Origin of the sequence: Pseudomonas putida (genome assembly GCF_001941965.1) — a bacterium.
Lineage (GTDB): Bacteria > Pseudomonadota > Gammaproteobacteria > Pseudomonadales > Pseudomonadaceae > Aquipseudomonas > Aquipseudomonas putida_L.
Genome location: NZ_MKZO01000037.1, coordinates 1 through 55047, shown reverse-complemented (window position 1 = coordinate 55047; position 55047 = coordinate 1). Strand labels below are relative to the sequence as shown.

The 55047-nt window shown below is 65.0% G+C and carries 48 protein-coding genes; 25 read left to right on the top strand and 23 right to left on the bottom strand.

All coding sequences use genetic code 11. The annotated features are described in order from the left end of the window. The 8 genes from PSEMO_RS21730 to PSEMO_RS21695 all read left to right on the top strand — a co-directional run. The coding region (locus PSEMO_RS21730) for an IS3 family transposase (RefSeq protein ID WP_144443608.1) at positions 1-99 on the top strand (99 nt) is incomplete at its 5' end. A gap of 208 nt (positions 100-307) precedes the next feature. Beyond that, entirely contained in the window at positions 308-817 is a 510-nt protein-coding gene (locus PSEMO_RS21725; protein ID WP_075805032.1) for a sigma-70 family RNA polymerase sigma factor, read from the top strand. Further along, positions 814-1782, top strand: a complete 969-nt coding sequence (locus tag PSEMO_RS21720) for a DUF4880 domain-containing protein (protein WP_075805031.1) — start codon at positions 814-816, stop codon at positions 1780-1782. The genes PSEMO_RS21725 and PSEMO_RS21720 overlap by 4 nt, the downstream gene beginning before the upstream one ends. 121 nt (positions 1783-1903) lie before the next feature. Continuing rightward, positions 1904-4426 (top strand): TonB-dependent siderophore receptor, encoded by a 2523-nt coding sequence (locus PSEMO_RS21715; RefSeq protein ID WP_075805030.1) that lies wholly within the window; start codon positions 1904-1906, stop codon positions 4424-4426. Positions 4427-4496: 70 nt separating this feature from the next. Beyond that, complete coding sequence (locus PSEMO_RS21710) at positions 4497-6113, top strand: hypothetical protein (protein ID WP_256721169.1); 1617 nt, start codon at positions 4497-4499, stop codon at positions 6111-6113. A gap of 136 nt (positions 6114-6249) precedes the next feature. Then, positions 6250-6930, top strand: coding sequence for a phytanoyl-CoA dioxygenase family protein (locus tag PSEMO_RS21705; protein ID WP_075805029.1), 681 nt, complete (start codon positions 6250-6252; stop codon positions 6928-6930). Positions 6931-6990: 60 nt separating this feature from the next. Then, positions 6991-7287 carry a DUF3144 domain-containing protein gene (locus PSEMO_RS21700; RefSeq protein WP_075805028.1) on the top strand — a complete coding sequence of 99 codons (297 nt, stop codon included), beginning with the start codon at positions 6991-6993 and terminating at the stop codon, positions 7285-7287. A 145-nt stretch (positions 7288-7432) separates the two neighbouring features. Beyond that, entirely contained in the window at positions 7433-8062 is a 630-nt protein-coding gene (locus PSEMO_RS21695) for a LysE family translocator (protein WP_075805027.1), read from the top strand. Here the strand turns inward: PSEMO_RS21695 and PSEMO_RS21690 are convergent. The 6 genes from PSEMO_RS21690 to PSEMO_RS21665 all read right to left on the bottom strand — a co-directional run bounded on the left by PSEMO_RS21690 (position 8052) and on the right by PSEMO_RS21665 (position 15942). Next, positions 8052-8255 (bottom strand): DUF1737 domain-containing protein, encoded by a 204-nt coding sequence (locus PSEMO_RS21690; protein ID WP_075805026.1) that lies wholly within the window; start codon positions 8253-8255, stop codon positions 8052-8054. The genes PSEMO_RS21695 and PSEMO_RS21690 overlap by 11 nt on opposite strands. Before the next feature lie 149 nt (positions 8256-8404). Next, entirely contained in the window at positions 8405-9493 is a 1089-nt protein-coding gene (gene tssA / locus PSEMO_RS21685; protein ID WP_075805025.1) for a type VI secretion system protein TssA, read from the bottom strand. Next, complete coding sequence (locus PSEMO_RS21680) at positions 9490-13299, bottom strand: type VI secretion protein IcmF/TssM N-terminal domain-containing protein (protein ID WP_075805024.1); 3810 nt, start codon at positions 13297-13299, stop codon at positions 9490-9492. The genes tssA and PSEMO_RS21680 overlap by 4 nt, the downstream gene beginning before the upstream one ends. Beyond that, a complete protein-coding gene (locus PSEMO_RS21675) occupies positions 13296-14066 on the bottom strand; it encodes a DotU family type IV/VI secretion system protein (protein ID WP_075805023.1) in 771 nt (256 codons plus the stop codon). The genes PSEMO_RS21680 and PSEMO_RS21675 overlap by 4 nt, the downstream gene beginning before the upstream one ends. Positions 14067-14082: 16 nt before the next feature. Beyond that, complete coding sequence (gene tssK / locus PSEMO_RS21670; RefSeq protein ID WP_075805022.1) at positions 14083-15423, bottom strand: type VI secretion system baseplate subunit TssK; 1341 nt, start codon at positions 15421-15423, stop codon at positions 14083-14085. A 48-nt stretch (positions 15424-15471) separates the two neighbouring features. Beyond that, positions 15472-15942, bottom strand: a complete 471-nt coding sequence (locus PSEMO_RS21665) for a type VI secretion protein (RefSeq protein ID WP_178392034.1) — start codon at positions 15940-15942, stop codon at positions 15472-15474. Between the two features lie 201 nt (positions 15943-16143). Between PSEMO_RS21665 and tssB the strand changes: the two genes are divergently transcribed. The 9 genes from tssB (at position 16144) to PSEMO_RS21620 (ending at position 27265) form a co-directional block, all read left to right on the top strand. Further along, the gene (gene tssB / locus PSEMO_RS21660) at positions 16144-16722 is read left to right on the top strand and encodes a type VI secretion system contractile sheath small subunit (protein WP_075805021.1); all 579 of its coding nucleotides are present in this window, start codon (positions 16144-16146) and stop codon (positions 16720-16722) included. 58 nt (positions 16723-16780) lie between these two features. Continuing rightward, positions 16781-18274: a type VI secretion system contractile sheath large subunit gene (gene tssC / locus PSEMO_RS21655; RefSeq protein ID WP_075805020.1), complete on the top strand. Its 1494-nt coding sequence runs from the start codon at positions 16781-16783 to the stop codon at positions 18272-18274. A gap of 79 nt (positions 18275-18353) precedes the next feature. Next, positions 18354-18851, top strand: a complete 498-nt coding sequence (locus PSEMO_RS21650) for an Hcp family type VI secretion system effector (protein ID WP_075805019.1) — start codon at positions 18354-18356, stop codon at positions 18849-18851. Between the two features lie 12 nt (positions 18852-18863). Further along, entirely contained in the window at positions 18864-19301 is a 438-nt protein-coding gene (gene tssE, locus PSEMO_RS21645; protein ID WP_075805018.1) for a type VI secretion system baseplate subunit TssE, read from the top strand. After that, positions 19285-21087 carry a type VI secretion system baseplate subunit TssF gene (gene tssF / locus PSEMO_RS21640; protein WP_075805017.1) on the top strand — a complete coding sequence of 601 codons (1803 nt, stop codon included), beginning with the start codon at positions 19285-19287 and terminating at the stop codon, positions 21085-21087. Before tssE ends, tssF begins: the two co-directional genes overlap by 17 nt. Continuing rightward, the gene (gene tssG / locus PSEMO_RS21635; RefSeq protein WP_075805016.1) at positions 21051-22076 is read left to right on the top strand and encodes a type VI secretion system baseplate subunit TssG; all 1026 of its coding nucleotides are present in this window, start codon (positions 21051-21053) and stop codon (positions 22074-22076) included. The genes tssF and tssG overlap by 37 nt, the downstream gene beginning before the upstream one ends. Positions 22077-22078: 2 nt before the next feature. Next, the gene (gene tssH, locus PSEMO_RS21630; protein WP_075805015.1) at positions 22079-24637 is read left to right on the top strand and encodes a type VI secretion system ATPase TssH; all 2559 of its coding nucleotides are present in this window, start codon (positions 22079-22081) and stop codon (positions 24635-24637) included. An 82-nt stretch (positions 24638-24719) separates the two neighbouring features. Continuing rightward, positions 24720-26726 (top strand): type VI secretion system tip protein TssI/VgrG, encoded by a 2007-nt coding sequence (gene tssI / locus PSEMO_RS21625; protein WP_075805014.1) that lies wholly within the window; start codon positions 24720-24722, stop codon positions 26724-26726. Next, the gene (locus PSEMO_RS21620) at positions 26723-27265 is read left to right on the top strand and encodes a toxin-antitoxin system YwqK family antitoxin (protein ID WP_075805013.1); all 543 of its coding nucleotides are present in this window, start codon (positions 26723-26725) and stop codon (positions 27263-27265) included. Before tssI ends, PSEMO_RS21620 begins: the two co-directional genes overlap by 4 nt. A 120-nt stretch (positions 27266-27385) precedes the next feature. Here the strand turns inward: PSEMO_RS21620 and PSEMO_RS21615 are convergent, their stop codons facing one another. Continuing rightward, a complete protein-coding gene (locus PSEMO_RS21615) occupies positions 27386-27778 on the bottom strand; it encodes a DUF4280 domain-containing protein (RefSeq protein ID WP_075805012.1) in 393 nt (130 codons plus the stop codon). 344 nt (positions 27779-28122) lie between these two features. On the opposite strand from PSEMO_RS21615, the gene msuE reads away from it, so the two are divergent. From msuE to ssuD, 4 genes are all read left to right on the top strand, one after another. Next, positions 28123-28689 (top strand): FMN reductase, encoded by a 567-nt coding sequence (gene msuE, locus PSEMO_RS21610; RefSeq protein WP_075805011.1) that lies wholly within the window; start codon positions 28123-28125, stop codon positions 28687-28689. Positions 28690-28704: 15 nt separating this feature from the next. Beyond that, the gene (locus PSEMO_RS21605) at positions 28705-29889 is read left to right on the top strand and encodes an acyl-CoA dehydrogenase family protein (protein ID WP_075805010.1); all 1185 of its coding nucleotides are present in this window, start codon (positions 28705-28707) and stop codon (positions 29887-29889) included. A gap of 9 nt (positions 29890-29898) precedes the next feature. Further along, complete coding sequence (locus tag PSEMO_RS21600) at positions 29899-30999, top strand: sigma-54 interaction domain-containing protein (protein ID WP_075805009.1); 1101 nt, start codon at positions 29899-29901, stop codon at positions 30997-30999. Positions 31000-31062: 63 nt separating this feature from the next. Next, positions 31063-32199 carry an FMNH2-dependent alkanesulfonate monooxygenase gene (gene ssuD, locus PSEMO_RS21595; protein ID WP_075805008.1) on the top strand — a complete coding sequence of 379 codons (1137 nt, stop codon included), beginning with the start codon at positions 31063-31065 and terminating at the stop codon, positions 32197-32199. A 251-nt stretch (positions 32200-32450) separates the two neighbouring features. On the opposite strand, the gene PSEMO_RS21590 is transcribed toward ssuD, so the two are convergent. The 9 genes from PSEMO_RS21590 to PSEMO_RS33565 form a co-directional block, all read right to left on the bottom strand. Beyond that, positions 32451-32879 carry a hypothetical protein gene (locus PSEMO_RS21590; RefSeq protein WP_256721168.1) on the bottom strand — a complete coding sequence of 143 codons (429 nt, stop codon included), beginning with the start codon at positions 32877-32879 and terminating at the stop codon, positions 32451-32453. Then, positions 32876-33802: a DUF6402 family protein gene (locus PSEMO_RS21585; RefSeq protein ID WP_075805007.1), complete on the bottom strand. Its 927-nt coding sequence runs from the start codon at positions 33800-33802 to the stop codon at positions 32876-32878. The genes PSEMO_RS21590 and PSEMO_RS21585 overlap by 4 nt, the downstream gene beginning before the upstream one ends. A 203-nt stretch (positions 33803-34005) precedes the next feature. Beyond that, positions 34006-35013, bottom strand: a complete 1008-nt coding sequence (locus PSEMO_RS21580) for a methionine ABC transporter ATP-binding protein (protein ID WP_075805006.1) — start codon at positions 35011-35013, stop codon at positions 34006-34008. Positions 35014-35154: 141 nt separating this feature from the next. Beyond that, positions 35155-35931, bottom strand: a complete 777-nt coding sequence (locus tag PSEMO_RS21575; RefSeq protein WP_075805005.1) for a MetQ/NlpA family ABC transporter substrate-binding protein — start codon at positions 35929-35931, stop codon at positions 35155-35157. 32 nt (positions 35932-35963) lie between these two features. After that, a complete protein-coding gene (locus tag PSEMO_RS21570; protein ID WP_075805004.1) occupies positions 35964-36629 on the bottom strand; it encodes a methionine ABC transporter permease in 666 nt (221 codons plus the stop codon). Further along, positions 36626-37999 (bottom strand): LLM class flavin-dependent oxidoreductase, encoded by a 1374-nt coding sequence (locus tag PSEMO_RS21565; protein WP_075805003.1) that lies wholly within the window; start codon positions 37997-37999, stop codon positions 36626-36628. Before PSEMO_RS21565 ends, PSEMO_RS21570 begins: the two co-directional genes overlap by 4 nt. 9 nt (positions 38000-38008) lie before the next feature. Further along, the gene (locus PSEMO_RS21560) at positions 38009-39232 is read right to left on the bottom strand and encodes an SfnB family sulfur acquisition oxidoreductase (RefSeq protein WP_075805002.1); all 1224 of its coding nucleotides are present in this window, start codon (positions 39230-39232) and stop codon (positions 38009-38011) included. 330 nt (positions 39233-39562) lie between these two features. Further along, positions 39563-39856: a hypothetical protein gene (locus PSEMO_RS21555; RefSeq protein WP_075805001.1), complete on the bottom strand. Its 294-nt coding sequence runs from the start codon at positions 39854-39856 to the stop codon at positions 39563-39565. A gap of 219 nt (positions 39857-40075) precedes the next feature. Next, entirely contained in the window at positions 40076-40246 is a 171-nt protein-coding gene (locus tag PSEMO_RS33565; RefSeq protein WP_178392033.1) for a hypothetical protein, read from the bottom strand. Between the two features lie 173 nt (positions 40247-40419). Between PSEMO_RS33565 and PSEMO_RS21550 the strand changes: the two genes are divergently transcribed. Further along, the gene (locus PSEMO_RS21550; RefSeq protein ID WP_075805000.1) at positions 40420-41034 is read left to right on the top strand and encodes a Yip1 family protein; all 615 of its coding nucleotides are present in this window, start codon (positions 40420-40422) and stop codon (positions 41032-41034) included. Between the two features lie 97 nt (positions 41035-41131). Here the strand turns inward: PSEMO_RS21550 and PSEMO_RS21545 are convergent, their stop codons facing one another. The 5 genes from PSEMO_RS21545 to PSEMO_RS21525 all read right to left on the bottom strand — a co-directional run bounded on the left by PSEMO_RS21545 (position 41132) and on the right by PSEMO_RS21525 (position 47543). Then, positions 41132-41935, bottom strand: a complete 804-nt coding sequence (locus PSEMO_RS21545; RefSeq protein WP_305955602.1) for an energy transducer TonB — start codon at positions 41933-41935, stop codon at positions 41132-41134. Between the two features lies 1 nt (position 41936). Continuing rightward, a complete protein-coding gene (locus tag PSEMO_RS21540) occupies positions 41937-42380 on the bottom strand; it encodes an ExbD/TolR family protein (RefSeq protein WP_075804999.1) in 444 nt (147 codons plus the stop codon). A gap of 14 nt (positions 42381-42394) precedes the next feature. Continuing rightward, positions 42395-43108, bottom strand: coding sequence for a protein TolQ (gene tolQ, locus PSEMO_RS21535; protein ID WP_075804998.1), 714 nt, complete (start codon positions 43106-43108; stop codon positions 42395-42397). Positions 43109-43187: 79 nt separating this feature from the next. Beyond that, a complete protein-coding gene (locus PSEMO_RS21530) occupies positions 43188-45092 on the bottom strand; it encodes a phytase (RefSeq protein WP_075804997.1) in 1905 nt (634 codons plus the stop codon). A 21-nt stretch (positions 45093-45113) separates the two neighbouring features. Next, on the bottom strand, positions 45114-47543 hold the full coding sequence (locus tag PSEMO_RS21525; RefSeq protein WP_075805033.1) for a TonB-dependent receptor: 2430 nt from the start codon (positions 47541-47543) through the stop codon (positions 45114-45116). Positions 47544-47971: 428 nt separating this feature from the next. Here PSEMO_RS21525 and PSEMO_RS21520 point away from each other — a divergent pair, with 428 nt between their 5' ends. Genes PSEMO_RS21520 through PSEMO_RS21510 form a run of 3 tightly spaced genes read left to right on the top strand, consistent with a single transcriptional unit; the run spans position 47972 to position 51364 of the window. Continuing rightward, positions 47972-49372, top strand: coding sequence for a purple acid phosphatase family protein (locus PSEMO_RS21520; RefSeq protein ID WP_075804996.1), 1401 nt, complete (start codon positions 47972-47974; stop codon positions 49370-49372). 55 nt (positions 49373-49427) lie between these two features. Then, a complete protein-coding gene (locus tag PSEMO_RS21515; protein ID WP_075804995.1) occupies positions 49428-50348 on the top strand; it encodes a GGDEF domain-containing protein in 921 nt (306 codons plus the stop codon). Then, on the top strand, positions 50345-51364 hold the full coding sequence (locus PSEMO_RS21510; protein WP_075804994.1) for an AraC family transcriptional regulator: 1020 nt from the start codon (positions 50345-50347) through the stop codon (positions 51362-51364). Before PSEMO_RS21515 ends, PSEMO_RS21510 begins: the two co-directional genes overlap by 4 nt. Positions 51365-51473: 109 nt before the next feature. Here PSEMO_RS21510 and PSEMO_RS21505 read toward each other — a convergent pair whose 3' ends face one another. Together PSEMO_RS21505 and PSEMO_RS21500 are read right to left on the bottom strand one after the other, a co-directional pair. Continuing rightward, complete coding sequence (locus PSEMO_RS21505; RefSeq protein ID WP_075804993.1) at positions 51474-53702, bottom strand: TonB-dependent receptor; 2229 nt, start codon at positions 53700-53702, stop codon at positions 51474-51476. A gap of 294 nt (positions 53703-53996) precedes the next feature. Further along, on the bottom strand, positions 53997-54743 hold the full coding sequence (locus tag PSEMO_RS21500) for an outer membrane beta-barrel protein (RefSeq protein ID WP_075804992.1): 747 nt from the start codon (positions 54741-54743) through the stop codon (positions 53997-53999). Positions 54744-55047 lie beyond the last annotated feature (304 nt).

The window sequence follows — 55047 nt, the reverse complement described above, 5'->3', positions numbered from 1 at the left end:
GGCCTAGATGAGTACATCCGCTACTACAACCATGACCGCATCAAGCTGAGGCTAAATGGCCTAAGCCCCGTCGATTACAGGGCTCAGGCCGCTGGCTAAAGCTGTCCAACTTTTCGGGGGCAGTCCACCCTGTGGGAGCTGGCTTGCCAGCGATGAGGCCGGCACTGGTAACATCTTTGTCAGCCAGGGCCCTATCGCTGGCAAGCCAGCTCCCACAGGGTCCGTGTACAGAATTTAGTTGCAACAGGGTTAATGAGAAGTATTACCATGCGCACCATTCGACAACTTCGAGCCTGGAACCGCGCGCATGCCCTCCCCCGCGTCCCCGCACCACGCCATCGGTGAACTCTACGTCGCCCACCACAGCTGGATCGTTCAGTTACTGCGGCGCAAGCTGGGCAATCACCAGCAGGCCCAGGACCTGGCGCAGGACACCTTCGTGCGCCTGATGCGCCAGGACACACTGCCCTCCTTGCGCGAACCCCGGGCCTATCTGGCGACCGTCGCCAGCCGCCTGTGCGCCGAGTTCTTCCGCCGCCGTGCCCTGGAAAATGCCTATCTGGAATCCCTGGCCGCCCTCGATCAGCAGGAGGTACCGTCAGCGGAAACCCGCCTGCTGGTCCTCGAAGCCCTGGATGCCGTGGGCCGGGTGCTCGACGGTCTGGGCAGCCGGGTGCGGGAGATCTTCCTGTTGTCGCAGCTCGATGGCCTGACCTATCCGCAGATCGCCGAACAGCTCGGCATCAGCGTCAACGTGGTGCAGAAGGCCATGCTCAAGGCCTACCGGACCTGCTACGCCTCGGTCTACGACCTGTGAAAGCCTTCCAGCCACTGGACCGCCAGGCCATCGACGAGCAGGTGCTGGAGCAGGCGCTACAGTGGATGGTGCTCCTGCAATCCGGGGTCAGCAGCGACGACGAGCGCCTGGCCTGCGACGCCTGGCGCGCGCAGAGCGCTGCCCATGAACTGGCCTGGCAACGCCTCGCCGGCCTCAACCAGGACCTGCGCCAGAACACCCGTAACCTGGCCCCAGCCAGCGCCCGCAGCCTGTTGCGGGCCCGCAGCGGCAGCTCCCGACGGACCCTGCTCAAGGGTATCGCCGGCCTGGCCCTGCTCACTGCGGCCGGCGCCGGGGTACGCGAGCGCAGCCTGCTGCCGGAGCTGTTCAGCGACTACCGCACTGGCACCGGCCAGCGCCAGCGCCTGCAACTGGCCGGCGGCACGACGCTGCAACTGGATACCCGCACCGCGCTGGACCAGGAGGCGGGCGACCTGAGCCTCAACCTCGGCCGCGTGCTGATCAGCACCGGCCCGCAAGCCGCCCTGCGCATCCGTACCCAGGGCGGCTGGGTCATGCCCGGAGCGTCCAGCCAGTTGGTCATCGGCCGAGACCTGCCGGGCGTGCATGGCACCCAGCTCCAGGTCTTCTCCGGCAGCGCCACGCTGCAACTCGCCCAGGGCGACCGGCTGATGCTCGGCGCCGGACAGCAACTGCGCTTTAGCAACGCACAGGCGTCGCCACAGGCACCCGTCAGCAGCACCGACCTGGCCTGGAGCAACGGCCTGCTGGTGGTGGAGCGCATGCCCCTGGGCCTGCTCCTCGCCCACCTCGACCGCTATCGCCACGGCGTGCTGCGTTGCGCGCCGGAAGTGGCCGGGCTGGCGGTCTCCGGGTCGTACTCGCTGGAGCATCCCGAGGCCAGCCTGGAGCTGCTGACACGCCTGTTGCCGATCAGGGTAGAGCGGGTGCTCGGTCTCTGGACGACGGTGCTGCCTGCCTGAATCCTGCACTCAAATAAAAATAATTCGCGATACCCGGCAGTTTTTTCCGTCTCGCGCATCAAGACAGGCAGAACGCTGAAAAACAGCGCCCTTTCCCCTGCCAACCCAACGGATCGTCTTCATGCATACACGCCCTTCTCCTCTTGCCCTTGCCCTGCGCCTGGCCCTGCTCGGCGCCACCCTGGGCAGCGCCAGCCAGCCGCTGTTCGCCGCCGACAGCAGCAGCCAGCAACAGACCCGCAGCTACCGGATTGCGGCCGGCAGCCTGGACAGCGTCCTCGGTGCCTTCGGCCAGCAGGCCGGGGTGATGATCGGCGTGGACTCGGCGTTGACCGCCGGCCTGCGCAGCGATGGCCTTGACGGCGAATACTCGGTCAGCGAAGGCCTGGCGCGGATCCTCGTCGCCACCCGCCTGCAAGCCATCAGCGATGGCGCCGGCTACCGCCTGGTCGAGCGTCCCGCCAGCGGCAGCCTGGAGCTGGGCGTAACCACCATCAGCGGCCAGGGCATGGGCGAGATGACCGAGAACTCCGGCGCCTATACCACCGGCCTGGTCAGCATCGGTTCGAAGACCCCGGTCAGCCTGAAGGACACCCCGCAAAGCGTCTCGGTGATCACCAACAAGGTCATCGAGGACCAGCGCATGACCAACCTGCCCGAAGCCATGAAGCTGGCACCGGGTATCACCACGCGCAGCTCGACCTACCACTCCAAGCAGTTCTACTCCCGCGGTTTCGGCATCGACAACGTGCAGATCGATGGTGCCGCGCCCATGGATATCGGTACCGGGGTCGGTACCTTCTACAGCGACCGCATGTATGACCTGGCCTCCTACGACCACGTCGAGGTCCTGCGCGGCGCCAGCGGCCTGCTGGGTGGCACCGGCGATCCGGGGGGCATCGTCAACCTGGTGCGCAAGCGCCCCCTCGACCACTACCAGCTCAAGCTCAATACCTCCGCCGGCTCTTGGGACAACTACCGTAGCGAGGTCGATGTGACCGGCCCGCTGGCCTTCGACGGCGCACTACGCGGGCGCCTGGTCGCGGCCTACACCGACCGCCAGTACTTCATGGACAACCGCAGCACCGAGAAGCCGCTGCTGTACGGCATCCTCGAAGCGGATCTCGGCGCCGACACCCTGCTGACCGTCGGCGGCAGCTACGACAAGGTCAAGGAGAACGGCACCGGCGACGGCCTGCCGCGCTACAGCACCGGCGGCGACGTGCACCTGCCGCGGCACACCTGGTACACCACCAGCCAGGCCTGGAACGACAGTTTCACCCGCGAGTGGTTTGCCAAGGTCGACCACTACCTGAACGACGACTGGAAGCTCAACACCTCCTACACCTGGAACCACAACGGCTCCACCACCGAAGGCGTGATCCCCTATGGCTCGGTGGACGAGACGACCAACACCGGTCCGTACTGGTGGGGCAGCTACGTGTCGAGCTGGAGCGAGCAATCGGTGTTCGACATTAATCTGTCCGGTGGTTTCGATGCCTTCGGCCGCCGCCACGAACTGCTGCTCGGTGCCGATTACCAGAAGGTCACCAGCCGCTGGCGCGCGGCGGGCGGTATGGTCGGCAAGGGCGGCCTGATCGACCTCTGGGACCCCAGCGCCACGCCGCTGTCCAGCGACGAATCGAACCATGCCTTCTGGCGGGACTATTCCCCGAACACCCGCGAGCAGTACGGCGTCTACTCGACCCTGCGCCTGCAGTTGAGCGACTCGCTCAAGCTAGTACTCGGCGCGCGTGCCCAGCGCTACAAGTTCGAGCAGGCCTACAGCATGCGCAACAGCAACGGCACCGGCCCATGGACACTGCAGGACCGCGTCTCCGACCGCGAACCCACCACCCTGGTGCCCTACGGCGGCCTGATCTACGCCCTCGACGATCAATGGTCGGCCTACGTCAGCTACAGCGAGGTGTTCAAGCCCCAGGCGCAGAAACTCAAGGGCCCGGAAGACGCCGCGACCTCCATCGAGCCGATGACCGGCAAGACCTACGAAACAGGGATCAAGGGTGAGCTGCTGGGCGGCGCGCTGAACGTCAGCGCTGCGCTGTTCTACACCACCCGCGAGCACCAGGCGGCAATCGACCCGGCCTATCCCGACCCGGCCTTCAGCTACAGCAGCGCCTGCTGCTACCTGGCCCAGGACAAGATCGTCAGCAAGGGCATCGACCTGGAAGCCAGCGGCGAGATCGCCCCGGGCTGGGAAGTGCTCGCCGGCTACACCTACAACCGCGTGCAGAACAACACCGAGGAAACCCTCTACAGCACCATCACGCCCAAGCACCTGTTCAAGCTCTGGAGCGTCTACACCCTGCCCGGTGCGCTGTCGGCGGTACGGGTCGGCGGCGGCGTCACGGCGCAGAGCCCGACCTACGTGTCCGGCCAGGCCTACCGCTTCGACGCGCAGGGCAACACCATCGACAGCCGCGCCTATGACTTCAGCCAGTCCGGCTACGCGGTGTATGACGCCCTGGTGGAATACAAGGTTGACCAGAACTGGACCGTCGCGCTCAAGGGCAACAACCTGTTCGACCGTCGCTACTACGAGAGCGTCGGGACCTCGGAGTACGGCAACTACTACGGCGAGCCGCGCAACTTCACCCTGACCCTGCGTGGTGAGTTCGACTGACCGCCAACCCGCAGGGAATTCCCGGGCGCCGAAGGGCATCGGCGCCCGGGGCACTCAAGCTTCTCCCGTGATGGCCGATAACCCTGGCATCTCCATGGACATCACGGGCCCCAAGATGAACCCGATCAGCGCAGGATTGCGAATCACGCCGGTCTACACCGCACCGCAGAACACCACCACGCCGAGCGCCAGCAGCGTGCAGGTGCCGGCCGTGGTCAGCACCAGCAATGTCACCCTGGGCCAGACCCGCAACGACAGCGACGGCTACACCTATTCCTCGCGCAGCAGCAGCGCCTCGGCCAGCTATGCCCTGGAGCAGGACAGCGTCGACAAGCTCAGCGTCAGCCTGCTGACCGGCATCCAGGGCTCGTCCAACAGCGAGCGCTTCCAGGGCGTGGGGGCCGCACTGATCGAGCAACTGGCACTCAAGGGCGGCCAGTCCGTCTCGCAATCGGTGTTCCGCTACGCCGAAGGCACCGAGCCCAGCGCAGCGGCTCTCAAGCTGCGCGGCGAGAGCCTGCGCCAGGCGCCGGCCAATGCCATCAGCCTGAGCCTGACTACCGCCTCCGGGGCCACCATCACCCTGTCCCTGGCCAGCGACGAGCATGGCCTGGCGGTCAGCGCCGAGGTCGAGGGCGGCGAGCTCAACGCTTACGAACTAAAGGGCCTGGCCGACCTGGCCGACGGTTTCCAGGCGGCCATCGACGGCCTGGCCAAGGAACCGCCGAGCCTCAAGCTGGATGGCCTGGTCAAGTTCGATAGCAACCTGTTCAGCTCGCTGAAGATGAACGCCTCGCTGCAAACCGCCAGCGGCGAACCGCAGGTCTTCGACCTGAGCCTCGATGACAAGGCGCGCAACCTGAGCCTGCAGGGCCCGTCGGGCAACTTCAAGCTCGACCTCGACACCCATGACAGCAGCCTGCTCGGCAGTAGCGGCCAACGCCAGGCGGCGATCGGCAACTACCTCGAACAGTTCGACGCCGCGCGCAAGCGTGGCAATGGCGACAAGGACCTGATGAACCTGTTCAAGGAGGCCTTCGTCCAGCTCAACAGCGTGGATGACGCCAAACAGGCCGAGAGTGCCGGGCCAATTTCCGGCAAGACCGACCGCCTGCTGCTCAGCGGCCTGGCCGACTTCAAGGCCTCGATCGGCCAGACCGCGAAGTCGGTCAATCCGCTGCTGCCAACGGAAACCGATCGCTTCGACTACAGCGTCTCGCAAAGCACCACGGCCCAGGGCAAGGCCCTGTCCAGCCGTTCGATCCAGCAGGACCAGCAATCGAAGCTCAGCGCCGCCTGGCATGTCGGGGCCAACCCGCAGGTGCCGCTGGCCCTGGGCACCGATTACAAATCGCAGAACTACCGCTACCACGAGGTCACCGACGAAGCGAAAAGCAGCACGCGCCTGGGCTTCAACAAGGACAACCGCCTGGTCGAGGCCAGTGCCACGCAGCAGGCCAGCCAGAACGAGCGCGTGCGCAGCTATGTCGATGGCGTGCTGACCAGTGAAACCAATACGCCGAAGTCGACCTCGCAGACTCGCAACCTGCTCGGTTTGCTGACGGACGTGCTGCAGCGTGAACGGGTTTCGATGCGCGACAAGGGTGTGTCGGTACTGGAGTCGCAGTTGGCGGACAAGCGCAATCAGTGGTGGCTGCAAGGCGAGACGAACGCTATCCGGGCATGACCCAGGACAATACCGGGACGGGCCAGCCGATATCAAATTGACCCCCACTGGCCCGCGGGGGGCGGGATGCCGGCTGTGCGCCGGGCCGCCCCGGGCTTGATCGACACGCCACACCGACAAGGAATGCCGAACCGCCATGAGCGCCCGCGAACAACTTCGCCAAGACGGCTATCTCCTTCTGCCCCAGGCGATCCCTGCCGACTGGCTGGAAGAGTTGCGCACGGTCTTCGACGACCGTGTCCTGGCGTCCCACGCCTGGCCTGTGCCCCGCGGCCATGACTGGCGCCATTCATCGCTCGACGAGCACCCGCGGATCCAGGCCCTGTGCCGGTTACCGGCGCTGCTGGCGGCAGTCGGGGCGATGATCGACGAACGCTTCTTCCTCGCCCAGGTCGAGGGTCGCGAGCCCCTCGCCGGGGGTGGCCATCAGCGCCTGCACCGGGACATGTGGGGCCAGCGTCCGGGCGACACGGTGATCGTCATGGCCTGGTTCGATGACTACGGCCCGCACAACGGAGCAACGCGCCTGGTGCCGGGCACCCATCGCTATGAGACGGACGAAGCGCCTTTCGATCCCGACGATGAAAGCCGCAGCGTGCAGATGTCCGGCAAGGCCGGCGACCTCCTGGTGTTCGACGCCGACCTGGTGCATGCCGCCAGCCTCAACCCGTCCGGCGCACGGCGGCGCTCACTGCTGATCACCTACTGCGCCGAGCCGTTGCACGACAGCTATCAGCAGACGGCGGCGATACGCAATGTGCGCATGGACTGCAGTGCACGCTTCGAACCGGCGGACTACGCGTTTCCCGACGCATAGCATCCGGCCGGCAAACGTGCTCCAATCGCCGGTCCGATTTCCAGCCCCTCAGGCCCTGCCATGCCCCAAGCTACCGACCAAGCCTTCTACGACCGTGCCGACGCCCATATCGACCTGGCCAACCAGCAGATCGACAGCCTCCAGGACCTGGGCAAGGTCAGTGCCTCGATGACCTTCGGCGCGTCCCGCTTCAACGCCTGGATGAGCGCCCGCAGCTTCAAGTCCGGGGCCGAGATGGCGGCGGCGCGGGAAGAGCTGGTGAAGTACTTCAGCGAGCAGTACCGGATGATGCTCGAGGACAACCTCGACGATCACATCAAGCATTTCGAGCAGTACATGCTGGGCAGCAAGGACTGAGTTGTCGCTACCGGCCTCATCGCTGGCAAGTCGGGGCGCCGAACCGCAGCTCCCACAGGGTCCGTGGCGTTCCCGGTGATGAGGCTGGAACTGGCAAGGGGAGTTGGTGCACCATCGAGGTCACTCCTCCTGCCCGGCCGCGACCATGACCTACCTCTATTCCCTGCTGCTGATCACCGGCATCTACCTGGCGGTCCTCGCCAGCCCCGGGCCGAACTTCTTCATCCTCAGCCAGATGGCCCTGAGTCAGCGCCGTCGCGATGCCCGCTATGTGGCCTTCGGCATCGGCACCGGCTCGGTGTTCTGGGTCATCGTCTCGATCGCCGGGCTGGCGACTCTGCTCTCGCAGCATCCCTGGCTGTCCTCGGCGGTGCGTCTGCTCGGCGCCAGCTACCTGGTCTGGTATGGCGCCCGCCTGCTCTGGTCGGCCTTCCATCCGGCGCCACGCAGCGCCGCCATCGACCAGCCGCAGCTCGACGGCTCGCGCCTGGCGGCCTTTCGCACCGGCCTGCTGACCTGCGTGACCAACCCCAAGGGCGCGGCGTTCTGGACCAGCGCCTTCGCCGCGATCTTCCCGGCCCATCCGCCGCTGTGGTTCTACGCGGTGACCGTGGTGCTGATCGGCGTGCTGTCGTTCGCCTGGCATGTGGGGCTGGGGATGGTCTTCGGTACTTCGCGGTTGCGCGGGCTGTACCTGCGGATCGAGCGCTGGATCAACGGCGTGGCCGGTGGCGCGCTGGTGCTGTTGGGCGTGCAGCGGATCTTCAGTCGCTGACCTTGCTGCCGGCCCAGATCACCGCCTGGCCGGCGATCACGCTTTGCTGCTGCGGGTCGTAGGTCAGGGTGGGTGAGCCATGCAGTTGGTAGCCCTGGGCAAGCAGTTCGGAGATGCGTTTGCAGAAGGCAGAATCGTCCTTGCCGGTGATCAGGCGGTAGACCGGCAGGCCGTCGGGGGTGGTGGCGCTCATGAGAGGTCCTGGCTGGAAAAGGACGCAGCATATCACCCCTGTGGGAGCTGGCTTGCCAGCGATTGCAATGGTGAATTCACTGCAGCAATCGCTGGCAAGCCAGCTCCCACAGGGTCCACATTCCAGCCAGGGACCGCATCGTCGCTGTATTAGAGAACCCCCAGCAACGTCCACAAGCGCCGCGCCTCGGCGTCCGAGTTGATCAACTCCGACAGCAGCTCGCGCAGCGGCTTGTTGCCCCACTCCACCCCGCGCCTGATCAGGTACGGCACCGGGCTGTGGGGTTCGGTGCGCGCCAGGTAGTCGGCAATCACCAGCAACTGCCGGTAGGCTTCATCACGGGTGCGCGGCTCGGCGAAGGGAACCCGCGGCTCGATGACAGCCGCCAGGTCGGCACGGGGTCTCTCCACTTCCGGCTTAGGCTCGGGCTCAGGCTCGGGCGGCAACAGTTGCGGCGGGTGCATCGCGACGAACTCGCGCAGCAGGGCTTCCAGGTTCTCCAGCTGCTTGCGCAGCTTGGTAAACGAAGGCCCTTCGCCGCCCAGGTTGCGGTCGCACCAGCCATCGAGCAGCAGCAGTTGCGCCTTGGCGGTTTCCAGCGCCTTCACGCCCTCCAGCCACCAGGTGACCGGTGTGCGTCGCACCTCTTCGTTGACCTTTTTCTGCAACGCCTGGGCCGCTTCGGCAGCGACCTTGGCCGGCTTGCTGTCGTTGATCTGCACCTGGCGCTGTTTCATCTGCTGCCAGGTGTACAGGTTGAAGTTGCCGATATCCGGCACGACCTCGGGGAACAGGTGCATCCGCGTATACAGGACTTCGTCGTAACGCCGCGCCATCCACATCAAGGGGGCGGAGCGGTGGCCATAGTCATCCTCCAGTAGCGGGTAGAGATCGTCGGGGTAGCGTTCGCACAAGCCGCCGATCAGCGCCAGGGCATCCGCCACACTCTTCAGGCCTTCACGGTGCAACCAGGCCTCACCGAGCCAGGCGGCAATCATCAGGTGCTTGCTGCGGGTCTTGATGACCTCGCTGGCAATCAGCTGGACCTTCTCCCACTCGGCGCGCTTGACCTCGCTGGTCGACCAGACGCCCGTGGGCAGGCTGGTGTCATCTTCGCGGCGCAGCTCCTTGATCCGGTCGTACGCCCCGTCGTAAGTCACATCGACGCCACAGGGCGCATTGGCGGAAATGGGCTCGAGCAGTTCGCTGACCCGCTTGGAAAAGCCGGGAATGGTCATGGGTAATCTCCTGAAATCGCCACGCCACGCGGTGCGTAGCCTAGGGGGGACAGCGGTGCCTGAACCGGCAGCGGATGAATCGACAGCGGGGCCTTGCCCCCCTGGCTCATCAGCGACAGGCGCAGGAACATCTGGGTCTGGTTTTCCTCTTCGGGCTGGGCGTGCACGGGCACTTCCAGGCTCAGCGGGAATTCGGTGTAGTCGACGTTCGGCTGGCGCAGCAGCGAGCTGTGCGCCGCCATCATGCGCAACAGCGCCCACGGCCCCTGGTATTGCCATTCGGCTTCCAGGCCACTGACATGCAGTTGCTGCTGCACCGGGTCGTTGACCGGCCGCTGGGTACCGTCACGGGCCCAGCGCAGGCGCAGGTTGAGGGTCTGGCCCAGGCTCCAGTGCAGGACCTGGTCATCCCCCGGCCAGACGATCTGGCGATTGCCGGCTTCCAGGCTCCAGGCGATGACCTGGTCGGCTCCGCGCTCGCTGTCACGGTCGGTACGCCAGGTGACTTCCATATCGATCCCGGACAACCCGGCCTTGTCGCGCACCAGCATCGCCCCCAGCCACGGCCGCGCCAGGGCGATGCGGTCGAGGAATTCAGCGGCCGCGGCACGCTCGCGCACGCTCAGCAGGCCAAGGCCATCCCGCGCCTGGGGCAGGCGGTTGTCGATCAGGGTGAGGAAATACTGGACCCGCGCCGGATCGGCGTCCGGGGCATGACGGTCAACGGCGAACGGGAAGCGCCCGGCCAGGTACTGGTTGAAGTAGCCGGCCAGCTCGTTCCAGGCACTGGCCACGCTCTGCCGCTGCAGGTACTGGCAACGCTGCAGGGCAGCCTGCTGCAGGCTGACCCAGCGCTGGGTCAGTTGCCCGCTGGCATGGGGGGCGGTGGCCGAGCCGAGGATCTTCAGGCAGCTGGCCTGGTCCATGTCGTTGAAGTCGCGCACGATCAACTGGGTGATCAGCGCCGGCGAGCTGGACGGATTCTGCGCCTTGTACTTGACCATCTCCTCACCCAGCGAGTTGAAACGGCTGACCAGCTCCGACTCGGTCAGGTTCAGGCTCGGCAACTGGGTCATCAACCAGTCCTTGGCCGGGGCCGCCTGTTCGGTGATCGCGGTGATCACGGCGAACTGCTGGTCCAGGCTGCCTTTCAGGTCCTGTGCGTCCACCGCGCGGAACAGGCGCAAGCCGAAGTCCTTGCTGCCGTCCCATTGCTGGATGTCGGCACGGTCGCGGAACACCGGCTGCTGGAACACCGCGTCGATCGCCTGGGAAATATCGGCCAGGGCGCTCTGGTTGAGGGCGCTTTGCAGGCCGCTGGCCAGGTCCGGCCGCTGCAGCTGGATCAAGGCGCGGTGCACCGCCAGGGCCTGGTCGGGGCGCACCTGGAAGGTCGATGTGCCCAGCAGCTCGCTGTCGGCGGCCTGGCGATTGAGGCTGGCCCACATAGCATCGCCCGCGACCGTTTCGGCCGTCTTGAGCAGGGCATTGCGGTAGACCGGCGGAATGCCTGCCAGCGACTCATGGGAGTACTGCTTGTAGCTGTCGGCATAGCTCTGGGCCAGGCGCAGGCCCTCGCTGTCGACATGACTCAGCGGCGTCGCCTCGCCCGTCGCGTCCTCGCGCAGGGCGCGGGCGACGAAGTCACGCTTGAGCAACAGGTTGATGGCGCTTTGCAGATGGACGATACGCTCCTGCAGGGCCAGTTGCCCGGCGGCGTTCTGCACCAGCAGGTTGCGGCTCGACGAGCCCTGGGCGATCCATTGCTCCTTGAACGCGTACTGCATCTGCTCGGCCTGGCGCTCGGTCTCGTCGGCGATCGCCGGGCCAAGCAGCTTGCTCTGGCGGATCTTCTCCAGCAGGTCGCCGTAGCCGGCAACCAGGTCCTGGCCCTTGCCGCGGCTCCAGGTGGAGTTGGTCAGGTCGATGGCCGATTGCAGGTCTTCGATCAGCGCATCCATATGCTCCAGCTCGCGCAGGGTCTGCCCGGCGCCGTTCTCCAGGCGGTCGAGATAGAGCTTGAGGTAACCGGCCGAGACCACATAGCCGTCGGTGCGGAAGTAATGCCCCAGCCAGTTTTCCATCAACTGGTTGAAATTGCCCTGGATAGTGCTGCGATACAACGCCAGGTCCAGCGGCTTGAGCGGGCTGATGCCCTGGTTGACCAGCAGGCGGTTGTAGTAGCGCTCGTTGGGCAGGGTCCCGACATTCAGGTTCATGTCCAGGGCCTGGTTGCTCAGCGGGATCAACTGGTCCAGCGGGGTTTTCTGGTTGGCCTGGGCCTGGCCGTAGAGGCTGGCGGCCTGCTCCAGGCGCAGCACCTTGTGCACCAGCTCGCGGGCCTTGAGGTAACTCGGCCATTGCGCCGGATCACCGCCCTGGGGCGCGCCGGCGCGGCGGGTGACCTCGGCAATGGCCAGGACATCGCGCAGCTCGGCCTGCAGCAGGTCGTGGATCGGCTGCTGCATATGGCTCATGGCGGTGTGCTGCAGGACCCGGTCCATGTCATCGTCCAGCGACGAGAACCACGAGGTCGGATAGGCCAGCGAGGTGAAGTGCCAGCGCGGTGCGCGCTCCAGCACGTTCCAGAAGCTCTGCACGTTGTGCCGGGTCAGTTCCTGGCGGTGACTGTCGTCGGGGATGGCGATGTAATCGTTCTGCGCGTTCTGCAGCAGCCGCGACAGCTCGCCGGCATCGCGCAGGGAATCGCGCCAGACCCAGACCATGGCAATGGCCCAGACCACCCCGACCAGCGCCGCGCTCACCGCCGCCACCCGCTGCCAGCGCTGGCGCAGTTGCAACAGGCGCGGGATCGGCCGGGCCAGGCCGCGCTCGGCATTGATGCGCTGCTGCCACAGGCCGTGGCTGAAGACGTTCTGCACCAGCGGCTGGTCCAGCGCGCTCAAGGCCCCGGCCTCGTCCGGCAAAGCCTGGGCGCCGGTGAAGTACAGGCCGCGCAGGGCCGGCGCCTCGCCATGGGTGTTGCCCTGGAACACCGGCCACAGGAGCATCTGCAGGTTGCGCCGCATGCCTTCGAACCGCTGCGGCAGGGTATCGAGGTCGTTGCTCAGTTGCCCCGACAGGGTGCCCATCTGCACGATCGCTTCGGACAGCGCATGGCTGATGCCATCCACCGCGTCGTCGGTCCACTGCGACTGCCAGGCGGCATCCGCCGGATGCGGTGACGACCAGCCCAGCGCCTGTTTGCGCGCCGTGTCCGGCAAGGCCCGGGCCAGTTCCTGGAAGCCCGGCACTTCGTCCATGCCGGTGACCAGCACATACACCGGCAGGCTGCAGCCCAGGCGTTGCAGCAGATCGATAAAGCGCCGGCGCGCGTCGAGACCCAGGGTCGCGGCGCGGTCGGCATCGAGCAGGTCGGCGGCGGCGATGGTCCAGATCACCCCGTCCAGCGGGCGCCGTGAACGCAGGCGCAGGAGCAGGCCGATCAGGTTCCACCAGCCACTGGCCTGCTTCATCCCTTCACCGGGCATGAACAGCGCCTGCGGTACCACCAGCACCGCGCCGCTCGGGTCCGCCCACCAGCGGCCGAACCAGGCCGGCTTGTCCACCGGATTGAGGTTCCAGTCGGCGCACAGGCGCTTGCCCTCGACCTCGTCACCGAGCATCAACAGCCACGGCGCCTGGTAACGATCGCTGACGCCCTGCTCGTGTTCCATCTGGCGCACCGCCAGGTAGAAGCTGCGCACCATCGCGCCATTGCGGTTGCGCAGCCACAGCGCCAGCAGCACGACCAGCAGCAGGACAATAAGGATGCCGACCACCCAGGCCACGACGGACAGACTCATGAAATCGGCTCCTGGACCTGATGCGGGGTGGCCAGGTGCAGCACCGGCGCCAGTTCCTGGCCGATATCACGCCAGAACAGATGCCCGGCCGCGATCAGTAGCAGGCTCACGCCAAGGATCAGCAGCCCCAGGCGCAGGCCGTCGCCCATGGATTCGCGAGGCGGCAACTGCTGCGGACGGACACTGGCCGGCTCGGCCAGCAGCGCGCTGACATTGGCATAGTCCGGGTCGCGCTGGCGGGTGAAGCTGAACAGCGCATGCCGCCATTTGGCGTGCAGCGCCTCACCTGCGGGACCACGCAGGCGACCGTGGAAGCCGAGGATCATGCACAGCAGGTAGACATTGCCCAGGTCCTGGCTGGTGGGCGCCTGCTCGTCGAGCAGGCGCTTGATCTCCACCGGCAGGCGGTCGCCGGCCTGGCGGCTGCTGTACAGGCGCAGTTCCAGCGGACGCTCCTGCCAGGCCGGCTGGCCGGGCCAGTCGGCGAACAGCAGGGTCTCGTCGACCAGGGCGACGAAGGCATAGACCATCGACTTGATCTGTAGCGGCGCCGAGTCACCGACGCTGGCAAAGGCCGTGCGCCACAGGCGCCGGGTAGCAGCAGTCGACAGCTCGACCACCTGGTCGATCAGGGCGTCGTGGTCCTGGCCGCGCTTGTCCAGCTCGTCCCAGGCCTGCGCCCACTCCTGCCAGGCCTGGCGAAAGGCACTGGTCAGGGGCGCATCCTGCACGCCGCGATAACGCGAAACGGCAATCCCTTCTGGCATAGGCTTCCCTACCGTGTCAGGCGTCTTGTTCTTCGTGGTGGTCGTCGATCAGCAGAACGATCTGCCAGGGCCGGAAGGTCTCCCCCGAGCCGGTGGAAACGATCTGCAACGGCAGTTGCGGGTCGAAGCCCGGACCCTCGGCCTCGATCACGAACAGGCGGGTATCGTCGCCGACCCCGTAGGCCACCTGCTCCTTGCGGCTCATGGGGTTCTGCGCCAGGCCCGGACGGCGCTGGCGCGCCAGTTCGGCAACCTGGGCGGCGGTGGCGATGATGGTGCGGCCCAGCCACAGGCGGGCATCTTCCTCCGGCGAACCGGCCGGCATGCGCAGGCCAATGACCAGGGTCTGGCTGGCTTCGGTCGAGGGCAACTGCACCTCGTAGACATTGCCTTTCTGCTCGAACGGCACGCTGCGATAGCCCAGGCGCAGCTTGCCCAGCACCTGCTCCATCCAGCGCAGCACTTCGTTGTAGCCGCGGTACAGATCGAGAAAATCCAGCGGCGCAAAGGCCGGCACGCCCTTGGCCGGATCCAGTACCGACCAGCTGCCGGCCATGCCCAGCAACAGCCCATGCAGCCCCTGAGGCGTGGCGATGCGGCTGTTCAGGGCGCCCTCGATTTCCGGCAGGCGCGCCCACAGCGCGGCCGATTGCCGGCGCAGGTCGTCGGCGCTGCCGGCATCGCCCTCCAGTTGCACGGCCTGCAGGCGCTTGCCGAGGAACACGCATTTCTCGCGGATCATCGCGCAGAGCTGGAAGACGCGCTGGCCCAGGGGCGACTCGGGGAGGATGCGCGGCGTCGGCGCAATGAAGTCATTCATCACCTGGTAACCACCATCGGCCTTGCTGATGCGCAGCAGCGGCAGGCACACGGTGTCGGCCTTGTTGGCATCGGTGACCAGCCGCGGATGGGGTTTCCACACCGTGATGCGCTCGTCATCGAGGTTGTTGTCGAGGTTCGGCACCGGCTCGCTGAGTTCCGAGCGCCAGCGGCCGTCCAGGGCACGCAGGCGCTGGCCTTGCCACAGTGGACTGACCGCCAGGTACAAGGTAACGGCGGCATCCGGCGCAGCCGCGACCACCTCGGCCAGATCGAACTCGGGCAGGCCGCCCTCACCGGCCTCGAGGCTGATCGGCATGCCATCGGGCAACGTGGCTTCCAGGCTGAGGATGCGCAGCTTGCCGGCGACCAGCGCAGGCAACTCCCAGGACAGTTGCGTCACCCCCCAGAACCAGGGATTGGCGGCCCGGGCCAGGTGCGCGGCGATGGCTTCGGCCCGCATCCCTTGCAACTGAAAATGCTGGGGCAGCAGTTGCATGCCTTCGTACCAGCAAACCACATCAGGTCGCACGCTCATAGGTTCCCTTGACATCCTGTATTTGGCATCTGGCCGCACCCGGGGTGCTTAGCGCAGGTTCTGGTCGAGCAGGGTCATCTCGCGCGCATCGAATTTCAAGCGAATGCTGCGCTGGTCTTCCAGGCGCAGGCGATGGGCGCCCGCACTCTGGTAATTGGCAAAGGCCAGAAGTCCCACCGAAGGTTTTCCATCAAGCGGGAAAGTTGACGACTCAATCAACTGACCCGGTACCAGTTCCAGGCCCCAGACATAAAGAGATTGACGAAAATCCCGTTGATATTGATCGCGACTTGCAAACCATTGTTTTGCTGTCAGTCCTGACAACTTTGTCAGCAAATCATTATCGTTGACCGCAATAAAGTCGACCGCAATCGGCGAGTCATCATTTGCACGCAAAGCAACATCGAGGGTAACTCCGTCGACACTAACCTTGGATCCAAAATATGCGCATCCGCCAATCCCGGCGAGGCCCAAAAGTACCAGCATAATCTTGAAAAACATGAACTTTTTAAGACGCATAATGATCCAAGAAAAGTTTTATTTGCATTTCCGGATGCCTGTTATAGCATCCATGCCAATTCGCCACCATGACGAATTGAGGTGATTGCGGAAAACAGGATCCTCCAACGCGAGTGTGTCCGGCCCGCGGTCTAAGCAAGGGAATGCGATCAGTGGGAAACCGTTGCATTGCGCCCGCCTTCTGCATCGGAGTCAGCCACTATGGAAGAGAGTATTCAGCACAAGCTGGACCGGGTCCGCCCGCCTCGCGTGCAGATCACTTATGACGTAGAAACCGGTAACGCCATCGAGAAAAAGGAACTGCCGCTGGTCATGGGCATCCTCGCCGACCTTTCCGGCGCCACCCCCAACCCGGACAAGCTGAACGAGCGTCGTTTCGTCGAGATCGACAGCGACAACTTCAACCAGGTCCTGAGTTCGATCAAGCCCAGCGTCACCGTCAACGTCAAGAACACCCTCAGCGGTGGCAACTCCCCTCTCAGCGCCAAGCTGCAATTCGAATCTATCGAAGACTTCGACCCGGTCAACGTGGTGAAAAAGGTCGAGGCCCTCAAGGTGCTGTTCGAAGCCCGCGAGCGCCTGCGCGATCTGCTGACCAAGCTCGACGGCAACGACCGCCTGGACGAGTTGCTCAAGGAAGTCCTGGCTGGCACCCAGAAGGACCTCGAAGAGATCAAGGCCGCCGGCTCCGGCGCCAGCACCGGCAAGACCGACGCAACCCCGGATGAGCAGAAAGACGCAGCGGATTCCGGCGACAGCCCCGAGCCGAAGACCGAGTAACCGGTCCGACGCCTGATTCGCACGCCCGATCATTCCCTTTGCACCCGGAGACTTCACCATGCCCGCGTCCAGCACCGAGAACCAAAGCGAAGGCAGCACCCAGACCCTGACCCTGCTGGAAAAGATCATCAAGGAAGGCCAGATCGTTCATGACGAAAGTCAGAAGACCTACGCCCAGAACATGATCGCCGAGTTCGCCAGCCAGGTCCTCGACAAGGCCCTCGCCGTCAACCAGGGCCAGGACCCTGACACCCGCGCCCTGATCAACAACCGCATCGAGCAGATCGACCGCTTGATCGGCGACCAGCTCAACGAAATCCTCCACGACGAGGCCTTCCAGAAGCTCGAATCCTCCTGGCGCGGCCTGCATATGCTGGTCAGCAACACCGAGACCAGTACCCGCCTGAAACTGCGCCTGCTCAACGTCTCCCAGGATGACCTGACGAAAGACCTGACCCGCGCCATCGATTTCGACCAGACCGTCCTGTTCAAGAAGATCTACGAGGACGAATACGGTACCTTCGGCGGGCATCCGTTCAGCGTGCTGGTGGGTGACTACTACTTCGGTCGCCACCCGCAGGATATTGCCCTGCTGGGCAAGCTCTCGGAAGTCGCCGCAGCCGCCCATGCGCCGTTCATTTCTGCGGCCAGCCCGCTGCTGTTCGACATGAAGCAGTTCAACGACCTCGGCGTACCGAAGGACCTGGCCAAGGTCTTCGAAAGCCTGGAACTGGGCCCATGGCGTGATTTCCGCAACACCGAGGACTCGCGCTACGTGTCCCTGGTCCTGCCGCGCTTCCTCCTGCGCCTGCCCTACGGCCCGGACACCCTGCCGGTGGAAGGCATGAACTTCAGCGAGAACGTCAGCAAGGCCGACGGCAGCCACTACCTCTGGGGCAATGCCGCCTGGGCCCTGGCCCGCCGCCTGACCGACGCCTATGCCAAGTTCGGCTGGGGCGCGGCGATCCGTGGCGCCGAAAGTGGCGGTGCGCTGACCAACCTGCCACAGCACACCTTCAAGACCGCCTCCGGCGACCTGACCCTGAAGTGCCCGACCGAAGTAGCGATCACCGACCGCCGCGAGAAAGAGCTGAACGACCTCGGCTTCATCGCCCTGTGCCACAAGAAAAACACCGGCACCGCGGTGTTCTTCGGCGGCCAGACCACCAACAAGCCACGCGCCTACAACACCAACGAGGCCAACGCCAACGCGCGCATCTCCTCAATGCTGCCGTACGTGCTGGCGTCGTCACGCTTCGCTCACTACCTGAAGGTGATCATGCGCGACAAGGTGGGCAGCTTCATGACCCGCGACAACGTGCAGACCTACCTGAACAACTGGATCGCCGACTACGTGCTGGTCAACGACAACGCGCCCCAGGACATCAAGGCCCAGTACCCGCTGCGCGAAGCGCGCATCGACGTCACCGAGGTGGCCGGCAAGCCGGGTGCCTACCGGGCCACGGTGTTCCTGCGGCCGCACTTCCAGCTGGAAGAGCTGACCGCCTCGATCCGCCTGGTCGCTACCCTGCCACCACCGGTCGCTGCCTGACCCCGGCTCCCGCGGGTACGCCCGCGGGGGTGTTCCCCTTCTTTTCATTCGAATTTTCTGACTGCAGGAGCTTCATGCGATGGATGCGATCATTCTGGACCTGGGCGACGACATCAAAGGTGACTCGCTGATCGAGGGCTACAAGGACAAGATCGAGATCATGTCCTACAGCCATAACGTCGCCATGCAGGTGACCAACGACGTCAGCAACACCGAGCGGACCTCGGGCAAGCCCTTCGTCGGCGAATTCACCCTGACCAAGTTCATCGACACCTCGACCCCCAACCTCAACCTGTACTGCGTCTCGGGCAAGCCGATCACCCAGGCCAAGATCACCATCGGCCGCAACGCCGCCGAGAGCAGCGGGCAGATCATGCCCTTCATCGTCTACACCCTGGACAACGTGGTCCTCTCCAACGTCAGCGTTAGCGGCGGCAGCGGTGGCAAGCCGGTGGAAACCATTTCCCTGAACTTCACCAAGATCAAGTGGGAACTGACCACCCAGAAGGACGACGGCACCAAGGAAGGCGTGGCGGGCACCAGCTGGGACATGACCCTCAACAAGGCCGGCGCCTGAGGTTCACGATAGATGTCCAGCGCCTCGCGCCCCCTGTTGTTCGAACGTCTGGCCGACAGCCCGGGCGAGGCGCCGCTGCTCGACCGCCAGGCCCTGGCCGACTCGGTGCGCGAGGAACTGACGCGGCTGCTCAACAGCCGCCGCGCGGGACCGGCATTGAGTACGCCGCCCACCGTGCTGGACTACGGCATCGGCGACTGGAGCGGCCTGCAGGCCAGCAACAGCGACGATCGCCGACGTATCGCCAGGGAGGTCCGCGCCGCTATCAGTCACTTCGAACCGCGCCTGAAACTGGGCGAGGTCGAGGTGCGCCAGGTGCTCGGACAGCCACGGCGCCTGAATATCCTGGTCAGCGGCCTGCTGCGCCAGGCTGGCCAGCAATGGCCGGTGGCCTTTGTCCTGGACAAGGGCGATTCGGCGGTGGAGGTCAGCCATGAGCGACTCGATTGACCCGCTGCTGCTCAACTATTACCAACGCGAACTGACCTGGCTGCGCAATGCCGGCAGCGCCTTCGCCAACCGCTACCCCAAGGTGGCACGGCGCCTGGAACTGTCCCCGGGAGAAAGCCAGGACCCGCATATCGAGCGTCTGCTGGAAGGCTTCTCGCTGCTCTCGGCGCGTCTGCAACGGCGTCTCGACGACGACTACGCGGAATTCAGCGACGCCCTGCTGGAACAGCTTTATCCGCTGGCCCTGCGGCCCCTGCCCTCCTGCGCCATCGTGCGCTTCGAGCCGGACCTGACCAAGGGCGTGCTCGACAGCGGCTACACCCTGCCACGCGACACGCCGCTGTTCGTCACCACGACCCGCGGCGACAGCCTGCATTTCCGCACCGGCGCCGAGGTCACCCTGTGGCCGCTGCAGATCAGCGAGGCGGTGTTGCTCGGCGGCGACGAGGCTCGTGAGGTAACCGGCCTGCGCAACGCCGCCTCGGCCTTGCGCCTGCGCATCGACTGCCTGGGCAAGGCGCCGTGGAGCGCCCTGGAGCTGCGGCGCCTGCGCCTGCATCTGGATGCCTCACCCATGGTCAATGCAACCCTCTACGACCTGCTCGGCGCCCACACCCTCGCGGTCTGCAACGGCAACGGCCGCGAGCGCCTGCAACGCCTGGACGGCCTGCCGCAAGTGGTCGGCTTCGCCGGCGACGAGGCGCTGCTGCCCGAGGAAGATGGCGTGCACCCCGGCCTGCGCCTGCTGGCCGAATACTTCGCCTTCCCGGAGAAATTCCACTTTTTCGATGTGCCCCTGGACCCACGGCACATCGAGGGCAACAGCCTCGACCTGTACCTGGTCTTCGACCGGCCGATTCCGCCACATTTGTTCCTCCAGGCCAGCGATTTCGCCCTCGGCTGCGCCCCGGCGATCAACCTGTTCCGCCGCACCTCCGAGCCCCTGCGCCCGGACGGCCGCAGCAGCGAATACCGCCTGGTCGCCGACAGCCATCGCGAAAACAGCGTGGAAATCCACAGCATCCGCAGCCTGCGCAGCCTGTCCGCCGACGGCGTGGTGCGCCCGCTGGCGCCGTACTACGGCAGCCAGCATGGCAGCGACGCGAAGCTGTACTGGCATGCCCGGCGGGTCCGTGGCTTGACGGCGAATCGCATCGGTACGGACATGATGATCAGCCTGGTGGACCCCGGTTTCGATCCACTGACCCAGGCCTGGAACTTCACCCTCAGTGCCGACCTGCTGTGCACCAACCGCCATCTGGCGCAAAGCCTGGCAGCCGGCACCCAACTGTCCTTCGAACGCCCCGGCGCACCGGCCAGCGCACGCCTGGTCAATCCGCCCAGCAGCCAGGGCGAACCCAGCCTCGACGGCCAGTCGCGCTGGCGCCTGGTGTCGCAACTGACCCTCAATCACCTGTCGCTGGTGGAAGGCCCGCAGGCCCTCGATGCCCTGCGCGAGATGCTGACCCTGCACAACCTGCGCAACGAAGCCAGCGCCAGCCGGCAGATCGACGGCCTGAAAAGCCTGGGCAGCGAACGTCGTGTCGCCCATGTCGGCGAGGATGCCTGGCGTGGCTGGCGCAAGGGCCTGGAAGTGCGCATCCAGCTCGACCCGACGCACTTCGCCGGGCACAGCCCCGTGCTGTTTTCCGCCGTGCTGGCGCAATTTTTCTCGCTCTATGCCACCGCCAACCGCTATATCAGTACGGTACTGGTCGACGCTGACGACGCCACCAAGGAGATCAAGACATGGAGCCCGCAAGCCGGCATGCCCCTGAGCCTCTGAGCGAGACGCTGCGCGGGCGCCCCGAGGGCTTCGAGCTGCTTCAGGCCTTGCTGATCCTCGAACACGAGAACCGCAAGGCCACCTCCCTCGGCTGTGGCAGCGTCCCGCACAACGAGGCGGTGCGCCTGCGTGGCCCGCTGACACCGGTATTCCCCGTGGCCCAAGTGGAGAAGATCAGCCACGATCCCGACGACCCGCGGCCGATCCTGAGTACGCCGGTCTTTGGCCTCGGTGGCCCCGACGGCCCATTGCCCTATGCCTTCCAGGAATGGCTGCAACAACGCGCCGTGGCCCGCGACCATGCCCCGGCGGAATTCCTCGACCTGTTCCAGCACCGCCTGCTCAGCCTGCTCTACCGGGCCCTGCGCAAGCACCGTATCGCCTTCGGCTTCGCCCGGCCCGAGGCCAGCCCGGTCCACCAGCAGTTGCGCGCCCTCAGCGGCCTGCTGCCCCAGGGCCTGCGCGACCGCCAGGAACTGCCGGATGCCGCCGTGCTGGCGCGCACGGCCCTGCTCGCCGGTGGCCGCCGCTCGCTGGCCGGCTTTACCTCCATCGTCCGCCATCACTTCGGCTTGCCCCTGAGCATCGCCCCCTACACCGGCGCGTGGTGCGAAATCCCGACGGGCAGCCGCAGCGTACTCGGGCGTGGACGGCGCAACCTGGCGCTCGGGCGCAGCGCGATTGCCGGCAGATACATCTGGGACGAACATGCCGGCATCACCCTGACCTTCAGCCCACTGACGCCGGCGCAAGCCGAATCGCTGCTGCCCGACAGCGAGGTACACAAGCAGTTGGCCGACCTCGCCGCGCTGTACTTCGGCCCCGACCTGGATTGCACCCTGGTCCTGGAAATCAAGGGCGCGCCGGTATTGCACCTGGGCCGCCAGCACAACACCCGCCTGAACTGGAACAACGGCGTGCGCCGCCACGGCGACGCGGATCACCTCCAGCGCATCGAAACCCGATTGCGCCCACCGACCAGGGACTGAACATGGAACTCGGCAGCCTTATCGCATGCTTGAACACCGATACCCGCGACGCCCTGGAACGGGCCGCGCAGCGCTGCCTGCAACGCGGGCACCACTTCGTCGAGATCGAACACTTCCTCCTCGAACTGCTGGAAATCCAGGGCGGTGACCTGGCCTTGCTGCTGCCGCTTTTCAAGGTCGAGCGCGACACCCTGGCCGAACAGATCAACCGCGCCCTGGAACTGTTCAAGGGCGGCAATACCCGGACCCCGTCGCTGTCGGCGCAGACCATCAACCTGCTCAAGGAAACCGTGCTCCAGGCCAGCATCGGCGGCGGCCAGCAGCACATCCGCTCCGGGCAGTTGCTGCTGACCCTGCTGGAACGCGAAGAGCTGCGCAGCCAGTTGCTCAACAGCGCCGCCGCGCTGCTGGCGATCCCCCTCGACAGCCTGCGCAGCCAGTTCCAGGAGCTGACCCGTGGTTCCCGCGAGCAACCGGCCGAGAGTGCCCCGGTCAAGCGCGGCAAGGGCACGGCGAAAGGCGCCGAAGACCCGCTGCTGGAGCAATACACCCAGGACCTCACCGCCGACGCCCGGGCCGGACGCATCGACCCGATCATCGGTCGCGAAGGCGAGATCCGCCAATGCATCGACATTCTCCTGCGCCGCCGCCAGAACAACCCGATCCTGGTCGGCGCACCGGGGGTGGGCAAGACCGCGCTGGTCGAAGGCCTGGCCTTGCGCATCGCCGCCGGCGACGTACCGCCGGCCTTGCAGGACGTCTGCCTGCGGGTCCTCGACCTCGGTTTGCTGCAAGCCGGCGCCGGGGTCAAGGGCGAGTTCGAACAGCGCCTCAAGGGGGTGATCGACGCGGTGCGCAGCGCACCCCAGCCGACCATCATGTTCATCGACGAAGCCCACACCCTGATCGGTGCCGGCGGCGCCGAAGGCGGCAGCGACGCGGCCAACCTGCTCAAGCCGGCCCTGGCCCGCGGCGAGCTGCGGACCCTGGCCGCCACCACCTGGCAGGAATACAAAAAGTACTTCGAAAAAGACCCGGCCCTGGCCCGGCGCTTCCAACTGGTCCAGGTGGAAGAGCCGAGCGAAGCCACCTGCGTACAGATGCTGCGGGGCATCGCCGCCAAGCTGGAGCAGCACCATGGCGTGCTGGTGCTGGACAGCGCGATCCAGGATGCCGTGAAGCTGTCGCACCGCTACATCTCCGGGCGCCAGTTGCCGGACAAGGCCATCAGCATCCTCGATACCGCCTGCGCCCGGGTCGCCCTCGGCCAGCACGACGTACCGCCGCCCCTGGAACACCTGCGCCATCGCCAGCACAGCCTCACCGAAGAACTGGAACGCCTGCGCCGCGAGCAGGCCACCGGCCAGGACCACCGTGAACGCATCACCACCCTGGAAGGCGAATCGCTGGTCAACCAGGACGCCATGCGCGAGCTGGAAAGCCGCTGGAGCGAGGAGCGTGAAGCGGTGCGCGAACTGCTCGACGCCCGCCAGGAGCTGCTGGCCCTCAGCGAAAAAGCCGATGCCGACGGCGACAAGCGCGACCCGGACACCGACAGCCGCATCGATTACCTGGCCGCCGAGCTGCTGCGCCTGGAGGCGGGCCTCGATGCCATCCGCCAGGACGATCCGCTGGTGCCCGAACAGGTCGACTCGAAGATCGTTGCCGCGGTGATCGCCGGCTGGACCGGTATCCCGGTGGGCAAGATGCTCGCCGACGAAGCCCATGCCGTGCGTACCCTCGGCCAGCGCATGGGGCAGCGGGTCATGGGCCAGCAGGTCGCCCTCGACACCATCGCCCAGCGCCTGCAGGCCTACCGCGCCGGCCTCACCGACCCGCAGAAACCGGTGGGCGTGTTCCTTCTGTCCGGGCCCACCGGGGTCGGCAAGACCGAAACCGCCTACGCCCTGGCCGATGCCCTGTATGGCGGCGAGCGCAACCTGATCAGCATCAACCTCTCGGAGTACCAGGAGGCCCACACCGTCAGCCAGCTCAAGGGCGCCCCGCCCGGCTATGTCGGCTACGGCAGCGGTGGCGTGCTCACCGAAGCGGTGCGCCGCAAGCCTTATTCGGTGGTGCTGCTGGACGAGATCGAAAAGGCCCACCCGGATGTACTGGAAGCCTTCTACAACGTCTTCGACAAGGGCGTGATGGAGGACGGCAGCGGCCTGATCGTCGACTTCAAGAACACCGTGATGCTGGCCACCAGCAACGTCGGTGCCGAACTGATCCTCGACACGGCCAAGGCCGACCTGGAGGGCGAAGTGTTCAACGAACGCCTGCACAAAGTGCTGCTGCAGGCCTTCCGCCCGGCGTTCCTGGCGCGGATGACCGTGGTGCCCTATCACCCGCTGGACGAGGCCACGCTGGAAGGCATTGTCCTGCACAAACTGGAAAAACTCCGTGACCGCTACAAGACCGCCACCGGCAAGCAGTTCGATTTCGACCGCGGGATCGTCAAGGCGGTGCTCGCCAAATGCAGCGGCGCGGGGGCGCGGGATATCGAGAATGTGCTGATGAAGCAGGTTACCGGGAAGCTGGCGGAGTGGGCCCTTGAGTAAGTGTGCACTTGAGTAAAAGCGCAGTGAAACTGCCATGACCGTGTAAAGTCCCAGCTTCCGCCAGATTGTCCGAGAGCCCTCGATGCCCCGCGCCACCGACAGCACCACCAGCCTCTCCCTTAGCGCCAGTGCCCTCGGCGACCTCTACCCCGAGGCGCTGAGTGGCACCGAGCTGCTCAACGGGCTGGGCATGCAGATGTTGCGCGGGCACTCGGATACGGCGTTGACCCTGACCGATGCGGTGGCCAGCCATGTCACCGCCGTGCTGCACAACGACGACAAGCAGCGCCCGCTGGATGGCCTGGTCGCGGAAATCCGCCAGATGCCCGCCGACGCCAGCGCCGACCGCTACCAGTTGCTGTTGCGCCCCTGGCTGTGGTGGCTGAACCTGGCCAGCAACAACCGGGTGTTCCAGAACCTGACCACCTCGGACATTGCCAGCAAGATCTTCGATGCCCACGGTTTCAGCGACTACAAGCTGTCCCTGACCGGCAGCTACACCGCCCGGGAATACTGCGTGCAGTACGGCGAAAGCGACTTCGCCTTCGTCTCGCGGCTGCTGGAGGAAGACGGCATCTTCTGGTTCTTCACCCACGAAGATGGCGTGCATACCCTGGTCCTGGCGGACAACAACGACGCCTTCCCGGCCTTGCCCAACGGCGCGGCGATCAAGTACATCGGCCAGGAGATGGGGGTGCGCGAGCTGCACGGAATCCGCTCCGGGCAATTGGTGATGCAGGCGGTGGCCGGGGTCTATTCGGCCAGCGACTACACCTTCGCCACCCCCACCACCGAGCTGTACAGCCAGGCCGAGGCCAAGTCCGGGCCGCTGAACCTCTACGAGCACCCCGGCGGCTATATCGAAAAGGCCCGCGGCGATGCCCTGACCAAGCAACGGGTCGACGGCCTGCGCAGCCAGGAGCAGCGCTTTATCGGCGAGAGCGACTGCCGCTGGCTGGTGCCCGGCCACTACTTCACCCTCGGCAACCACGACGACGCCAGCCTGAACATCGACTGGGTGGTGACCTCGGTGACCCACGACGTCGACCACCAGCACTACCGCAACCGTTTCGAGGCGATCCCCAAGGCCACCGCCTACCGCCCGCCACGGGTCACGCCGAAACCGCGCATGCACACCCAGACGGCCAAGGTGGTGGGCAAGTCCGGGGAGGAAATCTGGACCGACGAACACGGCCGGATCAAGATCCAGTTCCCCTGGGACCGCGACGGCAAGAACGACGAAACCAGCTCGTGCTGGGTCCGGGTGGTCCTGCCCTGGACCGGCAAGGCCTTCGGCATGCAGTTCGTGCCCAGGGTCGGCCAGGAAGTGATCGTCACCTTCATTGACGGCGACCCGGATCGCCCGCTGGTCAGCGGCTGCGTGTACAACGGCGACAACACCCCGCCCTGGACCCTGCCGGACAACCAGACCCAGTCCGGGATCATGACCAACTCGTCGAAGGGCGGCGGCGGCTTCAACGCCCTGCGCTTCGAGGACAAGAAGGACGCCGAGGAAGTGTTCCTGCAGGCGCAGAAGGACTTCAAGACCAACGTACTCAACGACGTGACCGTGGATATCGGCCATGACGAGACCCAGACCGTTAAGAACGCCCGCACCCGCACGGTCAAGGAAGGCGACGAAACCATCACCCTGGAAAAGGGCAAGCGCACGGTGGCGATCCAGACCGGCAGCGACAGCCTCGACGTCAAGGACAGCCGCACCGTCACCGTGGGTGGCGACCAGACCCACAAGACCGGCGGCAACTACACCGACAAGGTCAGCGGCAACTACAGCCTGACCATCGATGGCGACCTGAGCATCAAGGTCACTGGCGCCATTACCCTGCAAAGCGGTGCCAGCTTCAGCATCAAGAGCGGTGCCGACCTGGCGGTGCAGGCCAGCACGTCCATCGCGCAGAAGGCCGGGACTTCCTTCGCCAACCAGGCCGGCACCTCGCTGGAGAACAAGGCCGGCACCACCCTGACCAACGATGCCGGGGTCAGCCTGACCAACAAGGGCGGTGCCGAACAGACGGTGGATGGCGGCGGCATGCTGACCATCAAGGGCGGCCTGGTGAAGATCAATTGAAGAATACCGCCAGGGGTGACGCCTTCCAGCTTGAACGCGGCGACTCGCGCCTGACCGGGCGGCTGCTGGAGGGCGACCTCAACGGCCCGCTGCGCATCGAGGAAAACGCCCGGTCCCAGGCCCACCTCAACTATGCCGGCGGGGTGTTGCACGGGGTCAGCCAGACCTTCCACGCCAATGGCCGGGTCTCGGCGCAACTGCCTTTCAGCAATGACAAGCTGGAGGGGGTGGCGCAGTTCTATGGCGAGGACGGCCAGTTGCTGCGCTCGGCCGGCTACCGCCGGGGCGTGTTGCATGGCGAGGCGGTCAGCTACTTCCCGGATGGGACGGTGGCCGAGCGCGAACAGTACAACCATGGCGTGCGCGAGGGCTTGCAGCAGCGTTATCACCCCAATGGCAAGCTGGCAATGAGGGCGCAATACCTCAATGGCCAGGCGCTGGATCCAGGGCAGAAGTATGCCGAGGACGGGCGGCCGCTGAATGCGGCGGGGAAGCCGGTTTCGCGGTTGAAGTGGTGGTGGAGCAATGGGGCGGAGTGAGGCCCGGGATCTGTTTTGACCTTGAGGGCCTCATCGCTGGCAAGCCAGCTCCCACAGGGATCGCGTGCACCGCTAGACCTGTGGGAGCTGGCTTGCCAGCGATGAGGCCCTCAAGACAACTCAAGGAATCAAGGTCTGCACCTGCCCCGCAAAATTGATCTTGATCACCCCCGCCCAGTTGCACATCAGCATGCTGTTGGCATCCAGCGCCGGCATGTTGCCCAGCAGCACCGTGGGCGCGCCCGGCATCCAGGGCGCAGACGTCGCCGGGATGCACGGCATCGGCGTCAGCACCCCGAGCGCGGCGGCAGTGGCCGCGGCGACCATGGGGTTGGCCATGCTCATGCACATGCCGAAGGTGGGAATATTCACCAGCGGGATATGGTCCATGATGTTCGCCGCCGGCACGCCCCCCACCATGACCCGGTTGACCGGCAGGACATTCAGCGCGCATGGCGCGGCGCCGAAGCTGCATTGCAGCAAGGCACCGGTACAGACCTGGGGGCAGGACATTGCGTGGCTCCATCCGGGGGGAAGTCGAAGGGCTCGACTCTAGCCTATCCGTAGGAAATTTCCCTCAACTTCATCAAGCCACCCGGACATATATTCAATAAAGTTATTAATTTATCTTTATTAATAATTGGACTGAATAACCCCTCCCCTCCAACAATCCCCTCACCCAGCCACTGTTCGCCAGGCAACTGTTCACCCACCAACACCCCAGCAACAGTTGCCGCTCTGGGCAACACCCTGGCTCCTCACAAACCCATCACAACCCATTGATTCAAAAGGCTTTTGAAAACTGGAACGGCTCTTGCTCTTGTCCAGGCAACCCACTCCGCCAAGGAATCCGAATCATGAGCACCGCATTCAACATCGTCGCCGTTTCCGGTGGGGCCTGGCGCCCTTCGCGCACCCTGGTCCTGACCGAAGCCCTGATCAGCGCCCTCGGCCAGCACCTGGACTTCAACGTCCAGGTCATCGAGCTGGGCGATATTGCCCGCCCGGTCGGTGGTGCCCTGTCGCGCAGCGAACTGCCCGCCGATGTCGAGGCGCAACTGGTCGCCATCGAACAGACCGACCTGCTGATCGTCGCCGCCCCGGTCTACCGCGGTTCCTACCCGGGCCAGTTCAAGCACCTGTTCGACCTGATCGGCCAGGACGCGCTGATCGATACCCCGGTACTGCTCGCCGCCACCGGCGGCAGCGAGCGCCATGCGCTGGTCATCGATCACCAGCTGCGCCCGCTGTTCAGCTTCTTCCAGGCCCTGACCCTGCCCATCGGCGTCTATGCCTCCCAGGCCGATTTCAGCGATTACCAGATCACCAGCCCGGCCCTCCAGGCGCGTATCGCCCTGGCTGCCGAACGGGCCGCCGCAGTGCTGGGCGGCGTGGCCGATAGCGCCCTGCGCAAGATCGCCTGAGGCAGGACACGGACCATGACCTTGCCTTCACACGCCCTGCAAACCCCACTGCAAATCGCCCGCGAACTGGCGACCCGCTTCGCCGCCACCGCCGTCGAACGCGATGCCCGCGGCGGCACGCCGAAAGCCGAGCGCGATGCCCTGCGCGCCAGCGGCCTGCTCGGCCTGGTGATCCCGAGCCAGTACGGCGGCCTCGGCGCCAGCTGGAGCGAAACCCTGGAAGTGACCCGCGAGTTCGCCCGGGTCGACAGTTCCATTGCCCATGTGTTCGGCTTCCAGCACCTGATGCTGGCCACCGTGCGCCTGTTCTCGCGCCCCGAGCAATGGGAGCCGTGGTTCGAACAGACCGCGCGCAAGCACTGGTTCTGGGGCAATGCCCTCAACCCGCTGGACACCCGCACCGTGGTCAAGCGCTTCGATGGCTGGGTCGAGTTTTCCGGCAAGAAGAGCTTCTGCTCCGGCGCCAGCGACTCGGAAATGCTCATCGCCTCGGCGGTGGACGAAAGCGCGGGCGGCAAGCTGCTGATCGCCGCCGTACCCAGCGCCCGCAGCGGCATCACCCTGCACGGCGACTGGGACAATATCGGCCAACGCCAGACCGACAGCGGCAGCGCCACCTTCGAGCGGGTGCGCATCGAGCAGGGTGAACTGCTGCTCGATCCGGGCCCGCTGAGCACGCCGTTCGCCTGCCTGCGCCCGCTGATCGCCCAGCTGCACTTCGCCAACCTGTTCCTCGGTATCACCGAAGGCGCCTTCGCCGAAGCGCGCCAGTACACCCTCAACGAAAGCCGCCCGTGGTTCCGCTCCAGCGCCCGTCACAGTGGCGAAGACCCCCACGTGCTGCGCCACTACGGCGAGTTCTGGGTCGGCCTGGAAAGCGTGCGCCTGCTGATCGAGCGCGCCGCCGAACTGCTCGACAAGGCCTGGGCCAAGGGCACCGGCCTGGGTGCCGAGGAACGCGGGCAACTGGCCCTGGCCATCGGCACCGCCAAGGTCGCCGCGACCCGCCACGGCCTGGACATCTGCAACCGCCTGTTCGAAGTCACCGGCGCCCGCGCCACCCATGCTTCGCTGCGCTTCGACCGGCACTGGCGCAACCTGCGCACCCAGACCCTGCACGACCCGGTGGATTACCGCGTCCACGAGCTCGGCGAATGGGCGCTCAACGGTACGCGCCCGACCCCGACCTTCTACTCATAAGGCCCGCCCATGCAACTGCTCACCCTGCCCCCGTCCCCGACCCTGGCCACCTCGATCCGCGCCACCGCGCAGGTCTTCGAAGACCCGCGCTCGCAGGCGCTGCTGGCCCATCTGCAACAGGTCGCGCCCAGCGAGGCGAGCGTGCTGATCATCGGCGCCACCGGGACCGGCAAGGAGCTGGTGGCACGGCATGTCCATAACCTCAGCGGGCGGCGCAACGGGCCGTTCGTGGCGGTCAACTGCGGGGCGTTTTCCGAGTCGCTGGTGGAGGCCGAGCTGTTCGGCCACGAAAAAGGCGCCTTCACCGGCGCCCTCGCGGCCAAGGTCGGCTGGTTCGAGGAGGCCGACGGCGGCACCCTGTTCCTCGACGAGATCGGCGACCTGCCGATGCCGATCCAGGTCAAGCTGTTGCGGGTGCTGCAGGAGCGCGAGGTGGTGCGCCTGGGCTCGCGCAAGAGCATCCCGATCAATGTGCGGGTGCTGGCGGCGACCAACGTGCAGCTGGAGAAAGCCATCAATGCCGGGCATTTCCGCGAGGACCTGTACTACCGCCTGAACGTGGTCAGCCTGCAACTGCACCCGCTGCGCGAGCGGCCGGGCGACATCCTGCCGCTGGCCCGGCACTTCATCGCCGAATACAGCCGGCGCCTGGGTTACGCCGAGGTCAGCCTCAGCGACGAAGCCCGCCAGCGCCTGGCCAGCTACGACTGGCCGGGGAATATCCGCGAGCTGGAAAACGTCATCCACCACACCCTGCTGCTGTGCCGCGACCAGGTGATCCGCGCCGAGGACCTGCACCTGTCGAACCTGCGCATCGAGCGCGAGAACGACAGCCGGCCGCGCCAGGAAAGCGCCGACGAACTGCTCCAGCGCGCCCTGCTGCAACTGTTCGAGGAGCAAGGCGAAGGCCTGCATGAAAAGGTCGAGGACGCCCTGCTGCGTGCCGCCTACCACTTCTGCCATTACAACCAGGTGCATACCGCGCAGTTGCTCGGGCTGTCGCGCAACATCACCCGCACCCACCTGATCCGCATCGGCGAACTGGTGGTCAACAAGCGCCGTCCCGCCCCCGGTGGCTTCGATGGCCGGGTGATCAACCTGTCGATCTGAATTCCTAGAAACAGAACCTGCTACGCGTGCCTACCACTCAACGATGGCAACAAGGACACTGCAATGAGTCTCGATATTTTCTGGTTCCTGCCGACTTCCGGCGACACCCGCTACCTCGGTCCCTCCGCCAGCGGCCGGCCGGCAACCAACGCCTATATGCGCCAGATCGCCGTGGCCGCCGACCAGCTTGGCTACGACGGCCTGCTGATTCCCACCGGTGCCAGTTGCCTGGACCCCTGGGTCACCGCCGCCAGCCTGGTGCCAGTGACCCAACGCATCAAGCTGCTGGTGGCGCTGCGTACGTCCCTCGGCAACCCCACGGCTTCGGCGCGCCAGGCCGCCACCCTGGACCAGGCCAGCAACGGCCGCCTGCTGCTCAACGTGGTGCCCGGTGGCGATGCCACCGAACTGGCGGCCGACGGCGTGTTCCTCAAGCATGACGAGCGCTACGAAGCCTCGGACGAGTTCCTCACCATCTGGCGCCGCCTGCTGCAGGGCGAGAACGTCGACTTCGAGGGCAAGCACCTCAAGGTCGAAGGCGCGCAGAACTTCTTCCCGGCGGTGCAGCAGCCCTACCCGCCGCTGTACTTCGGTGGTTCCTCGCCAGCTGCGCATGAACTGGCGGCCAAGCATGTGGATGCCTACCTGACCTGGGGCGAGCCGCCTGCCGCCGTGGCCGAAAAGATCGCCGATGTGCGAGCCCGTGCCGCGAAGCATGGCCGGAGCGTACGTTTCGGCGTGCGCCTGCACGTGATCGTCCGTGAAACCAACGAGGCCGCCTGGGCCGCGGCCGACGAACTGATCAGCCACCTCGACGACGCCACCATCGCTGCCGCCCAGGCCAACTACGCGAAGATGGACTCCGAGGGCCAGCGACGCATGGCCGCGCTGCATGGCGGTGACCGCAACAAGCTGGAAGTGGCGCCGAACCTCTGGGCCGGGGTTGGCCTGGTGCGTGGCGGTGCCGGCACTGCGTTGGTGGGTGATGCCGAGACTGTCGCCGCGCGCCTGCTGGAGTACGCCGAACTGGGTGTCGACAGCTTCGTGCTGTCCGGCTATCCGCATCTGGAAGAAGCCTACCGCTTCGCCGAACTGGTCTTCCCGCTGCTGCCGGGCAAGGGCAAGGTCACCGTGGATGGCGCCTTTACCGGTGGAGCGTTCGATATTCGTGCGGGGAAGGGCAAGGAGCAGGCGGCATGAGGGTCGAGTTGCGCTGCCGTCCGGCCTATGGACACCTGGAGACGCCTGACGTCACGCTGTTGAATCTGGGGTGAAACCACTGGCCTCATCGCTGGCAAGCCAGCTCCCACAGGGTTCGCGGTGCACACGGTCACTATGGGAGTCCGCCCAGTCTTTCAGGCAGGGTGGACTTCAACAGGTATCGCGTATGCCGTCAAACCTTGTGGAAAGCTGCATTGCCGGCGATGAGCCTGATTGCAGAATCTTTGTACTTACTGGTTGCGCCCTGGTTTTACCGGTTGGTCATAGATGCAGTCTGGAGCATTGGGACCGACATGAATCAACCCGGCATACACCTCACCGCTCACTCCCCAGTTGATTGTTCCACTGGCCTGAGCCAGGTCGTAGATCTTGCTTTCCCCTAACAGCTCTCCCGTGCGGTTATCGTAAAGACGATAGAAGCCCGGGTATTTCCACAGCGGCCATCTTTGTGCTGGAACATCTTCATTGGGATCTGCACGGGGATGGAAAATATCGGGCAGAACCCAGAACGGCTTCAGACTTTGCAGTCGGTAGCAGCCGTTGGGGCTGCTGATCTCGTCCCATTGTGTCGCCAAGCCTTTTTCCCACCATCCAGAAGCAGCCCAAAGGGCTGCCGAGATTGCGATGGCGAGCGCAATAGCTCGGGAAGTTCGGTTCACGATACCGGTCCCAGGTTGATGATCTGGTCGGTTTCGACCCACAGAACATCGGAGTAAAGGAGAAAGTCTCCGCCCATTCCAACCTTATCCCGATACTTCCTGAAGTCACCGTTTGTTACCGAAGCGAAGGCTGTATCACCGAGTTCGAAAATCGGGGCACTTCCACCTGTCGCAACCTCTATCAATTCAGAGCGGTTCAATATCTGGTCCTGTGTCCAGATCCCCAAGAACTGAAAGCCATTGAAGTCATAGTGATCCCGGATATAGAACCCCAGCCTCTCCACCTGAAAATAGCCGATCGAGCGCTGGTTCCCTGGCTCTTGCTCGACAAAGGCCCTGCCCGAGACACACACCTTGACTATCGCCTGTCCGAGCGCACCGTACATATCGTCCAGCGGGTCGGACAGACTCCCTAACGGCGCAACGTTTACCTGGGCTGTCACATCGAGTACCCGAGCGGTCGCATTCAAATCACCGAGCCGGATGGGGGCCTTTCTGTCCCATCCGGCCTTCACCAGAAGGTCATTCAGCCGCTGAACGCCATTCGGCGTGTGGATCCTTGACGCTGCCAGGGACACAGCCTCTCGACAACGCGCGAACCCCATCGCCCAACTCATCTTCACGATGCCCTCATCGCAATGAGCTCGCGTCAGGGTCATGGGATCAGGCCTGGTTTTCTCCTCCTTCCACGCCTCCGGCATTTGCCATGCTGGGCTGTCAAACCAGCGCTGCATCAAGGCTGCCGCGGTGTGCCAATTCATCTTGCGCATGGCCACCGGGACTTTTGACAGAGGCAGGGCCTGGATGACGATCTGCTTGGGTGGATGGTCTCTGCCCGGCAGGGTATCCAGCGTGACACCCTCCAGGAGAAACAGAGCATCAGGGCCCAAGGCTGTGGCTTGCTGGAAATCTTTTAACGACATGAAGCTACTCCAGATCTGGCGACGGGCCGCTGCTGGTGGTTTGCACATGGATAGCAAGGGTGCTGTAGGCCTCGTCGTTATTTGGTGCCATCCAATCGAGCCAGATCATGGAAGCAATGCGTTGGTAAATAAGTAGGGCAAATCTGAAGGATTAAGCAGAAACGTCTGACTTTTTGATTCAGCCGTAGCTTGCCGGCGCCCGCCTACAAGTAACGCGCAATCTGAACCTCATCCACTCGATCTGCCAGCATCTGAACGCACTCGAGATCGCCACTCTTGACCGCCACCCGCAACCGCCCCAGCGCCCGGCCCTGGATCCGCTCCACCCCACCGTGCAACAACCGCAACCCCGGCAGCGCCTTGCTCAGCGCCGCCAGATCCGGCTCCAGCCCATGCTCGCCGGTGTAGTGCAGATCCAGCACCTGCTCCCCCGCCACCTCGACCGCCTCACGATGCTCCGAAGGCGCCAGCAGGATCCGGCTGACCTCATGCTGCGGATCACCGAACACCCGCCAGACCTCGCCCTGCTCCACCACGTGCCCGCGCTCGAGCACGGCGACCCGATGGCAGAGATCGCGGATGACTTCCATCTCATGGGTGATCAGCACGATGGTCAGTCCGAGGCGCCGGTTGATATCCCGCAGCAGTTGCAGGATCGCCTGGGTACTTTCCGGATCGAGGGCCGAGGTGGCTTCGTCGCAGAGCAGGATCTGCGGGTCGAGAACCAGCGCCCGGGCAATACCGACCCGCTGTTTCTGGCCGCCGGAAAGCTGCGCCGGATACGCATCGCGGCGCTCGCCGAGGCCGACCAGTTGCAGCAATTCCTCCACCTTGCGCGTCCGCTCCGCCGCCGGGACACCTGCCATCTGCAACGGCAGCTCGATGTTCTCGGCGACGGTGCGGGTGGCGAGCAGGTTGAAGTGCTGGAAGATCATCGCCACCTGGCGGCGCAGCGGGCGCAGTTCGGCGCTGGTCAGCCGGGCGATGTCCTGGCCGTTGACCAGGACCTGGCCGGCGCTCGGGGTTTCCAGGCGGTTGATCAGGCGCAGCAAGGAGGACTTGCCGGCGCCACTGCGGCCAATGATGCCGAAGATCTCGCCACGATGGATCTGCAGGTCGATCTCCGCCAGGGCGGTGAGGCTGCCATAGCGCTTGCCGATGCCCTGGAGGTGCAGGTGGGTGGTGAGGGATTCCGGGGGGAAGCTGGTCATGGGGAGGGTCCGGGATTGTTGTGTTGTTGCTGAGGGCCCTATCGCTGGCAAGCCAGCTCCCACAGGTCCAGCGGCGCACGCGGACCCTGTGGGAGCTGGCTTGCCAGCGATGAGGCCCTCAAGGCAGATGAAGATTCAGGCTCAGAACCCCGGGGCGATCTGGCCCTTATACCGGGTCAGGATGAACTGCCTGACCTCAGGCGTATTCAACGCCTTGGCCAGCTTCTGGATCCTCGGGTCCTGGAGGTTGTCCGGCCGCGCCACCAGGTACTCGACATACAGGTCCTTGCCCTTCTCGACGATCAGGGCACTGCTGGTGTCGATCCCCGCCTCCAGCGCGTAGTTGGCGAACACGAAGGCCAAATCCACCTGGTTCACCGCCCGCGCCAGCAAGGCGCCTTCCAGCTCCCGGATTTTCAGTTTCTTCGGGTTCTCGGCGATATCCCGCTGGGTCGCCAAAGTGTTGCTCGGGTCCTTGAGCTTGATCAGCCCGGCCTCATGCAACAGCACCAGCGCCCGGCCGGTATTCACCGGGTCATTGGGAATCGCCACGCTGGCGCCGTCCGGCAGGTCCTTCAGATCCTTGATCTTCGTCGAGTAGGCACCGAAGGGCTCGATATGCACCCCCACCACCGGCACCAGGTCGGTGTGGCGGGTCTTGTTGAAGTCATCGAGGAACGGCCGGTACTGGTAGTAATTGGCGTCGAGGTTCTTTTCCGCCAGTTGCAGGTTGGGCTGGATGAAGTCGGTGAAGACCTTGATATCCAGGTCTACACCCTCCTTGGCCAGCACCGGTTTGACGAATTCGAGGATCTCCGCGTGGGGCACCGGGGTAGCGCCGACGGTGAGCCTTTCATTGGCGTGGGCGGAGAAACTGATGATGGCAGCGGCAAGCAGCGCCAGGGATTGCTTGAACATGGTCTGACTCCAAAGGTAGGCAAAAAGGTGTTTCAACGACGGGTGAAATGCCGCACCAGGCGGTCGCCGCTCATTTGCAGGGCCTGCACCAGCAGGATCAGCAAGAGCACGGTGACCACCATCACGTCGGTCTGGAAGCGCTGGTAACCGAAGCGGATCGCCAGGTCGCCCAGCCCGCCACCGCCGATCACCCCGGCCATGGCGGTGTAGTCGACGAGGACGATGGCCGTCACCGTGACCGCCGCGATCATCCCGGTGCGCGATTCCGGCAACAGGGTGTAGCGGATGATCTGCCAGGTGCTGCCACCCATGGCCTGGCTGGCTTCAACCAGGCCCCGATCCACCTCGCGCAGCGCGGTTTCCACCAGCCGGGCGAAGAACGGCGTGCAGCCCACCACCAGCGGCGGAATGGTGCCGCGCACGCCCAGCGAGGTGCCGGTGAGCAAGGTGGTGACCGGAATCAGCACGATCAGCAGGATGATGAACGGCAACGAACGCAGGACGTTGACCACCAGCGACATGCCCCGGTACAGGCCAGGGCTGGCGAGCAACTGGCGCTGTCCGGTGAGATAAAGCAGTACGCCAAGCGGCAGGCCAAGCAGCACGGTGAATCCCAGGGCAGCGGCAAGCATGCTCAGGGTCTCCAGGCTGGCCTGGCCGACTTCGCCCCAGTTGAGGTTGACCAGCAACTCGTTCATTGCCCGTGCTCCCGCCGCAGCGCCGCTACCGGGTGCGGCGCGCGCAGGCGGTCACCCTGGCCGAACAGTTTGTGGCGCAGGGTGCCTTCGGCGTATTCGCGCTTGAACAGGCCGCGAGCCTGAAGTTCCGGCACCAACAGGTCGACCACGGCGACGAAGGTCTCCGGGGCGACCACGCTGGCCAGGTTGAAGCCGTCCACGCCGGTGGCCTCGACCCATTCCTGCAACTGGTCGGCCACGGTCCGGGCCGAGCCGACCAGCACCGGGCCGTCGCCGCCAATGGCGCAGTAGTCGGCGATCTCGGCGGTGGTCCAGGTGCGGTTCGGGTCCGCGCGAGTGAAGGCTTCCACTGCCGACTGGATAGCGTCGCTCGGGACTTCCTTGAGGATCTGCTCCGGGCCGTACTGCGAGAAATCGATCCCGGTCCAGCCCGACATCAGGGTCAGGGCGCCGGTGGCACTGGCGTACTCGCGGTACTCGCGCAGACGGGCAAGGGCCGCCTCGTCGGTCTCGGCGACGATCACCGTGAGCTGTTCGAGGATGACGATATCGTCGGCGGCGCGCCCGGCAGCGACGGCTGCCGCACGGAACTCCTCCACCTGCTTCTTCAGCACCGCCTTGCTTGGCGCGGCGACGAACACGCATTCGGCGTTGGCCGCGGCAAAGGCCCGGCCCCGGCTGGACGCACCGGCCTGATAGAGCACCGGGGTACGCTGTGGCGACGGCTCGCTGAGGTGGAAGCCGGGCACCTTGAAGTACTCGCCCTCGTGCCCGATGCCATGCACCTTCGCCGGATCGGCATAGACTCCGCTGTCGCGATCGGCTCGGACCGCGCCCTCCTCCCAACTGCTTTCCCAGAGCTTGTAGCAGACCTGCAGGTATTCCTCGGCCAGGGCATAGCGCTGGTCATGGGACAGCTGCTCGCGCTGGCCGAGATTGCGCGCGCCGCTGCTCAGGTACGAAGTGACGATATTCCAGCCCGCGCGGCCCTGGGTCAGGTGATCGAGGGTGGACATGCGCCGGGCGAAGGGAAACGGATGCTCGAAGGACACCGAGGCCGTCACGCCAAACCCCAGGTGCTCGGTGGCCGCCGCCATGGCCGGGACCAGTTGCAGCGGGTCGTTGACCGGCACCTGCGCCCCGGTGCTCAGCGCCGCATCGGCACTGCCGCCATAGACGTCGTAGACCCCGAGCACATCGGCGATGAACAGCCCGTCGATACGCCCGCGTTCGAGGGTTTTCGCCAGCTCCACCCAGTAATGAATATCGGTGTAGCGCCGCGACTGGTCGCGGGGATGGCGCCACAGGCCGGGGGACAGGTGCCCGACCGTGTTCATCGCGAAGGCGTTGAGGCGGATCTGCTTGCTCATGGCCGCCCCCTAGTTCCAGTCGTGCCGCGCCGGCTTGATGCCGTTCAGCGCCCAGTTGCCGACCAGGTGGTATTTCCAGCGCACCGGGTCATGCAGGGTGTGCACCCGGGCATTGCGCCAGTGGCGGTCGAAGTTGTGCCGGGCCAGGGAAGAGCGGGTGCCGCCCAGCTCGAACAGGCGGTTGCTGGCTTCGATGGCGGCTTCGGTGGTGAGCACCTTGGCCTTGGCCACGGCTACCGAGGCGGCGGCGACATTGTCTTCGTCAGGACTCGGCTTGGCAGCATCCAGTACCCACCCAGCGCGCTCCAGCAAGGCTTCGGCGGCTTCCTGGCGGATCTCCAGTGAGCCGATCTGGATGATGGTCAGCGGATCATCCCCAGCCTTCTCCACCTGGGCATCAACCCACGGCCGGGCATGCTCGCGAACGAAGGCGATGGTGTCGTCCAGCGCAGCACGGCCGATACCGGCGTCGATGGCGGCGGTGGTCAGTTGGGCGAACGGGCCGGCCAGGGTCGGCACTTCATAGGAGCGGTAGCTGGGGAACAGGTTGAACGCCGGAACGCGCAGGCCATCGGCGATCACCGTACCACTGGAGGTGGTGCGCTGGCCGATGCTGTCCCAGTCGTCGACCACCACCAGGCCCGGGGTGCCACGCTCGACGAAGGCCAGGTGCGCGCGGTCCTCTGCGTCGAGGGCCAGCACGCCGATCCAGTGGGCGTAGAGCGAGCCGGTGCAGTAGCCCTTGCGCCCGTCGATGCGGTAACCCTCGTCTTCAGCGACCAGGCGGGTCTGGATATCGACCACGGTTTTGCCGCCGGTTTCCGACAGGGCATTGGCGAAGCGATGGCCCTTGAGCACCAGGTCGAAGAAGAAGCTCTTCTGCTCCTCTGTGCCTTGCAGGCGGATGTCTTCCAGCAAGCAATAGTGGTTCTGCGGGATCTGGCCAAGGGACGGGTCGGCGGCGGAGACGATGGCGATCACCCGGGCCAGGGTGGCGAAGGACACTTCGGCGCCGCCATGGCTGCGAGGCACCGTGATACCCCACAGGCCGCTGTTGGAGAAGGCATCGACTACATCGGCGGGCACCCGGCGCTGGCGGTCGCGCTCGGCGGCGCCTTCGCGGAGCAAGGCGGCGATGCGCTGGGCGACGGCGATGGCTTCGGCATCGTCGCGGATGACATGGGCATCCGGCTGGCGGAGGTCGTAATGGGCGGAAACGGCAGGTGTGGTCATGGGAAAGATGAATCCTGGAATGCGATGACCACAGGGCTATTGCATTTCCCATGCCAAGCAGGAAAAGCCTTGTATTTCAGGGGCTTGATGGTTTCAGGCAACAGTCAGTGCGACTGTTGAAACAGCAAAATGTTGAGCCACTGTTGCTGGATGGACAGTTGAATGCGGAGTGTTCTCCCGGGCCCTATCGCTGGCAAGCCAGCTCCCACAGGGACCGCGTGTACTGCAGTACCTGTGGGAGCTGGCTTGCCAGCGATGAGGCCAGAAAGAACAAAAACAGTTCAATTACAACAGGACGACAATAGTTAAAACACCAACTAACCCGACACTTCACAATACCGCAACAATATTCCCGCCCATCGATTCACTGGCCAGCAAACGCGCCCTTGCCGTGCCCCAGTTCATCGCCCGGGTCATGGTTTCGCCCGGCCGGGAATCATAGGTTTCCTCGAACATCAGCGTGCCGCCGGCGTTGTAGACCCCGATAAACAGCTGGGTTGCGCCAAGCCGGGAGAGCCGCACCTGCACATCGACAATCTCGCCACCGTCCAGCACTTCTTCATGGGAACGACTCATCAGAGGCGCTTCGGCCCAGGCCCAATAGTGTTTTCCGCGATACTTCATATTCACGCTCCTGTGCCCGGGTTTTATAAGTACGTCAGTGAGACTAACGCCCCGGAATATTTCCGCCAACAAACGCGGCGGTTTTTCTGAATTAACGGACGGCCGGTATTTCAATGCTGCAACAGCGGAAAAACATCCTGCTACTTCCACAGGTGCGGAATTGCTACTTCCACAGGTGCGGAATATTGAAATAACCAACCGGACAAACGATTGCGCCATTTACTTCGAATATTTTCCCTGCCCGCCGCCTTGGCGTTTCGCGTGTTCCTGGGCAGTTGAATCCCGCTTGCCCTGGCCGGGTTGATCGGGGCGGTGGGCGTCGTTGTCGCGCTCCACTTCGCCGGGCATGTGCTGGTCGGACGCAGCGCCCGGGTGCTTGCTGGAAGGCATGATAGTTCTCCGTGGATGACCGTTGCAGAAACCGACCGCTGCGCTGGTGAAAAAGATCCATCGAGATGATCACCGGCCTGTCAACCGACCACTCGGCGCCCTGCCCCGACAAAAACTGAACGCCGGAAAACCCTTCTGTTTCCAAACTTCATCGCTGACAGGAGATCCCTCCGATGAAAGCTCACCTGGTCAAACTCCTTACCCACCCGGATTACGCCTGGATGGATATCCGCACCGAAGAAGAACGGCAGCCGCGTCACTACCTCCCGCACCTGCTGCTCTGGGCGCTACTCCCGGCGATCTGCCTGTTCATCGGGGTGACCTGGACCGGCTGGAGCCTGGCCGAGGGCGATCGGGTGCGGGTCAGCATGGCCAGTGGGTTGCAGCTTGGGGTGCTGCTGTACGTCACCATGCTGCTGGGCACGCTGATCATGGGCGGGTTTATCCGCTGGATGTCGCGGACCTTCGAGGCGCGGCCAACGTTGAATCAGTGCATCGGTTTCGTGGCGTACACCACCACGCCGTATTTCCTGGCGGGGATCACCGGGTTGTATCCGAGTCGCTGGCTGGCAGTGGCGGCGCTGATCGTGGCGGGGGCTTATGCGACGTATCTGCTGTTCGTGGGGTTGCCGAAATTCATGCGGTTGACCCAGGACCAGGGGTTTCTCTATGCGGCTTCGGTGTGGGGGGTTGGGTTACTGGTGTTGGTGACCATTCTGGTGAGCATGATCCTGTTCTGGTTCAACACACTCCAGCCCGAGTACCTACGGCCTGCGACGTTGCCTTGAGACCGCTATCGCTGGCAAGCCAGCTCCCACAGGGACCGCATGCACCGCAACCCTGTGGGAGCTGGCTTGCCAGCGATGAGGCCATCAGCATCACCCTCTACCGGGAGCCTTGCTCGATGCTGTAGTGGAAGGTGTTCTTGATCCCGGGCACCTCTACCGCCCGGCCATCCACAATCCTCGGCTGATACCGAAAGCTCCGTGCCGCCTGCAACGACGGCTGGGCAAACCACGGATGGCACCCATCCAGCACCTGCGGATCACGCACCTTGCCCTGGGTATCCACCGTGTAGCTGACCGTGCAATCCCCCTGAATACCCTTGTCCAGCGCCCGTTGCGGGTAGTCCGGGGCTTTCTTGGTGATCGGCAGGTACTGCTGGCTCGCCGCCGCTGCGGCACGGGTACGCTCATCCGCCGCCCGACGCTCGGCGGCCAGGCGCTGTTCAGCTTCCCGCGCCTGGGCTGCATCCCGCGCCAATTGTTCCTGCCGCTGCTGCTCCTGGCGCTGACGAACTTCCTCACGCTGACGCTTCTGCTCCGCCACCTGCTCCTGCTTCTCGCGCAACTGCTCGCGCTTGAACGCCAGCTCCGCCTCGGTCGGCACCACCGGCGCCGGGGCCTTCACTACTTCCGGAGGCGGCGGCTCGACAACGGCAGGCGCAGGCGGCTCCGGCACCACCACAGGCTCAACCACCGGTTCCGGCAGCGGCACGCTGATCAACTGCGTAGTGATCACCGGCACCACCGGCGCCGGCATCTGCGGCCTGTAGTCATGCCCGAGCAAGGCCACCGCCACCGCCACATGCAAGGCCACGGCCACGCCCGCGGCACCTGCATTGGCGCGCCATTTCGGCAGATTGAAGGACGGCACCGGGGCCGACAGCGGCAGACTCATCGCAGCCATCTCAAGGCTCCTCGGTAATCAGGCCCAGGTTGCTCACCCCGCCACGCTGCAACTCGGCGATGCCGGCAACCACCCGCCCGTAATCGGCACCCTGGTCGGCCCGCACATAGACCTGGGTATCACCGCGCTCGGCAATGATCCGCCCTACCTTGTCGCGCATCTCCTCCAGGCTCACGGCGCTGTCGCTCTGCCCGTCGAGCTTGAGGTCCGGCCCGACATTCCAGTAGAAGCCGCCATCGACCTTTACCGACAGGGTCAGCACCTGCCGCTCGCTGTCGGCCGGCATGGCCTGGGCGGCGACCTTGGGCAGTTCGAGCTTGACGCCCTGGACCAGCATCGGCGCGGTGACCATGAAGATCACCAGCAGCACCAGCATCACGTCGATATAGGGCACCACGTTCATTTCCGCCTTCACGGCGTGCTTGCGCTGGGGTTTTACCAACATCGGGGAAACTCCTTTCAGGCCACCGCAGCCATGCTTGGGGTGCAGTGCAGACGCTTGTGCAGGCGCGCCTGCAATTCATTGGCGAAGGCGTATTGGCGGGCGCTGAGCATCTGCCCGCGCGCGCTGAAGCGGTTGTAGGCCATGACCGCCGGGATCGCCGCGAACAGGCCGATGGCGGTGGCGATCAGCGCTTCGGCGATGCCCGGGGCCACGGTGTTGAGGGTCGCCTGCTGGACCTGGGACAGGCCGAGGAAGGCATTCATGATCCCCCACACGGTGCCGAACAGGCCGATGTACGGGCTGACCGATCCTACGGTGGCGAGGAAGGCCAGGCCCTTGTCGAGGCGTTCGTCCTGCTCGGCGAGGGACACGTAGAGGCTGCGCTCGACACCTTCCAGCACGGCGGAATTCTCGATCTGCGGCTGTCGCTGCAACTGGGCGAAGGCCTGGTAGCCATCGACGAACAGGCGCTGCAGCGGCGTCTCGTCATCGCCCTCGGCGGTGCGCGCCTGGCTTTCGCGGTACAGCAGGGCCAAGTCGCCGCTGGCGCGGAACCGCTGGAGGAAGCCGTCCGAGGCCTTTTCGCTGCGGCCCAGCGCCCAGCCGCGCTGGACGATCAGGTACCAGCTGAGCAGCGAGGCCAGCACCAGGCAGGCCATCACCGCCTGCACCACCAGGCTGGCATCGCTGACCAGGCCCCAGATGCTCATATGTTCGCTTGCGTGCATGTTCTTTGCTCCTTGGCCCCGCACCAGGCGGGGCGTCGTGTATTGGATGACAACGGCATTGCCGGTTGATGACAGCGGCTCAATCGAGCTGCAGCGCCTCGACCACCTGGCTCCAGGCAATCGCCTTGAAGTTCTGCCGGCCCTCGGGCATGCGCTTGCGGCCGTCCTGCACCACCAGCAGGCCCTGGCTCCACGGACCACCGAGGTTGGCGGATGTGACTTCCAGGCCGTCGGTCTGCGAGGCACCGTCGATGCCGCGTTCGGCATTCAGGCCAATCGCGAAGGCGCCGCGCAGGCGATACGGCGGCCTGGCCTCGACCACCACGTAGCGGTCGTTGCCCTGGCTGGAGATCACCAGGTAGTCGCGCTGCTTGCCCTGGTAAAACGCCAGGCCTTCGATATCGGCCTTGATTGGGTCGCCCACGGCAATGACTTTCTCAAGCGTGATCGGCGCATCGGCGCGGGCATCCAGGGTCCAGACCGCCTTGTCTTCCTCACCGATGAACAGGCGCTGGCCACGGTCGTCGGCCACGCAGCCTTCCGGCTGGGTCGCGGTGGCGAAACGGCGTACCAGTTCGCCCTCGACCTGCCCTTTAGCCGTGCCGAGGCGGTATTGCAGGAAGCTGCCGTTCTTGTCGTTGACGATGGTGTGGATGGCACCCGTCGCATCCTTGAACATGCACAGGCCGTAGATTTCCTCGAGCGGCGTGGCCACCTCGCCCAGCGGGCTGACTTCGCCGGTCTGCGGCTCGATGGCGAACACCTGCAGGCTGTTGTGATCGCGATTGCTCGCCACCGCCAGGTCCACGGTGCGTTCGCCGAGCTTGAAGCCATTGCGCACATCGACGTTGTTGACCCGGCCGACACGCAGGTCCTGCAGCTGCTTGCCGGCGAGGTCGTACACCAGCAGCCCGCCCTTCTTGTCGGTGCCGATGATCCGGCTTTGCTGCGGGTTGGCGGCATTGACCCAGATCGCCGGATCGTCGGCGGCATCGCCGAAGCTCGGGACCGGCTCGGTCTGGACCTGGGCCGGCAATACCGGGACCGGCGCGGCGACCTTGGCAACCGGCAGGTCCCAGTCGAGACGGGCACGGCGCTGGCCTTCATCGTCGACGATCAACAGGTCCAGGCCCTTGGCGTCCTGGCGCACGCTGAGTTGCTCGGGCTCCTTGAGACCGGCCAGCGGCAGGCTCGCCTCGGCTTTCCAGCTCGTGCCGGCCTGGCGATACAGGTGCAGGCTGGCGCCCAGCGGATCCAGGGCCAGCACACCGCCGGGCACTACCGCCATCCCGGCCGCACGCTTGGCGATGGAGCCGAACGGCGCCCGCAAGTCCACCGGACGCCGTTGCAGCGGCGCCTCGGCGGCCGCGCCATAACGCCAGAAACCGACGCTCTCTTCATTGACGAACAGGCTGTCGCCGGCATCGTCGCCCTGGCAGTGCTCGCTCAGTGGCGGCAGGCTCAAGCCACGCACGCGGAGGGCTTCGCCAAGCGGCTTGTCGGCGGTGGCGACCAACCACTGCTCGCCAACGCCCTCGGCGCCCATCAGGAAGACGAAGCTGTTGCGCGCGCTGTCGCGATACAGGCACAGGCCTTCGACCGGGAAATCACGCTTGGGCAGGTACAGCGGCGTGCTCCAGCCCTTGTCCTTGTGCAACTGCACCAGCACGGCCTGCTGGCGCTTGCTATCGACGGTCGCCACCAGCAACGCGTCCTGGTCGCTGCGCAGGTCCAGGCCCTTGTAGCGGCCATCGAGCTGGCTCAGCACCTGGCCGTCGGCCTTGAGCAGTTGCAGGCCCTGCTTGCCGGCGACCAGGCGGTCGGCACCGGGCCAGAAGGCATCGGTGCTCAACAGACGGGCATTCTCGACGCTGCCGGGCAGGCGCTCGCCAAGGGTCAGGAGCGGCGCGGCGGCCACGGCCTGGGATACCGCCAGGGCCAGCAGCAGGCCCCCGGCGAAGGTGAAAGGTCTTGCATTGAACATGTTCGGGTCTCGGGCTGGCGATCAGAAGTGGGTCAGGGTCAGGCCAACCTTGTAGGTCGGGCCGTATTCCTCGTACTGCGAGTTGAAGCGCGAGCGCCCGGTGTAGGTGTAGTAGGACTCGTCGGTGATGTTCTGCGCCTCGAAGGTGAGTTGCAGGTCCGGGGTGATGAAGTAGCCGGCCTTGAAGTCGACGAACAGCTGTTCGTCCGAGTACAGGTCGTGGGCCTTGTCATCGATGCCGGCGACTTCCGCCAGGTACTTCGACTTGTAGTTGGCGGCCACGCGCAGGCTGAGCTTGTCGTCTTCCCAGCCGAGGGTCAGGTTGCCGACGGTGTCGGACTGGTTGGGCAGGTCGATGCGCCGGGTCAGGCCCTGGCCTTCGATTTCGGCGCGGGACTTGCTCAGGGTCAGGTTGCCGCCCAGCAGCAGGCCGTTCCACGGCGCCGGCAGCCAGTCGAATTTCTGCGAGTAGGCCAGCTCCATGCCATACAGCTTGGCGCTCTGGCCGTTGGCGAAGGTCTTGGCCTCGTCGAAGTCGACCCACTCGCCGGTGCCGGCCAGGTCGGTGTTGTAGACGAAGTTGTCGATGTCCTTGTAGAACAGGAACGCCGAGACGGTGCCGGCACGGCCCATGTAGTGCTCGATGCCGAGGTCGAGGTTCATCGATTCCAGCGGCTTGAGGTTCGGGTTGCCGAAGGCGGCTTCGCCTTCGCCATCGTCGATCATGAAGCCCGGCGCCAGCTGGCCGAAGGTCGGGCGCACCACGGTGTTGGTCCAGGCCGCGCGCAACTGGGTCTGCGGGGTGAACTGGTAGCGCGCGTGCAGGCCCGGCAGCCAGTGGTCATAGCGTTTGCGGCTTTCGGTCGGGCTGTACTCGCCGTCACGCAGGCCGGTGCCCTTGGCCTCGAACTCGGTGCCCTCGTAGCGTACGCCGCCGATAAAGCGCCAGGCGCCAACATCGACGGTGTTCATCAGGTAGGCGGCGTTGATGTCTTCGCGCATGGTGAAGTCGTTGATCCGCGATTCTTCTTCGTCGTAGAAGGCATCGCGGTCCATCCCGCCGATCAGGTTCTTGATCGCCCCGGCGCTGATGCCGTTGCCGAAGTTGCCCAGGGAGTAGTCGACCTTGCCGCTCTGGTAGCCGGCCAGGGTGACATCGTCGAAGTCCTCGTAAACCCAGATATCGGTGTCGGCACGCTTGTCGCGGCGGCTGGCCTTGGCGCCGAACTTGACCTGGGAGCTGTTGCCGGCCAGTTCGTAGTCGCGGGCGAGGTCGAAGCGGATGTTCTTTTCTTCGTCGGTGGAATTGGCTTTCTCCCACTCCACCTTGTCCAGGGTGAAGGCGTTCGGGTCGTAGAAGGCCGCGCCGGTGGACAGGCGTGGCTTGCGCGTGCCGTCGAAGCCGATGTCGCTGAAGTCGCCTTCGAACTTGGCGTCGGCAATGCCGCCCGGGTCGTTCTCGCTGGACTTGCTGTAGCCGACCTGGCCACTGAGGGTCCAGGCATCGATCAGGCGTTCGCCGCCGAATACATAGGACTGGATTTCCTGGGTGTCCTCGCGGGACTTCAGGGAACGCCAGCCTTCGCCGTCGCCACGCTCGCCGGAGGCTTGCGGGTCTTCGAACTCGATGCCGGCGGCATTGCGCGTCTCGGTGTCCTTGAAGCGGCTGTAGAGGGTGCGCAGGTAGTAGCTGGAGAAATCGTCCGGGCGGTAATCGAAGTTCAGGCCGGCGCCGGTGCGTTCGCGGCGGATGCGGTAGTCACGCTGTTCGGCTTCTTCCAGGCGTGGCTGGTCGCCTTCGAAGTCCCAGGCGCCGCCGGTCTCGACGTTGTCCGAGCCGAAATCGCGCTGCTGCCAGCTAAGGGCGGCGGCCACGCCGAAGTTGTCGATACCGTCGCCGAGGCTGAACTTGTTGCTGAACGCGCCGGAGAATTTCGGGCTGGTCTGGCTGGTGTTCTCGTCGTGGCTGGCTTCGCCGCTGACGGTGTAGAACAGGCCCGGGTGATCGAAGGCCGACAGGCTTTCCACCTCGATGGTGCCGCCGAGGGAGTTGGCGTCCATGTCCGGGGTCAGCGACTTGACCACCGACAGCGACTGCACAAGCTCCGTGGGCAGCACGTCGAGGGCCACGGCGCGGCGGTCGGCTTCCGGGGCGGGCAACAGGGTGCCGTTGATGGTCACGCTGTTCAGGTCCGGGCCGATGCCACGCACGCTGACGAAGCGGCCTTCGCCCTGGTCGCGTTCCACCGACAGGCCGGGAATCCGTTGCAGGGCTTCGGCGGCGTTATCGTCGGGCAACTGGCCGACGGCATCGGCGTGGACCACGCTGCGGATGGTGTCGGAGGCTTTCTGCTCCTTCAGCGCCTGGTCCAGGCTGGCGGCCTGGCCGACGACGTTGACGTGCTCCACCTTGTCTTCGGCGAAGGCCGGCAGGCTGGCGGCGATGGCCATGCTGAGCAGGCTGATCTTGAATCTGACGATTGCCACGTTGTTGCTCCCCTGAAGTCGATCCGCCACACCCGGCGGAAACTGAGGGGCACGCTAGGGCTGGCGTGTGGCAGATCTGTGACAGGGATTTTCACAGCGGTCGGATCGGGGCATTTTCGGGTGGTTTTCGCGGGGAATTGGCCTGATATGACCCCCTTTCACTCTTCATTGGCTGTACCGGCCTCATCGCTGGCAAGCCAGCTCCCACAGGTTCAGCGGTGCACGCGGTCCCTGTGGGAGCTGGCTTGCCAGCGATGAGGCCCTTGAGAACACTGAAAAACCAACATTTTTTCACATCTGCCAGCGTCCAAATAGACCCCCCACCCTGTAACCCAAGCGTCATTTGCCTTTGTTTCCTTGGCCGCCAGAACTCACCGACCCAAGGATCCTCCATGTCCCGCCTGAGCCTGCTGGCCCTCGCCCTCGCCGCCTGCATCGGCAACGCCAGCGCAGCCGAACCCCTGCCGCATTCACCCGGCGCGCCCTACGCCGCCACCGGCCTGGCCGACCGTATCGTCCTGACCCCCGGCGCCAACCCGGCCCGGGAAATGGCCGTGACCTTCCGCACCGACAGCCGCCAGGCGGCCAGCCAGCTGCAACTGGCCCCGGCCCTCGACGGTCCGCAACTGGAAAAACGCGCCATCCTGCTCGAAGGCAGCAGCCAGTCGCTGGATACCGAGAACGGCGCCGCCCTGTACCACCAGGTCCGCCTCACCGACCTGCAACCGGACACCCCCTACGTGTACCGGGTCAAGGGCGCCGACGGCTGGAGCGAATGGCTGCAGTTCCGCACCGCCGCCGCTGGCTTCAAGCCCTTCCGCTTCATCTACCTCGGCGACACCCAGAACGACATCCTCTCCATCGCCTCGCGCAGCGTGCGCCAGGCCCTGCACGCCACCGCCAGCCCGGCGCTGGTGGTGCATGCCGGCGACCTCACCTCGCAGCGCGACGACCTGGTCCACGACGATGAATGGGGCGAATGGAACCAGGCCGGTGGCTTCCACTACGCCGGGGTGCCACAGGTGGTCGCCACCGGCAACCACGAGTACCTGGACAGCGTGAACCCCGATGGCAGCGAAGGCCGCGTGCTCGGTCCGCACTGGGCGAAGCAGTTCGCCCTGCCCGGCAATGGTGTGAAGGGACTGGAAACCACCACCTACTTCACCGACTACCAGGACGTGCGTTTCATCGTCCTCGACGGGACTGCCGCCCTCGACCTGAACACCCTCGACCAGCAGAGCCAGTGGCTGGAACAGCGCCTGAAGGAGAGCAAGGCGCGCTGGAAGATCGTCGTCACCCACCAGCCGATCTTCACCTGCGCCCGCCCGGAAGACACCGGCCCGCTCAAGGCCGCGTGGAAACCGCTGTTCGAACGCTACAAGGTGGACCTGGTGCTGCAGGGCCACGACCACTGCTACAGCCGCCTGAGCAATGAAAAAGGCCGTGTCGCGGCGAAGAAGGACCACGCCGCCGGCAAGGTCCAGGGCCCGGTGTACATGGTCTCGGTGGCCGGTTCGAAGATGTACGGCCTCAACGACCGCGCCCGCCAGCAGCCGGACCGCAGCGCCGAGGAAACCCAGCTGTACCAGACCGTCGAGGTGCTGCCGTCGCGCCTGGAAGTGCGCAGCTTCACCGCCAACGGCACGCTCTACGACGCCTTCGACCTGAACCGCGACAAGCAGGGAAGCAATCGCCTGAGCGAGCCGGCGAAGAACCTGCCGGCGGAGCGCTTCTGCACCGGCGAACAAGGCCCGGACCAGTTGCCGTGCAAATCCCGCAGCAAATCCCTGTAACACCCTTGTGACCTAGGTCGGGCACGCTAGCCAGCGCCCGACCCGGAGACCGTCAATGAAATCACTGCTCAAACTGCACACCCTGACCTTTGTCGGCTTGGCCATCGCCGCCAACCTCGGCCTGCAGATCTACCTGGCCTTCGGCGAGGTCAAGCCATGGGCGCAGATCAACTGGATGGACGTGGTCGGCGAAGGCGGCTCGGGGCTGATCTGGTTGATCTGGCTGGTGATGCTGATGCGCAGCCGCCCGGCCGGCCGGGTCAGTCGCCTGCTGGCGGTGGGCATGGCCTGCGTGTGTTTTTCCTGGTGGATGGATGTGCTCGACGAATTCATCCGCCTGGCCCCGGACGCGGTCTGGGACAACTGGCTGGAAACCGCGCCGATGCCGGTGGGCCTGCTCCTGGTGACCTTCGGCATCTATCACCTGCACCAGGAACAGCAGGCGATCAACGCGCAGATGAGCAAGCGCGAGGGGTTGTTCCGCGAACACCTGCTGTTCGACAAGCTGACCCCGCTGGGCGGTGCCCAGTACCTCAAGCAGCATGTGCAACTGGCCCTGGAACAGGCGGCCCGCGAAGAGCAGCCGCTGTCGCTGGTGGTGCTGGATATCGATGATTTCAGCGCGGTGAACCTGATGCATGGCGAGGCCGAGGGCGATCACCTGCTGCAGGCGCTGGCCCAGTTGCTGTTGCTCAACCTGCGCCAGCAGGATGTGCTCTGCCGTCTGGCCGGCGATCGCTTTGTCGTGGTCATGCCCAATACCGGCGAAACCCAGGCCCGCTGGCTGGCCGGGGAGCTGCAACAGGCAGTGGCCAGCTTCGCCTACAAGACCCAACGCCACGGCGAGCGCTTGCAGTTGCACGCCAGCGTGGCGGCGGCCATGGCCTATGACGACGATGTAGACAGCCTGCTCAAGCGGGTCAACCTCGGTATCGCCAGGGCCAAGCGCCAGGCTCCGCAGCAGGGGGCGGCATGAGCGGCTACGAGCGTGATCAGCGTTTCATCGTCGGCCACTACCAACCGGCAACCCTGATCGACCTGGCCCTTTCCCGGGGCATCGACAGCCACCGTCTGCTGCGCGGTTGCGAGGTGTTCTACGAGGATGTCAGCCGGGGCGCAACGCGTTTCAGCCAGGAGCAGTTCCTGACCCTGATCGACAATGCCCGGCGCCTGCTGGATGCCGATGACAGTGCTTTCCTCTTTGGTCAGCGCTTGCTGCCAGGGCATTACGGCGAGGCCAGCCAGACCCTGCTGCATGCCCGCGACCTGTACCAGGCGCTGGAACACCTGTGCGAGTTCCATGCCCTGCTCAGCCCGCTGCTGACGCCGCGGCTGATGCTGGAGGAGCATTACCTGCATCTGTATTGGCAGGATGGCTGTGGTGCCGGCAACCAGGCGCAGTTTCTCGGTGAAGCCTGCCTGAGCGCGGTCCTTGCAATGAGTCGGCGGCTGGTCGGCGAGCATCTGCCCTGGCGTATCCAGTGCGCCTGGAGCCAGCCGCGGCATATTGAGCAGTACTGGGTGTATCTCGGCGAAGAAGTGCGTTTCGATGCGCAGATCACCCTGCTCTCCCTGCCTCGGGAATATATCCATCGACCGTTGCCCAATGCCGCTGCGACACCTGGGCTGGTGGCGCGGCAGGCGTGTCTGGGGCAACTGGAGGCGCTGGGAGGTGGGGCGAGTTTTCTGGATGAGCTGTTCGATCACCTGCACGGGCATATCCATGAGCCGATCAACCTCGACCGTGTCGCTGCCGCCTTCGGTATCAGTCCGACTACCCTCAAGCGCAAGCTGAGCAAGCATGGCACCCATTTCCAGCAGCAGCTGGACCTGGTGCGGCGCCACGTGGCGTTATACCTGTACCAGATGAAGGGGTACACCAATGAAGAGGTGTGCAACTACCTGCGGTTCAGTGATACGACCAATTTCCGCAGGTCGTTCAAGCGCTGGACCGGGTTGACGCCGAGTGGGTTGGCCCGGTGGTTTGGATGATGTGGGTGCTGAGGGCCCTATCGCTGGCAAGCCAGCTCCCACAGGTTCTGCGTGCGCCGCGGACACTGTGGGAGCTGGCTTGCCAGCGATCAGGCCAGTACAGACACCATCAGAAGTGGGTAGTCACCGACACCCCATAAGTCCTGCGATCCCCTCGCGCATCCCAGGCGATATCGAACGGCAGCGGCACGCTGTCGGTCTTGTAGCGCTTGTCGGTAAGGTTGTTGACGTAGGCGCTCAGGTCCAGGTCCTGCTTCCCGGCAACGTGATACGTCAGGCTGGCATTCCCCAGCGTGTACCCACCCTGCGAAACACTGTGGTCCTCCTGCGCCGTCGGCAGGAAGTAAATGCGGCTCTGATAGCGCCAGCTGTTATCCAGCGTCACCGCATCCCCGCCCTCCAGCGCAATCCGGTAGCTCGCCCCCACCGACAGGGTTCGCTCCGGCGAGCGGGCAATGCGGTTACCCGAGTAATCCGGGCCGCCCGGTGACGAGAAGTCCTTCAACTCGGTATGCAGCAAGCCCAGCGAACCGCGTAGTTGCAGGTTCTGCAACGGCAAGGCCTGCAGTTCGAACTCCGCCCCGCGAATCACCCCGGCTCCGCTGTTGGTCAGCAGCGACACCACCTGCCCGTTGCTCACCGACACGGTATTCACCTGGATATCGGCGTAGTCGTAGTAGAAGACGTTGGCATTGGCGATCAGACGCTCGTCGAACCACTCGCTCTTGAGCCCCAGCTCGTAGGCATCGACGTTCTCCGGCGCCACCACCGAGGTCTCCGCCTGCACCGTGGCGCCACCATTGAAACCGCCGGAGCGGAAGCCCTTGGCGTAGCGGAAATACACCCGGGCGTTGTCGTTGAGCTGGTACTCGGGGGTGAAGTCGTAGGTCAGCTTGTTCCAGGTGCGCTGCTCGTCCTGGGTCGCGACGGTGGCCAGGGTGCCGGTGTAGTCCTTCCACCAGCGGTTGCTGCTGGCGAAGGACACGTCTGCGGCATCCGCCGAGGCGACGCGGTTCAGGTCGATGTCCTTGGTCTCGCGGGTCCAGCGCAGGCCGAGGGTGAAGCTCAGGTCATCGGTGGCCTGCCAGGTGCTGCTGCCGAACAGCGCGTAGCTGGTGGTGGTCTGGTCGAGGTCGGTCCGGCCATAGCTGGCGACATCGAAAGGTGCGTTGTAGGCGGTGGGCAGGATCGCACTGCTGCTGGCGCTGTCGAGGCTTTCATGGAACAGGTGGGTACCGACGATCCAGCTCACGACCTGGTTCCTGGCCGAGGACAGGCGCAGTTCCTGGGACACCTGGCGCCAGTGATCGTCGCCATAGGAGCGGCCGAATTCGTAGATGCCCATGTTCGGGCCCTGGGCCTTTTCCTGGATGTCGTCGAAGGCGGTGATCGAATCCAGGGCCAGCTCGCCCAGGTCCCAGTGCAGGTTCAGTTGCACGCCGTTGTGCTGGATGCGGTCCTCGCCCTTGCCGGTGAAGGCCGCTTCATCGTCCTTGACCGTGGGTGCCGGGCCGAACAGCGTGGTGCCGCCGGGGCCGGCACCCCAGGCGCGGGTGGCGATGCCCTGCCCCTTGTAGTCACGGGAGCGGATCTGCAGGGTGGCGTCGAGGTCGTCGCTCAGGCGCGCGAGGATTTGCGCGCGCACGGCCTGGTCGTGCACATCGCCGACGGTATGGCCATCGACGATGTTCTTCAACTGGCCGTCCTTGCTCTGGTCGACGAACGCCACCCGGGCGGCCAGGCGATCGTCCACCAGGGTGCCGCCATAGGCGCCTTCGTAGAGGCGCGACTCGTAGTTGCCGGCGTCGATCTTCAGGTAGCCGTTGCCCTTCTCGAACTGCGGCTTGCGCGAGACGAAGTTGATCGCCCCGCCGGTGGTGTTCTTGCCCCACAGGGTGCCTTGCGGACCGCGCAGGATCTCCACCCGTTCCAGGTCATAGAGCGGACCGCCTGTGGCGATATGCGGGCTGATATAGGTGTCGTCGACATAGATGCCCACCGGGTAGACGGTGGTCGGGGCCATGTCACCCGAGCCCATGCCGCGGATGTACCAGCGTGGCCGCTGGTTGCCGGCGAATTCCGGGGCGATGGCGTTGGGCACGTCCTGCAGCGCCTTGCCGGCGGTGAAGCCGCCACCGGTCTGTTCGATCTGCTTGCCAGAGACGGCAGAGACGGCGGCGGCGACGTCCTGCAGCGACTCTTCGCGCTTCTGCGCGGTGACGGTCACGGTGGGCAGGGCATCGGGTTTATCGGTGTCGTCGGCCAGGGCGGCGTGGGCAGGCAGCAAGGTCGCGGCGATCAACAGCGCCAGGGGCTGGCGGCGGAAAGGCAGGGTCATGGGCAGCTCTCTGATTACGGATGGCTGGACCATGGCAATGCCCGTGCCAGAGGCTGGAGGGCTTGTGGATCAAGGGGTGTGGCGGGGTTGGGAGTTTTGACTGTTGCGTCAGGAGCAATGGCTCAGCAGTAGGTTGCTGCTACTGACACAGCACAGATTCTGTGGTCACCTTGGCCCCTGTGGGAGCTGGCTTGCCAGCGATAGGGCCCTCACTGGCAACACTGTTGTCCGATCTGGCCTCATCGCTGGCAAGCCAGCTCCCACAGGGGTTTTGCTGTGTCGCGACTTACTGCATCAGAATGCCAGACCCACCTTCACCCCGAACTCGTCACGCTTGAGCTTGGTGTTGTCAGCCACTGCCGAGTCCTCGTCCAGCTTGTACTCGGTGCGGGTGTAGTAGGCGCCGACCTGGATCGGCATGCCGCCCTGCTGGTTCATCAGCAGGCTGACTTCGGCGTAGGGGTTGGTGCGGTCCTTGAGGTCGACGCTGTCGCTGCCGAAGTCCTCGACCTTCAGGCGGGCACGGCCGTCGATGGTGTGGCGGGCACCGACTTCGACGCGCAGGGTCGAGGCGTCGAACTGGTGGTTGTAGCCCAGCGCTGCCTTGGCGAACGGCGATTTGACGGTGAGCTTGGTGTCGATGTCGTTGATGTCCGGCTCGAAGCGCGACCAGCCATAACCACCACCCACGCTGACATCGACGAAGTTGCGCGCATCCAGCGCGGCACGCCAGCCGAGGTCCAGGTCAGCCTGGGCTTCCTTGAGTTTGTTGTCGTTCTTCTTGCCGTACTTGGCCTCGGCACCGAGCTGGTAGATGAAGCCGGATTCGGCGGTGAGCTTGTTGCCGAAGGTGGCGAACACACCGCCCTGGCCCATATGGCTATCGTCGGATTCGCTGCCGCCTTCGAACTTGAACTTGTCGTAGCTGCCCGTCAGACCGAGGGTGAACAGCGGGTCGGTGCTCGGCGCAGCGACGGCAGCCAGGGGCGCGCCCAGCAGGGCCAGGATGCAGGTCGGGGCGAGCAGGTTACGGGTACGCATTGGTGAAGCCTCCATGACGGTAAACGTATTAACGAATGCAGGGCTTCGAGGGAGGGGTCTGTAGGAAAGTTCGAAATAAAGTGAAAGATTTGTGAAATGTTTCGCACAAGGCGAGGCTCTGGGACGGGACTTGCCCAGGTTTTATGGGTGTTCTTGAGGGCCTCATCGCTGGCAAGCTGAACTGGCCTAATGATCCCGGACACCTCTTAAGGGCGATATGATTCGCCCATTCAGGAGGTTCTATGCAAGAACGGAAGACCTACACCCGCGAGTTTAAGCAACGTGCTGCCAGCATGGTTCTTGA

Bases quoted from the DNA above. Each gene is read 5' to 3' on its own strand.
- PSEMO_RS21725 (WP_075805032.1), top strand. From the start codon at position 308: ATGCCCTCCCCCGCGTCCCCGCACCACGCCATCGGTGAACTCTACGTC.
- PSEMO_RS21715 (WP_075805030.1), top strand. From the start codon at position 1,904: ATGCATACACGCCCTTCTCCTCTTGCCCTTGCCCTGCGCCTGGCCCTG.
- PSEMO_RS21710 (WP_256721169.1), top strand. From the start codon at position 4,497: ATGGCCGATAACCCTGGCATCTCCATGGACATCACGGGCCCCAAGATG.
- PSEMO_RS21705 (WP_075805029.1), top strand. From the start codon at position 6,250: ATGAGCGCCCGCGAACAACTTCGCCAAGACGGCTATCTCCTTCTGCCC.
- PSEMO_RS21700 (WP_075805028.1), top strand. From the start codon at position 6,991: ATGCCCCAAGCTACCGACCAAGCCTTCTACGACCGTGCCGACGCCCAT.
- PSEMO_RS21695 (WP_075805027.1), top strand. From the start codon at position 7,433: ATGACCTACCTCTATTCCCTGCTGCTGATCACCGGCATCTACCTGGCG.
- PSEMO_RS21690 (WP_075805026.1), bottom strand. From the start codon at position 8,255: ATGAGCGCCACCACCCCCGACGGCCTGCCGGTCTACCGCCTGATCACC.
- tssA (WP_075805025.1), bottom strand. From the start codon at position 9,493: ATGACCATTCCCGGCTTTTCCAAGCGGGTCAGCGAACTGCTCGAGCCC.
- PSEMO_RS21680 (WP_075805024.1), bottom strand. From the start codon at position 13,299: ATGAGTCTGTCCGTCGTGGCCTGGGTGGTCGGCATCCTTATTGTCCTG.
- PSEMO_RS21675 (WP_075805023.1), bottom strand. From the start codon at position 14,066: ATGCCAGAAGGGATTGCCGTTTCGCGTTATCGCGGCGTGCAGGATGCG.
- tssK (WP_075805022.1), bottom strand. From the start codon at position 15,423: ATGAGCGTGCGACCTGATGTGGTTTGCTGGTACGAAGGCATGCAACTG.
- PSEMO_RS21665 (WP_178392034.1), bottom strand. From the start codon at position 15,942: ATGCGTCTTAAAAAGTTCATGTTTTTCAAGATTATGCTGGTACTTTTG.
- tssB (WP_075805021.1), top strand. From the start codon at position 16,144: ATGGAAGAGAGTATTCAGCACAAGCTGGACCGGGTCCGCCCGCCTCGC.
- tssC (WP_075805020.1), top strand. From the start codon at position 16,781: ATGCCCGCGTCCAGCACCGAGAACCAAAGCGAAGGCAGCACCCAGACC.
- PSEMO_RS21650 (WP_075805019.1), top strand. From the start codon at position 18,354: ATGGATGCGATCATTCTGGACCTGGGCGACGACATCAAAGGTGACTCG.
- tssE (WP_075805018.1), top strand. From the start codon at position 18,864: ATGTCCAGCGCCTCGCGCCCCCTGTTGTTCGAACGTCTGGCCGACAGC.
- tssF (WP_075805017.1), top strand. From the start codon at position 19,285: ATGAGCGACTCGATTGACCCGCTGCTGCTCAACTATTACCAACGCGAA.
- tssG (WP_075805016.1), top strand. From the start codon at position 21,051: ATGGAGCCCGCAAGCCGGCATGCCCCTGAGCCTCTGAGCGAGACGCTG.
- tssH (WP_075805015.1), top strand. From the start codon at position 22,079: ATGGAACTCGGCAGCCTTATCGCATGCTTGAACACCGATACCCGCGAC.
- tssI (WP_075805014.1), top strand. From the start codon at position 24,720: ATGCCCCGCGCCACCGACAGCACCACCAGCCTCTCCCTTAGCGCCAGT.
- PSEMO_RS21615 (WP_075805012.1), bottom strand. From the start codon at position 27,778: ATGTCCTGCCCCCAGGTCTGTACCGGTGCCTTGCTGCAATGCAGCTTC.
- msuE (WP_075805011.1), top strand. From the start codon at position 28,123: ATGAGCACCGCATTCAACATCGTCGCCGTTTCCGGTGGGGCCTGGCGC.
- PSEMO_RS21605 (WP_075805010.1), top strand. From the start codon at position 28,705: ATGACCTTGCCTTCACACGCCCTGCAAACCCCACTGCAAATCGCCCGC.
- PSEMO_RS21600 (WP_075805009.1), top strand. From the start codon at position 29,899: ATGCAACTGCTCACCCTGCCCCCGTCCCCGACCCTGGCCACCTCGATC.
- ssuD (WP_075805008.1), top strand. From the start codon at position 31,063: ATGAGTCTCGATATTTTCTGGTTCCTGCCGACTTCCGGCGACACCCGC.
- PSEMO_RS21585 (WP_075805007.1), bottom strand. From the start codon at position 33,802: ATGTCGTTAAAAGATTTCCAGCAAGCCACAGCCTTGGGCCCTGATGCT.
- PSEMO_RS21580 (WP_075805006.1), bottom strand. From the start codon at position 35,013: ATGACCAGCTTCCCCCCGGAATCCCTCACCACCCACCTGCACCTCCAG.
- PSEMO_RS21575 (WP_075805005.1), bottom strand. From the start codon at position 35,931: ATGTTCAAGCAATCCCTGGCGCTGCTTGCCGCTGCCATCATCAGTTTC.
- PSEMO_RS21570 (WP_075805004.1), bottom strand. From the start codon at position 36,629: ATGAACGAGTTGCTGGTCAACCTCAACTGGGGCGAAGTCGGCCAGGCC.
- PSEMO_RS21565 (WP_075805003.1), bottom strand. From the start codon at position 37,999: ATGAGCAAGCAGATCCGCCTCAACGCCTTCGCGATGAACACGGTCGGG.
- PSEMO_RS21560 (WP_075805002.1), bottom strand. From the start codon at position 39,232: ATGACCACACCTGCCGTTTCCGCCCATTACGACCTCCGCCAGCCGGAT.
- PSEMO_RS21555 (WP_075805001.1), bottom strand. From the start codon at position 39,856: ATGAAGTATCGCGGAAAACACTATTGGGCCTGGGCCGAAGCGCCTCTG.
- PSEMO_RS33565 (WP_178392033.1), bottom strand. From the start codon at position 40,246: ATGCCTTCCAGCAAGCACCCGGGCGCTGCGTCCGACCAGCACATGCCC.
- PSEMO_RS21550 (WP_075805000.1), top strand. From the start codon at position 40,420: ATGAAAGCTCACCTGGTCAAACTCCTTACCCACCCGGATTACGCCTGG.
- PSEMO_RS21545 (WP_305955602.1), bottom strand. From the start codon at position 41,935: ATGGCTGCGATGAGTCTGCCGCTGTCGGCCCCGGTGCCGTCCTTCAAT.
- PSEMO_RS21540 (WP_075804999.1), bottom strand. From the start codon at position 42,380: ATGTTGGTAAAACCCCAGCGCAAGCACGCCGTGAAGGCGGAAATGAAC.
- tolQ (WP_075804998.1), bottom strand. From the start codon at position 43,108: ATGCACGCAAGCGAACATATGAGCATCTGGGGCCTGGTCAGCGATGCC.
- PSEMO_RS21530 (WP_075804997.1), bottom strand. From the start codon at position 45,092: ATGTTCAATGCAAGACCTTTCACCTTCGCCGGGGGCCTGCTGCTGGCC.
- PSEMO_RS21525 (WP_075805033.1), bottom strand. From the start codon at position 47,543: ATGGCCATCGCCGCCAGCCTGCCGGCCTTCGCCGAAGACAAGGTGGAG.
- PSEMO_RS21520 (WP_075804996.1), top strand. From the start codon at position 47,972: ATGTCCCGCCTGAGCCTGCTGGCCCTCGCCCTCGCCGCCTGCATCGGC.
- PSEMO_RS21515 (WP_075804995.1), top strand. From the start codon at position 49,428: ATGAAATCACTGCTCAAACTGCACACCCTGACCTTTGTCGGCTTGGCC.
- PSEMO_RS21510 (WP_075804994.1), top strand. From the start codon at position 50,345: ATGAGCGGCTACGAGCGTGATCAGCGTTTCATCGTCGGCCACTACCAA.
- PSEMO_RS21505 (WP_075804993.1), bottom strand. From the start codon at position 53,702: ATGACCCTGCCTTTCCGCCGCCAGCCCCTGGCGCTGTTGATCGCCGCG.
- PSEMO_RS21500 (WP_075804992.1), bottom strand. From the start codon at position 54,743: ATGCGTACCCGTAACCTGCTCGCCCCGACCTGCATCCTGGCCCTGCTG.